The organism is Nocardia asiatica NBRC 100129, from assembly GCF_000308415.1.
Lineage (GTDB): Bacteria > Actinomycetota > Actinomycetes > Mycobacteriales > Mycobacteriaceae > Nocardia > Nocardia asiatica.
Map to the genome: position 1 here is coordinate 1 of NZ_BAFS01000041.1, position 57,228 is coordinate 57,228.

At 69.1% G+C, this 57,228-nt stretch carries 52 protein-coding genes and 1 pseudogene (1 of these 53 only partly in view); 42 read left to right on the top strand and 11 right to left on the bottom strand.

Annotated elements, in window-relative coordinates:
- From ON27_RS45345 to ON27_RS04900, 17 genes are all read left to right on the top strand, one after another.
- Positions 1–363, top strand: a 363-nt coding sequence (locus ON27_RS45345; RefSeq protein WP_043719926.1) for a hypothetical protein, incomplete at its 5' end; no start/stop codon positions are given.
- Positions 314–808: a hypothetical protein gene (locus ON27_RS04825; protein ID WP_157227088.1), complete on the top strand. Its 495-nt coding sequence runs from the start codon at positions 314–316 to the stop codon at positions 806–808. The genes ON27_RS45345 and ON27_RS04825, both read left to right, overlap by 50 nt.
- Positions 809–855: 47 nt before the next feature.
- Positions 856–1,140: a hypothetical protein gene (locus ON27_RS04830; RefSeq protein ID WP_043720067.1), complete on the top strand. Its 285-nt coding sequence runs from the start codon at positions 856–858 to the stop codon at positions 1,138–1,140.
- 40 nt (positions 1,141–1,180) lie between these two features.
- Positions 1,181–1,672 (top strand): DUF6301 family protein, encoded by a 492-nt coding sequence (locus ON27_RS04835; protein WP_043719931.1) that lies wholly within the window; start codon positions 1,181–1,183, stop codon positions 1,670–1,672.
- Entirely contained in the window at positions 1,669–2,109 is a 441-nt protein-coding gene (locus ON27_RS04840) for a TY-Chap domain-containing protein (protein ID WP_043719934.1), read from the top strand. The genes ON27_RS04835 and ON27_RS04840 overlap by 4 nt, the downstream gene beginning before the upstream one ends.
- A 109-nt stretch (positions 2,110–2,218) precedes the next feature.
- Entirely contained in the window at positions 2,219–3,850 is a 1,632-nt protein-coding gene (locus ON27_RS04845) for a hypothetical protein (RefSeq protein ID WP_306306940.1), read from the top strand.
- A 574-nt stretch (positions 3,851–4,424) separates the two neighbouring features.
- A complete protein-coding gene (locus tag ON27_RS04850; RefSeq protein WP_043719936.1) occupies positions 4,425–6,245 on the top strand; it encodes a hypothetical protein in 1,821 nt (606 codons plus the stop codon).
- Entirely contained in the window at positions 6,242–7,021 is a 780-nt protein-coding gene (locus ON27_RS04855; protein ID WP_043719939.1) for an ESX secretion-associated protein EspG, read from the top strand. Before ON27_RS04850 ends, ON27_RS04855 begins: the two co-directional genes overlap by 4 nt.
- A gap of 56 nt (positions 7,022–7,077) precedes the next feature.
- Positions 7,078–7,434 carry a hypothetical protein gene (locus ON27_RS04860; RefSeq protein WP_043719941.1) on the top strand — a complete coding sequence of 119 codons (357 nt, stop codon included), beginning with the start codon at positions 7,078–7,080 and terminating at the stop codon, positions 7,432–7,434.
- Between the two features lie 38 nt (positions 7,435–7,472).
- A complete protein-coding gene (locus ON27_RS04865; RefSeq protein WP_245559781.1) occupies positions 7,473–7,760 on the top strand; it encodes a YbaB/EbfC family nucleoid-associated protein in 288 nt (95 codons plus the stop codon).
- 99 nt (positions 7,761–7,859) lie between these two features.
- Positions 7,860–8,177 (top strand): type VII secretion target, encoded by a 318-nt coding sequence (locus ON27_RS04870; protein WP_043720074.1) that lies wholly within the window; start codon positions 7,860–7,862, stop codon positions 8,175–8,177.
- Positions 8,174–9,559 carry a hypothetical protein gene (locus ON27_RS04875; RefSeq protein WP_051046235.1) on the top strand — a complete coding sequence of 462 codons (1,386 nt, stop codon included), beginning with the start codon at positions 8,174–8,176 and terminating at the stop codon, positions 9,557–9,559. The genes ON27_RS04870 and ON27_RS04875 overlap by 4 nt, the downstream gene beginning before the upstream one ends.
- Positions 9,560–9,591: 32 nt before the next feature.
- Positions 9,592–9,933, top strand: coding sequence for a PE family protein (locus ON27_RS04880; protein ID WP_043719946.1), 342 nt, complete (start codon positions 9,592–9,594; stop codon positions 9,931–9,933).
- A 43-nt stretch (positions 9,934–9,976) separates the two neighbouring features.
- Positions 9,977–10,966 (top strand): PPE domain-containing protein, encoded by a 990-nt coding sequence (locus tag ON27_RS04885; protein WP_043719950.1) that lies wholly within the window; start codon positions 9,977–9,979, stop codon positions 10,964–10,966.
- Entirely contained in the window at positions 10,963–11,754 is a 792-nt protein-coding gene (locus ON27_RS04890) for an ESX secretion-associated protein EspG (RefSeq protein ID WP_043719954.1), read from the top strand. The genes ON27_RS04885 and ON27_RS04890 overlap by 4 nt, the downstream gene beginning before the upstream one ends.
- 90 nt (positions 11,755–11,844) lie before the next feature.
- Complete coding sequence (locus ON27_RS04895) at positions 11,845–12,150, top strand: WXG100 family type VII secretion target (RefSeq protein WP_043719957.1); 306 nt, start codon at positions 11,845–11,847, stop codon at positions 12,148–12,150.
- 60 nt (positions 12,151–12,210) lie between these two features.
- On the top strand, positions 12,211–12,504 hold the full coding sequence (locus tag ON27_RS04900) for a WXG100 family type VII secretion target (protein WP_043719962.1): 294 nt from the start codon (positions 12,211–12,213) through the stop codon (positions 12,502–12,504).
- A 71-nt stretch (positions 12,505–12,575) separates the two neighbouring features.
- Here the strand turns inward: ON27_RS04900 and eccE (ON27_RS04905) are convergent, their stop codons facing one another.
- Positions 12,576–14,351, bottom strand: a complete 1,776-nt coding sequence (eccE, locus tag ON27_RS04905) for a type VII secretion protein EccE (protein WP_083887384.1) — start codon at positions 14,349–14,351, stop codon at positions 12,576–12,578.
- Between the two features lie 143 nt (positions 14,352–14,494).
- Here eccE (ON27_RS04905) and eccB point away from each other — a divergent pair, with 143 nt between their 5' ends.
- The gene (eccB, locus tag ON27_RS04910; protein WP_043719966.1) at positions 14,495–16,003 is read left to right on the top strand and encodes a type VII secretion protein EccB; all 1,509 of its coding nucleotides are present in this window, start codon (positions 14,495–14,497) and stop codon (positions 16,001–16,003) included.
- A gap of 50 nt (positions 16,004–16,053) precedes the next feature.
- Here the strand turns inward: eccB and eccA are convergent, their stop codons facing one another.
- Complete coding sequence (eccA, locus tag ON27_RS04915) at positions 16,054–17,886, bottom strand: type VII secretion AAA-ATPase EccA (protein WP_043719970.1); 1,833 nt, start codon at positions 17,884–17,886, stop codon at positions 16,054–16,056.
- Positions 17,887–18,175: 289 nt separating this feature from the next.
- Here eccA and eccD (ON27_RS04920) point away from each other — a divergent pair, with 289 nt between their 5' ends.
- Genes eccD (ON27_RS04920) through ON27_RS04930 form a run of 3 tightly spaced genes read left to right on the top strand, consistent with a single transcriptional unit; the run spans position 18,176 to position 25,142 of the window.
- Positions 18,176–19,606: a type VII secretion integral membrane protein EccD gene (gene eccD / locus ON27_RS04920; protein WP_063711277.1), complete on the top strand. Its 1,431-nt coding sequence runs from the start codon at positions 18,176–18,178 to the stop codon at positions 19,604–19,606.
- A gap of 32 nt (positions 19,607–19,638) precedes the next feature.
- A complete protein-coding gene (mycP, locus tag ON27_RS04925; RefSeq protein ID WP_051046240.1) occupies positions 19,639–21,018 on the top strand; it encodes a type VII secretion-associated serine protease mycosin in 1,380 nt (459 codons plus the stop codon).
- 44 nt (positions 21,019–21,062) lie between these two features.
- Positions 21,063–25,142: a type VII secretion protein EccC gene (locus tag ON27_RS04930; RefSeq protein WP_043719979.1), complete on the top strand. Its 4,080-nt coding sequence runs from the start codon at positions 21,063–21,065 to the stop codon at positions 25,140–25,142.
- A 52-nt stretch (positions 25,143–25,194) separates the two neighbouring features.
- Here the strand turns inward: ON27_RS04930 and ON27_RS04935 are convergent, their stop codons facing one another.
- Both ON27_RS04935 and ON27_RS04940 read right to left on the bottom strand, forming a co-directional pair.
- A complete protein-coding gene (locus ON27_RS04935; protein ID WP_083887383.1) occupies positions 25,195–25,800 on the bottom strand; it encodes a GNAT family N-acetyltransferase in 606 nt (201 codons plus the stop codon).
- 4 nt (positions 25,801–25,804) lie between these two features.
- A complete protein-coding gene (locus ON27_RS04940; protein WP_043719982.1) occupies positions 25,805–26,608 on the bottom strand; it encodes a GntR family transcriptional regulator in 804 nt (267 codons plus the stop codon).
- 359 nt (positions 26,609–26,967) lie between these two features.
- Here ON27_RS04940 and ON27_RS44615 point away from each other — a divergent pair, with 359 nt between their 5' ends.
- Positions 26,968–27,279 carry a DUF4254 domain-containing protein gene (locus ON27_RS44615; RefSeq protein WP_227954466.1) on the top strand — a complete coding sequence of 104 codons (312 nt, stop codon included), beginning with the start codon at positions 26,968–26,970 and terminating at the stop codon, positions 27,277–27,279.
- Between the two features lie 48 nt (positions 27,280–27,327).
- Here ON27_RS44615 and ON27_RS45755 read toward each other — a convergent pair whose 3' ends face one another.
- Positions 27,328–31,095 carry a nucleotide-binding protein gene (locus ON27_RS45755; RefSeq protein ID WP_373282732.1) on the bottom strand — a complete coding sequence of 1,256 codons (3,768 nt, stop codon included), beginning with the start codon at positions 31,093–31,095 and terminating at the stop codon, positions 27,328–27,330.
- Between the two features lie 481 nt (positions 31,096–31,576).
- On the opposite strand from ON27_RS45755, the gene infA reads away from it, so the two are divergent.
- The 8 genes from infA (at position 31,577) to truA (ending at position 36,555) form a co-directional block, all read left to right on the top strand.
- Positions 31,577–31,798: a translation initiation factor IF-1 gene (gene infA / locus ON27_RS04955; protein WP_003418601.1), complete on the top strand. Its 222-nt coding sequence runs from the start codon at positions 31,577–31,579 to the stop codon at positions 31,796–31,798.
- Positions 31,799–31,947: 149 nt separating this feature from the next.
- Entirely contained in the window at positions 31,948–32,061 is a 114-nt protein-coding gene (gene rpmJ / locus ON27_RS04960; protein ID WP_011207363.1) for a 50S ribosomal protein L36, read from the top strand.
- A gap of 247 nt (positions 32,062–32,308) precedes the next feature.
- On the top strand, positions 32,309–32,680 hold the full coding sequence (rpsM, locus tag ON27_RS04965; RefSeq protein WP_039795645.1) for a 30S ribosomal protein S13: 372 nt from the start codon (positions 32,309–32,311) through the stop codon (positions 32,678–32,680).
- A gap of 9 nt (positions 32,681–32,689) precedes the next feature.
- On the top strand, positions 32,690–33,103 hold the full coding sequence (gene rpsK / locus ON27_RS04970) for a 30S ribosomal protein S11 (protein ID WP_039795647.1): 414 nt from the start codon (positions 32,690–32,692) through the stop codon (positions 33,101–33,103).
- A gap of 20 nt (positions 33,104–33,123) precedes the next feature.
- Positions 33,124–33,729, top strand: coding sequence for a 30S ribosomal protein S4 (rpsD, locus tag ON27_RS04975; protein ID WP_043719990.1), 606 nt, complete (start codon positions 33,124–33,126; stop codon positions 33,727–33,729).
- Between the two features lie 149 nt (positions 33,730–33,878).
- Entirely contained in the window at positions 33,879–34,937 is a 1,059-nt protein-coding gene (locus ON27_RS04980) for a DNA-directed RNA polymerase subunit alpha (protein ID WP_039796155.1), read from the top strand.
- A gap of 129 nt (positions 34,938–35,066) precedes the next feature.
- A complete protein-coding gene (gene rplQ, locus ON27_RS04985; protein WP_043719994.1) occupies positions 35,067–35,588 on the top strand; it encodes a 50S ribosomal protein L17 in 522 nt (173 codons plus the stop codon).
- A gap of 145 nt (positions 35,589–35,733) precedes the next feature.
- A complete protein-coding gene (gene truA / locus ON27_RS04990; RefSeq protein WP_051046241.1) occupies positions 35,734–36,555 on the top strand; it encodes a tRNA pseudouridine(38-40) synthase TruA in 822 nt (273 codons plus the stop codon).
- A 146-nt stretch (positions 36,556–36,701) separates the two neighbouring features.
- Here truA and ON27_RS04995 read toward each other — a convergent pair.
- Positions 36,702–37,133 (bottom strand): annotated as a pseudogene (locus ON27_RS04995) (Hsp20/alpha crystallin family protein); the annotation flags it as partial.
- A 175-nt stretch (positions 37,134–37,308) separates the two neighbouring features.
- Here ON27_RS04995 and ON27_RS05000 point away from each other — a divergent pair.
- The 5 genes from ON27_RS05000 to ON27_RS05020 all read left to right on the top strand — a co-directional run bounded on the left by ON27_RS05000 (position 37,309) and on the right by ON27_RS05020 (position 42,797).
- Positions 37,309–38,142 (top strand): LLM class F420-dependent oxidoreductase, encoded by an 834-nt coding sequence (locus tag ON27_RS05000; protein WP_043720090.1) that lies wholly within the window; start codon positions 37,309–37,311, stop codon positions 38,140–38,142.
- Positions 38,143–38,305: 163 nt separating this feature from the next.
- Positions 38,306–39,709 (top strand): MFS transporter, encoded by a 1,404-nt coding sequence (locus tag ON27_RS05005; RefSeq protein ID WP_043719998.1) that lies wholly within the window; start codon positions 38,306–38,308, stop codon positions 39,707–39,709.
- 46 nt (positions 39,710–39,755) lie between these two features.
- Complete coding sequence (locus ON27_RS05010; RefSeq protein ID WP_043720001.1) at positions 39,756–40,415, top strand: response regulator transcription factor; 660 nt, start codon at positions 39,756–39,758, stop codon at positions 40,413–40,415.
- A gap of 28 nt (positions 40,416–40,443) precedes the next feature.
- Complete coding sequence (locus ON27_RS05015; RefSeq protein WP_043720004.1) at positions 40,444–41,865, top strand: sensor histidine kinase; 1,422 nt, start codon at positions 40,444–40,446, stop codon at positions 41,863–41,865.
- Positions 41,862–42,797, top strand: a complete 936-nt coding sequence (locus ON27_RS05020; protein WP_051046236.1) for a TAXI family TRAP transporter solute-binding subunit — start codon at positions 41,862–41,864, stop codon at positions 42,795–42,797. The genes ON27_RS05015 and ON27_RS05020 overlap by 4 nt, the downstream gene beginning before the upstream one ends.
- A gap of 5 nt (positions 42,798–42,802) precedes the next feature.
- Here ON27_RS05020 and ON27_RS05025 read toward each other — a convergent pair whose 3' ends face one another.
- Positions 42,803–43,126 carry a metal-sensitive transcriptional regulator gene (locus ON27_RS05025; protein WP_043720007.1) on the bottom strand — a complete coding sequence of 108 codons (324 nt, stop codon included), beginning with the start codon at positions 43,124–43,126 and terminating at the stop codon, positions 42,803–42,805.
- A 199-nt stretch (positions 43,127–43,325) separates the two neighbouring features.
- On the opposite strand from ON27_RS05025, the gene ON27_RS05030 reads away from it, so the two are divergent.
- From ON27_RS05030 to ON27_RS05035, 3 genes are all read left to right on the top strand, one after another.
- Positions 43,326–44,135, top strand: a complete 810-nt coding sequence (locus ON27_RS05030; RefSeq protein WP_043720011.1) for an S-methyl-5'-thioadenosine phosphorylase — start codon at positions 43,326–43,328, stop codon at positions 44,133–44,135.
- Between the two features lie 5 nt (positions 44,136–44,140).
- Positions 44,141–44,296 (top strand): NAD-dependent epimerase/dehydratase family protein, encoded by a 156-nt coding sequence (locus ON27_RS42710; protein WP_157227089.1) that lies wholly within the window; start codon positions 44,141–44,143, stop codon positions 44,294–44,296.
- Positions 44,297–44,363: 67 nt separating this feature from the next.
- Positions 44,364–44,924 (top strand): NADPH-dependent FMN reductase, encoded by a 561-nt coding sequence (locus tag ON27_RS05035; RefSeq protein WP_043720014.1) that lies wholly within the window; start codon positions 44,364–44,366, stop codon positions 44,922–44,924.
- Between the two features lie 3 nt (positions 44,925–44,927).
- Here the strand turns inward: ON27_RS05035 and eccE (ON27_RS05040) are convergent, their stop codons facing one another.
- Positions 44,928–46,571: a type VII secretion protein EccE gene (eccE, locus tag ON27_RS05040; protein ID WP_051046237.1), complete on the bottom strand. Its 1,644-nt coding sequence runs from the start codon at positions 46,569–46,571 to the stop codon at positions 44,928–44,930.
- Positions 46,572–47,391: 820 nt separating this feature from the next.
- Here eccE (ON27_RS05040) and ON27_RS05045 point away from each other — a divergent pair.
- Positions 47,392–47,673, top strand: coding sequence for a hypothetical protein (locus tag ON27_RS05045; RefSeq protein WP_043720016.1), 282 nt, complete (start codon positions 47,392–47,394; stop codon positions 47,671–47,673).
- Between the two features lie 25 nt (positions 47,674–47,698).
- On the top strand, positions 47,699–47,905 hold the full coding sequence (locus ON27_RS05050) for a hypothetical protein (protein WP_043720099.1): 207 nt from the start codon (positions 47,699–47,701) through the stop codon (positions 47,903–47,905).
- A 691-nt stretch (positions 47,906–48,596) separates the two neighbouring features.
- Here the strand turns inward: ON27_RS05050 and mycP (ON27_RS05055) are convergent.
- Positions 48,597–49,766, bottom strand: a complete 1,170-nt coding sequence (gene mycP / locus ON27_RS05055; RefSeq protein ID WP_245559782.1) for a type VII secretion-associated serine protease mycosin — start codon at positions 49,764–49,766, stop codon at positions 48,597–48,599.
- A 233-nt stretch (positions 49,767–49,999) separates the two neighbouring features.
- On the bottom strand, positions 50,000–51,466 hold the full coding sequence (gene eccD / locus ON27_RS05060) for a type VII secretion integral membrane protein EccD (protein WP_043720019.1): 1,467 nt from the start codon (positions 51,464–51,466) through the stop codon (positions 50,000–50,002).
- A gap of 170 nt (positions 51,467–51,636) precedes the next feature.
- On the opposite strand from eccD (ON27_RS05060), the gene ON27_RS05065 reads away from it, so the two are divergent.
- Positions 51,637–55,671, top strand: coding sequence for a type VII secretion protein EccC (locus ON27_RS05065; RefSeq protein WP_043720022.1), 4,035 nt, complete (start codon positions 51,637–51,639; stop codon positions 55,669–55,671).
- The gene (locus ON27_RS05070) at positions 55,653–57,110 is read left to right on the top strand and encodes a type VII secretion-associated protein (RefSeq protein WP_043720025.1); all 1,458 of its coding nucleotides are present in this window, start codon (positions 55,653–55,655) and stop codon (positions 57,108–57,110) included. Before ON27_RS05065 ends, ON27_RS05070 begins: the two co-directional genes overlap by 19 nt.
- Positions 57,111–57,216: 106 nt before the next feature.
- On the opposite strand, the gene ON27_RS05075 is transcribed toward ON27_RS05070, so the two are convergent.
- Positions 57,217–57,228, bottom strand: the end of a protein-coding gene (locus ON27_RS05075) for a WXG100 family type VII secretion target (protein ID WP_043720030.1). The gene runs 291 nt beyond the window's last position; only the last 12 of its 303 coding nucleotides appear in the window; its start codon lies off the right edge, out of view; its stop codon occupies positions 57,217–57,219.

The window sequence follows — 57,228 nt, forward strand, 5'->3', positions numbered from 1 at the left end:
GGAGTTCTCGGTTCCGCCGGTGCCTCCGACGCCCCCGGCCGCACCGACGGCACCGGCTCCTTCGGAGCCGCCGGTCCCGCCGCAGCACTCGCAGCAGACCGTCCCGCCGGTTCCGTCCGGACCCGCGGCATTTGGCCAGCCGCCGACGCCGTACTCGCCGACGCCGCCGGGACCACTGCCGCCGTACTCGTCGACCTCGCCTTCCTACCCCCCGACGCCGGAGCCGTCCGCGCCGCCGTACCAACCGACGCCACCGGGATGGCCGGGCAGTCCGGACGGCCGGGGCTATCCCGAGGGGACGATGCCGCCGGGCATGCCCGTGCCTCCGCCCGGCCTGCCGATGCCCCCACCGGCGGCGGGTAACGGCCGACGGGCCGACCATCGCGGCCCGCACGGGAACGGGCAGCGAAGCCGCGACGACGGACGAACGCTTTTCGTCCGCCCGTTCGCCGGGTTCGGTGTGCCCGCCGAGTTCGACCCGATGACCGGTTCGCTGCGCGCCAACCCGTCGGAGGCGGGTCCGCCCAGCGGCGTCTACGGTGAACTCGGTGGAGTGCCTGTGGTGTTCTATCGACACGGCGGCGGGCTCACGCTGCGTGTCGGTGATCGCACGGTCGACCTCGACGGCCCCGTCAGCGTCGAATGGGGCACTGTCGGACGGCGGACCACCCGGTTCGCGGTGCTCGTCGGCGGCGCCGTCTTCTGCGAGCTGACCTATCGCTCGGTTCCGGCGGAGATGGACATCGGTGCGCTGGTCGGGGCCGTGGTCGCCGATCCCGTGCGGCGCACCGAGATCTTCGCCGGATGATCGCAGCCGACGATGCGAACAGGTGACCATCAACGCGAGGAGGAATGATGCGTATCGACCATCCGACCGACGACGAACTGCAGGAGAATTTCGACGAGATGCTCCGCTCCGTGCTGACCGGCGGCGGCATCCGCACCGAGACCGGCCTTGACATGAAGACCGAGGACGCGCTGTGGGCGATCGCCCGCGCGTATCCCGACGTGCCGGACGCGCTGGTGGACGCGGCGCGTGCGGCCATCGCCGGGCAGCTCGACGGCTCCAATGCCCGCGAGCGCAAGGAGGCGCTGGCCCGCAAGATCGCGGAACTCGACCGCCGCCGGTCGGCGCGGTGAGCGCCCGGCGGTCCTCGATGTCACGGCCTAGGGTGGGCGCATGACGGAATGGCGCGCGTTGACCGACAGTGAAATCGTCGCTTTGGCGACCGGCCTGCGCTCGCTCGACGGGTCCCTGCCGATGGACGCGCTTCCCCGGCTGGCCGAGGAATTCGGCTGGAAGGTGCTGACGGCTCATTCGGACCGGGCGCTGCTGGATGTCGGTTTCGGGATGGGCAGCGGCAAGATCCACGGGCGCGAGGACTTGATCGTGGAGCTCGAGGTGCGGGTAACGGATTTCGCCCCGGACGACGCGGAGGGCCGGGCCCGCTCGCGGGACGCCTTCGCCGCGATGGTCGCCGCGTTGACCGGCGCTCTCGGTGCGCCGACCGCGCGGATTCCCGGCGCCACCGCAGAAGTGCGCTGGGCGGGGGCGGAAGCGACTCTGGTGCTGGAGGATCTGGGCCGCTCGGTGCAGCTGTCGCTGGTGGCCAACCAATGGCTCGCACTGCATGATCAGGCCATCGAGCTGGGGGAGCAGGAGCAGAGTTGACCGGGTGGGAAGACATCGCCGCCGGACTGGCGGCGGAACTGGCCGCGCTGAGTGCCGGTTCCATCGTCAAGCTGGTCGAGTCCGAGACGGGACCGCGGCGGCGATACGCGCAATTCCTGCAGCTCGACGACGTTCTCTCGGCCGAATTGGTGGATGACGGATGGCTCGACCCCGCATTGCGGGCCGGTACCGCGGGCCGCGCGGTGATCGCGGCCGCGGGCTGGCGGGAACGCGACGCGACGCACGGCAACTGGTGGGCCGAGCTGCCCTGGCCGAGTTCCTCGGCCGGGTACCGGCGGCTGGCCGACATGGTCGTCACCGGGTTGCGCGACGGGTTCGGCATCGCCGCACCCACCGCCCTGGCCTACACCGCGTGGAACGAGCGCTCGGCTGATCAGCTGGAGCTGCCGCTGCTCGGCCTGCGGCAGGAGCCGTGACGCCGGCCGCGCGCGAACCTGCGCTGTGCCAGGATGAACGGCGAACAGAGCACAGGCATCGTGGTGTGCGCACCGGTTCCGATGCGGTAGACGAGGGGATTTCCGCGACGTGACCAGACCAGGCGGCGAGGCGTTCGGTGACCTGCCCCGGGACGCCGCGGGCGACGGCGATGCCGAGACCGCCGTGACGGCCTCCGCCGACGAGGCGCGCGTGGAAGCGACCGCCTCCGATCCGGTCGGCGAGCCCGCGCAGGACGCCGGGTCCGGCGAGGAGGAGCCCGATGTCGGCTTCACCTTGTCCGAAGCGGCGCCGGTGCAGGACGTCGCCGAACGAGCGAAGGCGCTCATGCACCAGGTCGCCCGCGAACTCGGCGCCGCCGCCCCGCCTGGATGGCAGCGCGTCGACGCGGTGTTCGCGTTGACGGTGGCGGCGGAGGTGGCGCTGGCCGCGTACTCCGACGATCAGGAGCGCGTCGTACGGGTGAATCCCGATCCCGGGATCGTGGCGTTGGTCCGAGAGCATCGGCAGTTGGCGGCCGGTTTCGGCGACGGACCGTGGTGGCGTCTGCTTCTGACGCTGACCAGCGCGGGCCGGATCGAGGTCGACTACGACTACGGTGACGAGCCGTTCCCGGACGATCAGCTGTTCCCGCCCGAGGTCTACCTCGCGGATCTGGCTGCGTTTCCCCGTGATTCGCTGCCTGTGTGGTTGGGCGCCTACGTCGGTCACGGTGATCGGCAGGCGCGGCCGCCGGCGGTGGCGGCGAGGCAAGCGCGGGCAGATCGAGAGGCGGGCGTGAGTGCGGTGCGCGCCACCGACGATCTGCCCTCGTTCCCGCTGCTGGCCGCGCGGTGGGCGGTGTTGGCCGCGGCGTTCGTCGCTGCCGGATCACCATGGGGTCCCCGTTTGCTGCCCTCGCTGAGCTGGTTCGAGGGTGCCAGGCGCAGCGGTTGCTCGCTGTACGCGCTGCCCGGCGGGCGGGCGGTGCTCTCCGGCGGGGTGTGGAATGCCCCTGAACTCGCGGCGGCCTACAACGGCGGAGCCCGGTTGCCCGATCTGTACGCGGGTGCGCCGGAGTGGGTGGCCGGTCAGGTGTTGAACCACCGCGCCGCAAGCGGTTTGCTGTCGTTCTGCTACTGGTGGGAGAACGGTCGCTGGTACCGCGGTGAGTCACCCGGCCCGGACCGGTTCGTCGAAGCGGTGCCCGGCGTGTGGACCTCCGACAGCGTCGTGGACATCGTCAGCGGCCTGCTCGGCGACGACTCGACCGCGCAGCGGCGTGCCGCCGTGGGCGCCCTGGTGTCCGCGGCCGAGGCGGGGGTCGTCACGCGCGAGACCCTCGCGAGCGTCTTCGGCGCGGACGACCGATTCGACGTCGACGGTGCCTTCTTCCAGCTCACCATGGCCGGGGTGACCATGACCGCCCCGGAGCCGATGGCGCAGGAGGAAGCGATCGCGCGAGTCGCGCACTTCATCCGGGACAGCGGCGTGGACACGGCGAACTACGCACCGGAGGAATTGCGCGCCGACCGGATCAACGTCGGCTGGATGGTGTACGTCCCGGTCGAACCGGGCGAGATAGCGATCGGTCGGGCGATCTTCTACATCGCCGACGACGGTGTGCTGGAGCGTTCTTCGTCCTCGGTGGCGCCGTCGGCCTACATCGCCGCGTTCGAACGGCGGTTCCAGGACCGCCACGGTCCGGTGGGTGCGCTCGGATCGTACGACGAAAAGCGCTGAGCCGCAGGCATCGTTCTCCAGGTCGCTCGAGCGCCGACTCGGCCGGGCGGAGGCGAGTGTCCTCACTCACGAACTTGCTCGGCCGGGACCGTCCGATCGAAATCCGTCCGCTGCCAACGCCGAAGGGTGAACCGGCTGGTCGGCACGGGTGGGCGGCGTCGCAGGGGCCATCAGGATTCGGGTCTGTACATGCGGAGGCAACCCGAGTTCCCATAGAATCGTTGGTGCCTCGTAAGACAATATTTGGCATGCCTTAAGAACCGGCTGCCATATTGACGTGTGGCGCATCGCCGGTCGCGGTGCGCCAGCGATGAGGAGGGTCGTCAGCGTATGAGTTGCCGGGCGCAGAAGCGTGAACCCGTGCGCGGGGGCGAACAGGTCACTATGCCGTGGCGCGCGCATGGCCGTCGCCCACGTCGGGGGTGGATTCAGTTGTGCGGGTCGGAGGCTGTCCCTCCGGGATCGGACTTCGGCATCGTATCGCCCCGAGCCGTCGGTGCTCATGTCCAGCGCTTCCCAGCGGTGACAACAAGGAGAAGGCGCTTGCTGACCGGGGAACCGGAAGGAGCGTGGCATGTCTGACGAACCGAATCTATGGACCGGCCTGTCCCGTGAGGCCGGGAACGGCACCTTGGAGTTGCGGCCCGGAGCGCTCGAAGGCTTGATCAACGCGGCGAACGGGGTTCGCGTTCGCGTCGCGTCGGTCAAGAGGGAGTTGTCGAAGATCGATTCGCTGCCCCCGTTCGCCGACTTGCTGCTTTCGGCGCAGGCGCTCGCCAGTCGATTTTCGGACAAGGGAAGAGAACTCGGTCGCATTCTCGACGACCACACCACCATCCTCGACGACCTCACCGATACTTTGTTCGCGGCGGCCAGGCACTACCAAGGCACCGAGGACGCCAGCAGAGTCGATTTCACCACGCTGGAGCGCCGGGTCGACGAGCACAGAGGAATTACCGAAAACCTCTCGGCTCGGCCGGATCCCGCTGGCTTGACCACCGCGGGGGACGGCAGCGGAAACACCTACGCGCATCCGGATTGGAACGAGGTCGGGAACCGGCGCCCGGAGGAGAATCACGGATTGCCGCCGAGCCTGGCCGAGCCGGGTGACGTGGAATTCGAGCCTCGCGGTGCGCGGGCGGACGACCCGGACAATTTCGATTATGCGCAGTACCAGACGATTATCGCGTCGATCACCGGCGGCAGTCCGTCCATGCCGATCAAGGTCGCGCAGGCCGCGTCGGACTGGCGATGGCTGGCGGGGGAACTCAAGGAAACGTTCGACATCCTCAGTAACCAGATGACGAGCAGTCGATCGAGTTGGACCAGCCCGAACAACAACGGCGGCGCCGAGCGTGCGCGTCAGGCGATGACCGCCTACAGCACGGGCACCGACCAGCTGAATGCGAACATGAAGCTGATCGGCGACAGCCTCGAATATGTGTCGGAATGGCTGTACACCACCGGAGTGCGGCTTCAGCAGGGCGACGACTATCCACCGCAACGAAACTCGGGGGAGACCGACGCCGCCTATCAGCAGCGGAAAGAAGACGCGGCGGTCCGGAATTACGTCCGTGCGATGGAAGAGGTCTATGTCCCGGGTGTCGAGACAACCGACCAGTTCATCGCGAAACTGCCGGACCCTATTCCGCCGACGACCGGCCAGGTGCCCGGCCCAGGTGGCCCGGGACCTGGTACCGCCAGCGCACCCGGTCCTGGCCCCGGTATGAACTCGGCCCAGCTGCAGGCGATGCAGCAGGCACAGCAGCAGTCCGAGCAGCAGCGCAAGGCCCTGGAAGCCGCGCAGCGCCAAGCGCAAGCGGACGCCGAGCGCCGAGCTGCCCAGCAGCAACATCAGCAGCAACAGCAGGCGGCGCAGCAGGCTGCTCAGCAACAGGCCCAACAGGCGCAGCAGGTGGCGCAGCAACTCGCGCAACAGGCGCAGCAGATCGGCCAGCAAGTGGCCAGTGCCGCGCAACAGGCCGCTCAGCAGGCTGCGCTGGCAGGACTGCCCGGCATGCCGAATCTTTCGGACGCGACGAAGAAGCTCGAGTCGGCGCTGGCGAAGGGCACCGGCGGCCCCGGTGGTTCGGCCGGAGGTCCGGGCGCACCGAAGTCGGCTGCGAGCCAGAACCTGGACAAGGCGTCGAAGTTGTTCCCCCGCGCGACGACGAATGCTGTGGCCGCCGCCACCGACGTCCGCGCGGGTCTCGCGGCGGGGCAGGGCATGATGGGAGCGCCGATGGGCGGAATGCCGATGGGCGGTCCCGGCGGCGGCGCTCAAGGCGGACAGCAGAAGGAACACAAGCGCGCCGACTACTTGGACTCCACCGAGCACTTGGAAGAGGCGCTCGGTGATGCGCCACTGGTGGCGAAACCGGTTGTCGAGCAATGAGCGACACGTGGGAGTTTTCCGGTCTCGAATTCGCCGCGGCGTGGAACGCGGTGAAGGAGAGCCTGCCGGACCCGTTCGTCTACCGCAGTGGCACGACGTATTACGACGATGCGTGCCGAGAGAAGTACGAGGCATGGCAGCGGATTCGGACGCGCTGGGGCCATGAGCTGGAGGAGCTGATGGCCGTGCTCGCGGTTCCGGATATCCGGCTGGTGATTCGTGGGATCGACGGCCGGGATGCGCGGAATGCGAAGGGCTCGATCAGATTGCTCGCCAGCCGCAAGGGCAACCGTGCCTTCCTGGTGACCCAGAAGCCGGGTACCGAGGAGCGGACCGGGGGATTCACGGTGGTCGAACACGACGTGTTGACGCTCGGGCACAGCGTGGCCGCCGCATTGCCCGCGGTCGATGCCGGTCAACGGTCTGCCTTCGATCTCATCGAGCACGGCGGCAAGGGCGATGGCCTGGACTATTCCTATGGTCGCTCCCTGGTGAACGACGTCGAAGACCGCGCGGCGAGTCGCAGCGAGTCCTTCGATCGGGCGCCGGCCGCCACAGTCGGCACGATCGTGGTGGAACAGGGGCATTCGCGATTCGGCCCCCGCGGAATCACCCGCTCGCATCTGGCCTGGCGCGACCTGATCGACGACGGACGCTACGTGATCGTGCCGGGCAAGCCGCCGACCGTGGTCGCGGCGGATGTCAGGCGTCTGGCCGAATTGATCAATGCGCGGATAGTGGAAGTCGTCCAATCGATCAAAGACGAACGAATCTGAGGGGGCGGCATGCGTGAGATCCTGTTGTCGAACGTAATTTTCGGAAGGAAAGACCGATGACCGCATCGCAACCGGGTGAATCGGATGTATTTCCGACGGAATTCGTGGCTACTTCGCTGACCGGATCGATCTCGGTGCGTACCACCGAAATGGGTTTGCCATTGGGTATCGAGGTCGACGCCGATCAGTTGCGCCGTGATCCGGAAGCGCTGGCGGCGGAGATTCTCCGGTTGTGCAAACAGTCGGCCAACCGGGCCGGCTTGGCGCGGCGAGCGCAGTTGCGGCAGTGGGGATTCAGCTCGGAGATGCTGGCCTTGACCGGATTGCCCACCGAACGGCAGGTGGCGCGACAGGAGATCATCGATGAGCAGGAGTACGACACCGAACCGCAGAGCTGGCTGCGATCCGTCTGAGCAGCAAGAGAAATCGCGAGGTTGGCATGGTCGAAACAATGGACGAGCTCATCGCTCGGGTGCAGAATCAGCTCTACCGTCTGACCGATCTCAATGACGCCATGAATGGCATCCGGGCGACCGAGACTTCGCCCGACGGCGCGGTGACGGCGGAGGTGGACGGAAACGCCGCTCTGGTGGGTCTCAGCTTTTCCGCTGCGGTAGCAAACCTTTCGCCTGAGGAGTTCGAGAAAACGGTCGTCGACACCGCGCGAGCGGCCGCGCATCGGGCTTTCTCGGAGCGCGGTGCGCTTATTACCGCATTCAACGAGGAGGCCACCGGGTAGACACCGGATGTTAACCACGACGTGACCGCGAAATGCGGTCTCCGCTAGGTAGGGTTGAATACGAAACATCGGGGGATGTTTCGGGATTGGACGATGATCATGAGCCACATTGAAGTAGTCCCGGATGCGCTGCGTGTGTACGGAAGCGAATCGGCGGCCATGGCCGCCGGTGTGGGGGCGATCGCCGCGGCCGACCAAGCCGCGACGGTCGCCGCGGTGGTCCCGGTGTTCGGCCTGATCGGCCAGGAATTCCTCGTCTCGTACGCCTTCGCGCAGGCCAACCATCTTTCGTCGGTGGCGCAGCTCGCCGCCGTGCACGCGGGTACCGCGTTGACCGCGCATCAGGCCGCCGCCACGTACGAGGGCACCGACAGCGCGTCGGGCGCGGCCATCGGAGCTATCCGAACGCAGTCATGACGACGCCAGGAGCCACTCCGCCGCCCGGCGCCGATCCGCTGGATCCGACGGTCCTGGAATTGCTGCGGGGCAGCGCTCTCGCGCCCATGCTGGACATGCCGGTGAACGACGTCCTGCACAGCATGGGTTTACCGCACCTGCCGCAGCTGCCCGCCTTCGTGCAGCTGCCCGAATTGCCACCGCTGCCCGCGATCGATCTCGGCGCGCTCATGCGCCCGCTGACCGAGCTGGCCTCCGCGTTCGGCACCGGGCAACTCGGCGCGCCGCCACCCGCGCCAGCACCGGCCGGTGACGTCGCCGCGCCGCCACCCGCGCCCCCGGTCGACCCGACGCAGTTGCTGCAGAACGTCTCCACCGTCATGCAGACCGTGATGCAGGTCGGCTCGTCCCTGGTACAGACCTTGATGACGGTCTGGCAGGGCATGGCGGCGATGGAGGCCGCGAAGAAGGCGGGTGAGGCGCAGACCGACGCGGACAAATTGGCGGCGCAGAGCACGCAGGAGAAGTCGGTGCTCGTCGACGCGGCGGGCAGTGTCTTCACGGGCGCGGGGCTGATGTCGGCGGTGGTGGCGAAGTTCTCCACCACAATGGCGTTCGCGCCGCTGCTGGCGGCTTCGCCCGGCGGGCAGGGTTTTCTGGTCGCCTCCGCGATCGAGGCGATGACGGAGGCGCTGGCGATCACGGCCAAGACGAAGGCCGAAATGGTCGGGCACAGCGCGACGATGACACAGGCCGGGCAGAAGGTGCCGATCACCAACGCGCCGACGGGTGTGAAGTCGGCCGAGCAGCTCACCCAGCTGATGAGCATGATCACGCCGCTGATCAGTACGGCGGGCCAAGTGGCCCAATCGCTGGGTCAGCTCGCGGCGGCGAATCCGTCGCTGCTCGCACCGAAACCGATCGCGGGCCCGGGTGTTCACGGGGGCACGGGTGAACCGGGTGCGGGCGAGGAAGGCAAGGAAAGCTCGGCCATGGGCGGTTCCGGTGGCGTCGGCGGCGTCGGCGGTGGTGTGGGCGCGATCGCGGCGGCGGCCACCCCGCTGAACCCGTGGCCTGGCACCCGTGTCGCCGGTGGGTCGCTCGGCGGCATCGGCGCCCCGGCCGCCGGCACCGGCACGGGAATGTCGTCGGTGGCGTCCACCACCGCGACGGGCACCGGCGTCGCCGGAACCGGTGGCGGACTCGTGCCGATGGGCGCCGGGGCCGTGGGCGCCGGCCTGGCCCGCGAAGGTGAATCGACCACGGAGGCGCTGCGCGGCCAGATGGTCACCGGCCAGCACGGCGACGAGGTGGTCGGCCGGATCGAAGGGGTCTCGCTGCCGGTGGTCGGCGCGGCCGACACGACATCGGAACCACCGCCGGATAAGGAACTCACGCTCTGACGCGGGTGCCGAGCAGTACACAGGAGGGTCTCATGAGTGACGCGAGGGGTGACGTGTACGACAGCGTGCAATTCGACGCGGTCACCGCGAGTAAGGCGTCGTCCGGGCTGGACGCGCTGGCCGACCGGTTGGCGGCGGATCTGCGCTCCGCGGAGGAAGCGTTGACCGTCGTTCCCGCGGGCGGCGACGAGGTCTCCGGCCGGGCCGCGCAGACCGCGAACGACGTGGCGTCGTCGTATCTGGCCGGCGCGCAGGCCAGCGTGCACGAGATGCGCAAGCTGGCGGCCGCGTTGCGGCTGCACTCGGACCAGTTCGACGGCATGGAGTCCGCGAACACCGCGGATTTCGACACCACGGGCGGCCGGTCCGCCTGATCGGCCCGCACGTCGTCGAGCAACCGAAAGGTCGTCCCCAGCAATGATCGAACCACCGCAGCCAGGTTTCACCGGCGTGGTGTGGACCGCGCGACCGCCCGAGCGGCTCGCGCGCGACCTCACCACGGGGCCGGGCGCCGTGCCGATGGCCGAGGCCGTCGCCGCGTGGTCGCGCCTGGCCGCGTCGTTCGGCGCCGCTGTGGTCGAGTACGAGAAGGTGCTCGCGGACATGCGCGGCGCCTGGCAGTCGGGACGCAGCGACGAGGTGATCCACCGCGTCGCCGCACTGCGGGACTGGCTGGTCGACGCCGCCGCTGCGGCGGCGGCCAACGCCGCCCGCTTCCAGGCCCAGGTCACCGCGTACGAGATCGCCCGCCTCGCGATGCCGAACACGGCGGATCTCGAAGCCCTCCAGCAGGTTCAGCGGACGCTGCAGTCGATGAGCGGGATGCTCGGTGCGCCGATCCGGGCGGTCGCGGCACAGACCGATGCCGAGGAGGACATGGCGAAGGCGGTGGCTTCGCGGGTCATGCGGAACTACGAGATGGCCACCGAACCCCTGGCGATGCCGTGGCAGCATCAGGAGCCGCCCGTGGTGGCGCCGGAACAGCCGCTGACCGCCGAGCGGACCGCGGCACCGGCCGAGGTCGCGAAATCGGCCGCGGCGCCGTACGGTGCGGTGCCGATCGGGGTGGTGCCGGTCCCGGCGATGCCGCGGGTGCCCGCCGCGTACCGCGCACCGGTGTACGCCCAGTCCGCCGCGACGTCCGAAGTCGTGCCGCGCACGACGCCGGTGCCGACGGTGAGCGCGGGCGGTCAGCCCGCACCGCTCGCTCCCGGCGCCATGGGTCCGGCCGGGGCGGCGCAGGATGCGGCTCGATTCCCGCGCGCGGGCCTCCCGGGCGAGGTGAGCGATCAGATCGGGGCCGAGGGCGAGATCCAGGCGGCGCCCGCGGTGCTCGGCGGCGCCGAGCCCGCGGCTCGTGCCGTGGCGCAGGCGGAAGCCGCGCCGGAGACGGGAGGCGCGGGGTGACGTCGCTGACCAACGACGCCTTGCTCGTCGTCGCCGAACGGCTGGGGGTGCAGACGCTGCCGTTGGCGCTGTCGGTCGCACCGCGACAGGATTCGATCGAGGAATACCGTGCCGCCCAGCAGCGCGCGGCAGCCGATCTGACCGGCCAGGGGGTGCTCGACGCCGAGGGCGAAGTCGAGCCGGAACTGGCCGGTGCGCTGGTCGTGCTGGCGCAGCCGGATCGTGAGCTGGTCGCCCGCGTCTACACCGAAGACGGTACGCGCCGCTTCTGTCTGGCGCGTCGCGGCGAGCAGCACGCGCTCGCCGTGCGCTCAGGTGACAGTTTCGAGGTCCATCCGATCTGGGCCGACGGCTCGGACGCGTCGCTGGCTCGTCCGCTGCTGGCCGCGCTCGGCCCGTGCGAACCCGCCGAGATCACCGGATTCAACGCTCCGGCAGACGAATTGGCCGATCGGCTGGACGCGGCCGACACATCGAGCGGCTACGCCGACGCGATGTACGCCGTCGGCGTCGGCGAACGCGACGCCGCCGTGCTCGGTCTCGCGTTCGGCACCTGCCGGGCCTACGCCGAGATCGTGGCCTACTCCCACCAGGACGGGCTGACCAGCCGGGCGCCCGGCGCGGTGGTGGTGTACGACACCGGCCGCGGACGCGTCGTCGTCGCTCCCACGGTCGCGCCGGATCAGCAGATCTGGTCGACGGTCACGACGGGCACCGACCACCGGGTGACGCAGGCGGTCGCCACGTTGCTGGAAGGGCTGCCCGGGGGGAGGTGGCTGCCACCGTAGCTCTCGGGTCGCAAGTAACTCGGTTGCCTCATTGCTCGGTGAGATCGTCCGGATCTCACCATCACAAGTTCTGACGGAAGGATCAACGAAATGTCTTACACAACTCTCGGCGACGGTTCGGGGCAGACCTACGGTGTCGAAGAAGGCGGCATCGACAGCGTCGTCAGCCGTATGGAGGACTCGATCTCGACCCTCCGCACCTCGATCAACCAGATCGACGAGTCGGTGCAGGCCGTCGCGCGCGGCTGGCAGGGGGACGCCCACCGCGAATTCAACACCGCGGCCACCGAGTGGCACGACGAGGTCACCGCGCTCAACGGCAAGCTCGACCGGCTCTCGCAGGCCGTGACCTCGGGCAAGAACACCATTGTCGGCTCCGACCAGGGTGGTCTGTGACCCCTGGGCGCTGTTGCCGCCCAGCCGGATCGCCGACCGAACGACCAGAAGGGAACAACCATGACGATCAAGTACAACTCGCCCGCCATCACCGAGATGGTCGGTGACCTCAACCAGTACGGCTCCAACATGAAGGCGCAGATCGACGAACTCAACGGCGCGGCCGCCGCGTTCCGCGAGAACCTGCAGGGTGAGCAGGCGGTCACGAACTTCGACACCGCGCACCGGAACCTGACCACCGAGCTGGAGGACACCCTTCAGAAGCTGGACAACCTCGCCGCCAAGGTGGAGAACGCGCTGGGGCGCGCCATCGAGGCCGACGGCAAGGTCGGCGACGGCTTCGCCGCTTTCTGATCGCCCGCGCGACGGACGAGGGCCGGCTGGAACGGTAAGGGTTCCAGCCGGCCGTCTCGTGTGTCCGCCGGCTATCGCGCCGCCAGCGACTCGCCGATGTAGTGCATCTCGTCCGGTGTGGTGACCATGAGCACTGTCGCGCTTCGCGCGGCCGTGCGCACCGTGATTCGGTTGGGCGCCTGCGGATCCTGGATCAGCGTGACGTCCGCGTCGACCGACCTGCCGGGGTCGTCGGGCCTGCGCACGTGCACGACCGTCGCGCCGCCCGCGTGCGCGATCGGCGGGATGCCGTCGAAGACCAGCACCGTCGTGCTCGGATAGGGCGCGGCGGGCGCGGGCGGGGGAGCCGGTGGGTGGTAGCTTGCGCCCGCGGCGCGCGGTGCGATCGAAAGCACATGTGGAGCATTGAGATTCACCACCATGGTGTGCCAAGCCTCGGGCCGGGCGGTGTGCACGATGGCATGGGCGCCGAGCGCGGTGGCGCGCAGGATCACCTGCTGGGCCAGGTCCAGGTTGCCGATCACCTCGAGGTGCCGGGTGCCCTCGCCGATCAGCGGCACCGCGATGCCCTGGCCGCGTTCGTCGGCGCCGATGAGCTGACCGCAGCCCGCGGTCGGCACCGCGAACCCGGCGAGCGCGGCCAAGGTGCCGCGGTAGGCGATGTCACTGCCCCAGCGGCCCGCGTAACCGATGGGCAAGGTGTCCAGCAGGATTCGCAGCTGGTTGCCGACCAGCTCGCGCAGGCCGGGCAGCGGCGGCTGCTCCGGCGGCGTGACGGTGTCGAAGCGGACGACGGCGTTGAGCACCACGGTGTCGGCGAGATCGGCGTGTCGATCGTGGCGGCTCGCGCCCGGCCGCAAGCGCAGCGTCACCGTGGTGGACAGGCTGGGCACCGCCCAGATGCCGGCCAGGCCGCGCGGGCCGATCATGTCGGCCGCGATCTGGTACTGGGTGAGGTAACGCCCCTGGAACTCCAGCGATTTCGGTGATTCGGCGAGCTGGTCGACATCGAAGCCATGGGTGAGCCGGCGCACCGCGGTGTTCATCTCGGTGGCGGTCAGCACCGAGGCGGCGATGTCGTGGGCGGCGAGCCGGTTGGCGACCCGGCGGGTGGCGATGATCGCGGTACGCAGCGCGCCGCTGCTGCCGCCGCCGCGGTTGTCCACCGCCTCGGCGTTGGCCAGCGGATCCATCCGCAGCACGAGCCAGCAGGTGCGGTACGCGATGGCGGGCAGTGGACCGAGGATGCGGTCGTACAGTTGGGCCGCGACGCCGGTGCCCGCGGTGCGCGCGCCGGTGCTCACCACGTCGACACCGGCCAGCGTCAGATCGAATTGATCCAGGCAGCGGGCGATTTCGGTGAGCGGGAGCAGTTGGTCGGTGCTGAGCGAGCCGCGATCGAGCAGCGTCAGCGTGTCCGGCGGCGGGTCGATCCGGAGCATCGTGAGCAGCAGATCGCCGTCCCAGCGCACGCCGTAACCGCCGCCCTCGGCGAGCGGCACGTCGAGGGCAGGCGCCTGCGCGAGGCGTTCGGCCGCACCCAGGCCGGGGCGGCGGCGGGCGATCGCGCTGCCGACCCGTTCGGCGGGCGTGCGGCCACCGATCGGGGTCAGACCGGCGAGCCCGGCGACCGCGCCCGCGGCGCAGGCGCCCCAGATCGAGTCGGCGAGCGCGAGGACGATCCACGCGAGGGCGGCGGCGAGTAATACCACGGGCACGATCACGCGCAGCGGAAAAATGCGGAACAACCAGAATTCCGGATCCCGCAATGTGTCATAGGCCGACCGGCGGGGAATTCCCGGCTCCGGCGCATCCGAATTTTCGCTGCCGGTTGGTTCGCCGTTCATCGTCTCGTCCACAGTTGTTTATCCCTGCCTCGCCTGCATGCGGCCAACATTGATCGGCTTCGGATTCCATCGGTTCAGGGCCGTCGTCCGAATTACGGTACCGTGTCGAAAGAGATGGTGATCGATAGCTCGATGGAGACCATGTGCCTGCACAGCTGACCACCCGCGCCCAGGTGAACGGATATCGATTCCTGTTGCGCAGGCTCGATCACGCGCTGGTTCGTCGGGACGTACGCATGCTGCACGATCCGATGCGTTCCCAGATTCGCTCGCTGCTGGTGGGCGCGGTGCTCGGCGTGCTGGTGGTGGCGGGCGCCGCGATCCTGGCCTTCCTGCGTCCGCAGGGCGCGATCGGCGATGCCCTGATCGTGTCGGGCAAACAGAGCGGCGCGCTGTACGTGGTGGTGCAGCGCGAGGACGGCGGCAAGACCCTGCACCCCGTGCTGAACCTGGCGTCGGCGCGGTTGATCACCGGTACGAACGCCGAGCCGCACGCGGTGAAGGACAGCAAGCTCAACGACCTGCCGCGCGGAGCGCTGCTCGGCATCCCCGGCGCGCCGAGCGCGTTGCCCGGGTCCGCGCAGGGCGACGATTCGGAGTGGGCACTGTGCGAGACGATCCCGCTGTCCGAGGGCGGTAGCGCCGCCGCTTCGCCGGGAGCTGTGACGACGGTCGTCGCGGGCGGGCCCGCCCTCTCCGACCGGATCAGCACCGCGGGTGCGGACGAGGCGCTGCTGGTCCGCCGCGACAACAAGACCTACCTGGTCTACGACGGCAAACGCGCCGAGGTCGACCCGGCGAATTCGGTGATGAGCAGGGCGTTGGACCTCACCGCGCACCGGCCACGGCCGGTCGGCACCGGATTGCTCGGCGCGACGAGGCAGGTGCCCGCGCTGACTCCGCCGCAGATACCGCAGGCCGGTGCGCGGGGTCCGGGCCCGCTGGCGGACATCCCCGTCGGCGGCGTCATCTCGGTGTCCGGCGTGGGGCGGGAAGGCAATTCCGCGCTGTATGTCGTACTCGCCGACGGCGTGCAGCCGGTGTCGCCGTTCACCGCACAGGTGATCAGGTACGCCGATTCGCACGGCATGCGGGAGATCGCGACCGTGCCGCCCGACGTGCTGGACCGGGTTCCCGTCGTCCAGCGCTTGCCGATCGACGACTTCCCGGTGCGCAACCCCGAGATCCTGCCCGCCGAAGACGCGCCCGTCACCTGTGTGGCCTGGGCGAAGTCGCCGGGCACCGCTCCGGCGCAGCGCGAGGACGACGCGGGCGACGGCCCCGGCGAACGCGCGACGGTCGGCCTGCTGGTCGGCACCCGCCTGCCGGTTCCGGAATCCGCGAAGCCCGTCGAGCTGTCCACCTCCGATGGCGTCGGCGACCGGGTGGACGCGGTCTACCTGTCACCGGGCTCGGGCGAATATGTCCAAGTGACCGGCATGGAGCCGGGCAGCCCGCGCCGGGGCAGCCTGTTCTACGTCGCCGACACCGGGGTGCGCTACGGCATTCCGGACGCCGCCGCCGCGAACGTGCTCGGCCTCGGCAACTCCCCACGCCTCGCGCCGTGGGCGATCATCGGCCAGATGGTGCCCGGCCCTACCCTGTCCGCGCGCGAAGCGCTGGTCGGTCACGATTCGCTGCCCACGCGATAGACGTTCGACCGGCCCTGGTCCGCCGACCCGACCGCGATCGTCGGCCGGACTCAGTCCGTCCAACCGACGTTCAGCGAGGTGAGCAGGCCGGACAGGGCCAGCTTCATATCCGACGCCTCGATGCGGCGCAGCACCGCCTCATCGATGTCGGTGAGGTCCAGCGATTCGTCGTTGGCCAACCGGAATTCGCGCTCCTCCTCGGCCGCCTCGATCACGTTGCGGACGAACCGCCCGTTGCCCGCGAGGTCGACGCCGCGGCGCGGCTGCCCGCTCTGGTCGGTGCTCTGCATCGCGTACAGGCGCTCGCAGGCCTGCACCAGCTGCTCGAGCGCGCCGTCGGACAGGTCCGAGTCCCGCTTGCGCGCGATGACCTGGCCGATCTGCCCCAGTTCCTCGGGGGTGTAGGAGGGGAACTGCAGCCGCTTCGAGAAACGTGAGGCCAGGCCGTCGTTGGCGGTGAGCAACCGGTCGATCTCGCCGTCGTAGCCCGCGATGATCACGACGAGGCGATCACGGTCGTTCTCCATGCGCGCCAGCAGGGTGTCCACCGCCTCGCGGCCGAACGCGTCACCGCCTTGCAGACCGGTCTGGATCAGGGTGTACGCCTCGTCGATGAACAGCACGCCGTCCATGGCGGTGTCGATCAGCTTCTCGGTCTTGATCGCGGTGCCGCCGAGGTTCTGGCTGACGAAGTCGACGCGCTTGGCCTCGACCACCTTGTCGGTCTTCAACAGGCCGACACCGCAGTAGATCTTGGCGACCACCCGGGCGATGGTGGTCTTGCCGGTGCCCGGCGGCCCGGTGAAGGCCAGGTGCTGGCCGCGCGGCTGGCTCGCCAACCCCTTCTCGGCCCGGATCTTCGCCAGCTGCGCGGAGGATTGGAGCTTGGCCACCTGGGTTTTCACCGAGGCGAGACCGATCTGCGAGTCCAATTCGGCGCGGGCCTCGACGAGGATCTTCTTCGCCCGGTCCTGGCTCTCGGCCTGCTCCATCTGCTCCATCGACGGCGAGGACGCCGGGTCCCACTTGTCGGTCCGCGCATCGATCACCTCGCGGCTGGTGACGGTGATCCGATAGGTGCGGTCGCGCATCGCGGCCGCGTTCGCCTCGAAATCCGGCGCCTGCGAGTACACCTTCTCGAACAGCGCCTGGGCTTCGCTCTCGTTGCCCGATTCCCGCAGGCACAGGCCACGGCAGAACATCGCGGTGGAGCGGGCCGCCGGGATCGGGCCCGCCTCGGCCTGCTGCATCCGCCGGATCGCCTCGCCGAACAAGCCGAGCTGGGCGCAGGCGGTGCCGACCATGACGTGCGCGCCCGCCGCCAGGTACGGGTCCTCCCAGTCCGCCGAACCGGCGAGCACCGCCATCACATCGGGCCAGCGCTGGGTGTTGTAGTGCAGGACGCCGCGCACATACGCGCAGATGCGGTCGTCGATCTCGCCTTCGGTGTTGCTCAGCTGGCCTTTGCGGAACGTGTCGAGGTCGTCGAGCACCCGCTCGGCCTCGTCGTACTCTTTGTCGGCGATCAGGTGTGCCGCCCAGGCCAGGGTGATCTCGGTGTGGTTGGCCAGCGGGTAATCGATGTACAGGCCGGGCAGGAAGCGGCCCGCGAGCTCCCGCGGACGCAGACCGAGCCTGCGTTGCTCACGATAGAGCGTGCTCGCACTGGTCTTGTGCAGATTGAACAGAACGTCCTTGGTCAGCTCTCCGGCGGCGGCGCGGCCGAGCCAGGCGTCGCACATCGTGGGATCCCACTCCGTGGCGCGTTGAAAAGCCAGTTTCGCATAGTCGAGATCACGTGCGGATTCTTGCCCCTCGATGGACAATCCGAGTGACAGGATTCCGGCGTCGAATGCGCGTTGTGCTTGGCGGTTGCCGGTCATTGCTGTCGAACCCCGAAATCTTCGTTTCTCGTAGTAGAGACGTTCATCTGGATACCAGACTACCGATCGCGCGTGGCCCGGTGCGTCCGTTACATTAGGTTCAGCTGCCGGGAGGTCGCAACGCAAGAGTCGTCTATGTGTGAGAGTGCTTGACGCGTGTTGAAGTGTTCACTCGAGGCGTGTTCGGTCAATTGCGGTTGGCGGTGCGCGAATCGGTGTTCCGGATGAGGGCGGGGGATGGTTTCCGTTGATCGAGTCGGCGAGCGGTACTCGTGCCACCGAGCCCGTATTGAGTCGGGTCTCGGTCATCGGCGGCAACACGCAGGTCGATGTCGGGTTGCCCGCCACCGTGCCGATCGCCACCTTCATCGGCGATCTGGTGGCGCTGATCGAATCGCGCAACCCGGAGCGGCCGGAGGCCGAGGAGGAAGCGACGCCGCTGGAGGCGCAGCACTGGACCTTGGCCCGGCTGGGCAGGGAGGCGATAGCGCCGAGTCGCACGCTCACCGAGGCCGAGGTGTACGACGGTGAACTACTGGTGCTGCGGTCGGTCGCCGCGAAGGAGGCGCCCGCCCTCTTCGACGACGTCATCGACGCCGTATCCCGCCTCACCGCAGAGGAATTCCGGAGCTGGTCCGGTACGGCCGCCCGCTGGATGGGTTTGGTCGTCTCGGCGCTGACCGTGCTGATCGCGCTGGCCGTGCTGGTGGTCTCGCGCGGGAACGGCGATCCGCTCGCGCCCGCCTTCGCCTTGCTCGGCAGTGGCGTCGCGGCATTCGTCGCCGCGGGCATCGCGGCGCGCAAGTACACCGACCAGGTCACCGCCACCTGGTTGTCGCTGAACGGGCTACTGCTGCTGTTCGGGGGCGCCGCCTTGCTCGTGCCGGGCACGCTCGGCAGTCCCCATCTGCTGCTGGGCAGTTCGGTGCTGCTGGTCGCGGCGCTGCTGGGCTATCGGATAACCGGCACCGGCGCCACGCTGTTCTCTTGCGCCGCGGCGCTAGCGGTGTTCGCGGGTGTGGCGGCGGTGATCTACCTGATCTGGCATCCCGGCCTGCCGAAGCTGTCGGCCGGCCTGGTGGTGGCCGGGATCGCGATCGTCTCGGCGGTGCCGCGGCTGGCAGCCGTGCTCGCGCGGCTGCCGATTCCGCCGGTGCCGACCGCGGGCGGCGCGATCGATCCGGCCGACCACGAGCCGCGACCGACCATCGAGGGCGTCGGCGCCATCGGCGCCAGCGCCCTGCCGTCGGCGGCGGGCCTCGGGGAACGGGCGCGCACGGCCAACCGGTTCCAGTCCGGCCTGCTCGCGGCGTGCACCGCGAGCGTCGTCGTCGGCGCGTTCGGCGTGGCCGATCCGCTGGGTTCGCCACGCTGGCAGGGCATCACACTGGCGGTCGTGGCCGCGATCATCCTCGCGCTGCGCGGCCGCTCGTTCGCCGATCTCGTCCAGGCGGCGACGATGATCGGCGGTGGTTGTGTCACCGCCGTCGCCCTGATCGTCGGGATGGCCGCGGGCGACGTCGAATACACCCCGCTCGCGGCAGGCGTGCTGCTCGCGTTCGCGACCGGTGTGATCGGATTCGGTGTGATCGGTCCGCACATCGAGGTCACCCCGGTGACCAGGCGGATGATCGAAGTCTTCGAGTACCTGCTGATCGTGGCGGTGATCCCGCTGGTGCTGTGGGTCATGAACGTCTACTCGATGGCCCGGAACATATGACCGGCAGCGCCTTCCGCCGGAGCGTCCTGCGGATGGCCTGTGCCGCAACGGTGGTCGGCGCCGCCATCGGCGTGCCGTGGCCGAGCGCGCAGGCGATCGCGCCGCCCGGGATCGATCCCGGCGCACTGGGCGCCGCACAGGGTCTGAGCGGGCGGCCCGCGCCGCTGGAACCGACCGAGCAGCGCGCCGTCTGCGCCGAACCCGTGCTCACCGGCAGTCCGCCCAGTGAACCGCCGATGGCGCAGCGGGTGCTGGATCTACCGTCGGCGTGGCGGTTCAGCCGCGGCGCCGGGCAGAAGGTGGCCGTCATCGATACCGGGGTGAATCCGCATCCGCGGCTGCGTTCCCTGCAACCGGGCGGTGACTTCGTCTCCGACAGCGACGGGACGGTCGACTGCGACGGCCACGGCACCCTCGTCGCCGGGATCATCGCGGCACAGCCGAGTCCCGGCGACGCCTTCGCCGGCGTCGCGCCCGACGCGGACCTGCTCACCATCCGGCAACTGAGCCTGGCCTACGAACCGAAGGACCGCAGCGGCCGCGACGACCCGCCGGGCAAGATCAGCAGCGACGGTTACGGCAGCGTGCTCACGCTGGCCGCGGCCGTCGTCCGTGCCGTCGACCTCGGCGCGACCGTCATCAATATCTCCGAAGTGGCCTGCACCGCGGCCGGTTCCGACACGGCCGACGGCTCGCTGGGCGCGGCGGTGAAGTACGCCTACGAGCGCAATGTCGTGGTGGTCGCGGCCGCGGGCAATCTACAGCCCGACGGCGCGTGCTCGAAACAGAACGACGGCTCCGGCTGGGGCTCGGTGGTGACGGTCGCGAGCCCGGCGTGGTTCACGCCTTACGTGCTCTCGGTGGGGTCGGTGGACTCGACGGGCCAGGTCTCCGAGCTCTCGCTGCACGGGCCGTGGGTGGCCGTCGCCGCGATCGGCCGCAATATCGTGTCGCTGGACAGCAAGCCGGGCGGCGCGGGGCTGGTCGACGGCGTACAGACCACCGAGGGGATCAGGGGTGTGGAGGGCACCAGCTTCGCGGCGCCCTATGTGGCCGGACTGGCCGCGCTGGTGCGCTCGCGTTTTCCGGAACTCACCGCGCAGCAGGTGATGGACCGCATCATCCGCACCGCGCACGGGCCGGGCACCGGACGCGACGACCGGATCGGGCACGGCCTGATCGATCCGCTCGCCGCGCTGACCGCGCAGCTGCCCGACCAGCCCGTCGGCGCAGGGGCCGACGTCCCACGGGCCGTCGCCGCGCCGGTGATCCCGCCCGGCCCCGACCCGCGACCGCGCCGGATCGCCGTCATCGGCTCCATCGTCTGCCTGGCCTGCCTGGCCGTGGGCGCCGCGGTGGCGATCCCGTTCCGCCGGTCCGGGCCGGACCCGAACGCGGAGTTCGATCCCTAGCGGCCGCCGCATCGACCGCTCGTCGCCGACCGAACGAAGGAACCATGGTTACCGAAGGCTTTGTGCGCCGCCCCCGCATCGCGCCGCCCCGGGCGCCCGGTGGCGAGGTGGCGCTGTCGGCGCCTCCGGAGATCGCACGCGCGCTGCCCGCGCCGCTGATGATGAAGCTGATGCCCGTCGTCATGGTGATCGCGGTGGTCGGCATGATCGCCATGATGGCGATGATGGGCCGCAACATGCTGGCCAATCCGTTCATGATGATGTTCCCGTTGATGATGCTCATGTCGATGGTCGGCATGATGGCGGGCTTCCGTGGCGGCGGTCCCAAACGCGCGGTCGAACTCAACGAGGAGCGCAAGGACTACTTCCGCTACTTGGACCAGGTCCGAAAGGACGTGCGCCGCACGGGCGGCAAGCAGTTGGAGACGCTCCGGTGGAGTCATCCCGAGCCCGCCGACCTGCCGTCCCTGATCGGGACGAGGCGGATGTGGGAGCGCAGGCCAAACGACCCGGACTTCGGGCACGTGCGCGTCGGGGTCGGCAGCCACCGGCTGGCCACCAAACTGGCGCGCCCGGAGACGGGACCGCTGGAGGACTTGGAACCGGTCTCCACCGTGGCGTTGCGCCGTTTCGTGCGCACCCACTCGGTGGTGCACCGGCTGCCGACCGCGGTGTCGTTGCGCGCGTTTCCCGCCATCAACATCAGCGGTCCGGCCGAGGACGCGCACATGCTGGTGCGGGCGATGCTGATGGAGCTGGTCACCTTCCACGGCCCCGACCATCTCGCCGTCGCGATCGTCTGCGCCGACCCGGACGGTCCGGCCTGGTCCTGGGCGAAATGGCTGCCGCAGTTGCAACATCCGACCCAGCGCGACGGCATGGGCTCGGCGCGGATGATGTACCACTCGCTCGGCGAGCTGGAGACGGCGCTGGCGGCCGAACTGCTCGAGCGCGGCCGGTTCATGCGCAACCCGCAGCCGACCCAGGGGCGGCTGCACCTCGTGGTCGTCATCGACGACGGCTACGTCAGCGGCAGCGAACGGCTGGTCAGCGAATCGGGTCTGGACTCGGTCACCGTGCTCGACCTCACCGCACCGGAAGGCGGGCTCGCGGCGCGGCGCGGACTGCAACTGGTCGCCGCGGACGGCGAAGTGTCGGCGCGCAGTGCGGCCGGTGTGGAGAAGTTCGCCACCGCGGACCAGGTGAGCACGGCCGAGGCCGAGGCCTTCGCCCGCTCCCTGGCCAGATACCGCCTCGCGACGGCGGCGCAGATCGTCAGTCTCGGTGAGGGAACCACGACGGACCCGGGACTGATGGCGCTGCTGAAGATCCCGGACGCGGCCCAGATCGATCCGGCGCGGGTGTGGCGTCCGCGCACGGCCCGGGAACGGCTCCGGGTGCCGATCGGCATCACCCCCGACGGCACGCCGGTGGAGATCGACATCAAGGAATCGGCCGAGAACGGCATGGGCCCCCACGGCTTGTGCATCGGCGCCACCGGGTCCGGCAAGTCGGAATTCCTGCGCACGCTGGTGCTCTCGCTGGTCACCACGCATTCGCCGGACGCGCTGAACCTGGTGCTCGTCGACTTCAAGGGCGGCGCGACCTTCCTCGGCCTCGACTCGCTGCCGCACGTCGCCGCGGTGATCACCAACCTGGAAGAGGAACTGTCGCTGGTCGACCGCATGAAGGACGCGCTCGCCGGTGAGATGAACCGCCGCCAGGAGCTGCTGCGTTCGGCGGGCAACTACGCCAACGTCACCGACTACGAGAAGGCGCGCGCCGCCGGCGTGCCGCTCGACCCACTGCCCGCCCTGTTCATCGTCGTCGACGAGTTCTCCGAGTTGCTCTCGCAGAAGCCCGATTTCGCGGAGCTGTTCGTGATGATCGGCCGCCTGGGCCGGTCGCTGCACGTGCACCTGCTGCTGGCTTCGCAGCGACTGGAGGAGAACAAGCTGCGCGGCCTGGAATCGCATCTGTCCTACCGCATCGGCCTGCGCACGTTCTCGGCGAACGAATCGCGCGCGGTACTCGGCATCACCGACGCCTACCACTTGCCGAGCGTGCCCGGCTCGGGGTACCTGAAAAGCGATGCGTCGGATCCGCTGCGATTCAACGCGAGTTACGTGTCCGGACCGTACGTCGCGCCGCAGGGCACGGTCACCGGCGAGGACGGCAGCCCGGTCGCCGGGCACCGTCCCGCGCTGTTCACCGCCTCGCCCGTGGAACTGCCCGAGCCGATCGAGACGGAGACGGAGGCGCAGCCCGCGGCGCCGTCGAACCCCCTGCTGGAGCTGCCCCCGCCGCCGTCGGCCGCAGGGGCAGTCCCCGGCGCCGACGAGGGCATCCCCGACACGCTGCTCGACGTGGTCGTCAAGCGGCTCACCGGGCACGGCCGCCCGGCACACGAGGTGTGGCTGCCGCCCCTGGACGAATCCCCGACCGTCGACATGCTGCTGCCCGACCCGGACTGGCGTTCGCCGGTCAACCGGCACGGCCAGTTGTGGATGCCGATCGGCGTCATCGACAAGCCGTACGAGCAGCGGCGCGATGTGCTCACCGTCAACCTGTCCGGCGCACAGGGGCATGTCGCGGTGGTCGGCGGCCCCCAGTCGGGCAAGTCGACGACCTTGCGCACCATCGTCATGGCGACCGCGGCCACACACAGCCCCGAACAGGCGCAGTTCTACTGCCTCGACTTCGGCGGCGGCAGCATGACGGGCCTGTCCGGGGTGCCGCACGTGGGCTCGGTGGCCGGTCGCCTCGACAGCGACCGGGTGCGCCGCACCGTCGCCGAACTCACCACGCTGATGCGCCAGCGCGAGGAGCGGTTCGCCGCACTGGGCATCGAGTCGATGGCCGAGTTCCGGCGCCGGAAGTTCGCCGACGACCCGCGCGTCGCGGACGGCACCGCCGGACCGGCGAACCCGCTGGCCGACGACAAGTTCGGCGACGTATTCCTGGTGATCGACGGCTGGGCCGCGATCCGCGAAGAGTTCGACGTGCTGGAACCGCAGATCAACGCCATCGCAGCGCAGGGTTTGTCGTTCGGCATCCACCTGATGATCGCCGCCTCCCGCTGGGCCGAGATCCGTCCGGTGGTCAAGGACCAGATCGGCACCCGACTCGAACTGCGGCTCGGTGATCCGTCGGATTCGGAGATGGGCAGGCGCACCGCGCATCAGGTCCCGGTCGGTCGCCCGGGTCGCGGTATGACCCCGGACCAGCTGCACATGCTGATCGCCCTGCCGCGTCTGGATTCCGACTCCGATCCGGGCAGCCTGGCCGAGGGCGTCGCGCACGCGCGCACCGAGCTCGAGCAGCTGTACCCGAACCGCCGCGCGCCGGAGGTACGCATGCTGCCGTTGCGGTTCGGCCGGGACGAACTGCTGGCCTCCGCGCGAGCCCAGGGGATCGAACTCGGCCCCACCCGGGTCGTGGTCGGTCTCGGCGAGTCCGAATTGCAGCCGCTGGTCCTGGATTTCGGCGTCGAGCCGCACTTCATGGCGTTCGCCGACGTGGAGAGCGGCAAGACCACCCTGCTGCGCAACATCGTGATGGGCGTGGTCGAGCAGTCGACCACCGAGCAGGCCAGGATCATCATGATCGACTACCGCCGCACCATGCTCGGTGTGGTCGAGGGCGACCACCTGGCCGGATACTCCACCTCGTCGCAGACCTGCGGTCCGATGCTGCAGGAGGTGGCCGGATACCTGGCCAAGCGGATTCCCGGCTCGGACATCACACCGCAGCAGTTGCGGGAACGCAGCTGGTGGAGCGGCCCGGAGATCTACATCGTGGTCGACGACTACGACATGGTGGTGACCGGCAGCGGCATGAACCCGTTCGCGCCGCTGCTGGAATACCTGCCGCAGGCCCGCGACATCGGCATGCACCTCGTGGTCACGCGCCGCAGCGGCGGTGTGTCCCGTGCGCTGTACGACCCGGTGCTGGGCACCATGAAGAACCTGTCGGTGGAGACGTTGATCATGAGCGGGTCGCGCGACGAGGGCAAGCTGATGGGCGACGTGCGGCCGAGCAAGCTGCCGCCCGGTCGCGGAACACTGGTGTCGCGCAGTCGAGGTATCGAGATGGTGCATATCGCGCACTTGCCGCCGGTCTGACCGTGCCGCGGTCGCGCTTCTGTCACCAGCGCTCACGGTTTCGGAGCGGGCTTCAGTTGTTCGCTTGCGGTGGACGCAGAACCGCCGAGGCAGTCGGCCGTCCGAGTATCGGTACCGGTACCGGTAGTTCGGGCTCCCAGCTGTCCACGCGTCGCTCGAACAGCGCGCGCGACGGCCCCAGCATGAGCGGCCCCGCGATGCGGACCAGCCGGAATCCCGCCGAGCGGTAGTAGTCGTGCAGGTCGGTATTGGTGGTCCAGGCGTCCAGGCGCACCCACTGGCGTTGCTGGTGGCGCGCGAGCGTTCCCGCGTGGGCGAGCATGCGATGGCCCACGCGCCGGCCCGCGAATCGCAGGTCCACGATCATGAAATGGACGATCACCGAGTCCTCGAGTTCCCAGCGGGACCATAGACCGGCATCGGCGCGGTCGTTGACGGTGATGGTCCCCGCCGGTTCGCCCGCCACCTCGGCGATCCAGGTCTCGCCCGCGTCCAGCGCGTGTCCGACGGCCCGGGCGAAGATCTCGATGGGCAGTCCGCGCCCGGCGACCGTCCACTGGTCGGACCCGCGCGCGGTGAGCCACGCCGTACGCTGCACGCGCAGACGGCAGATCATGCCGAGATCGCCCACTGTTGCCTGACGGAGCGCGATCGTCATGAGGCTAGGCCGGACCGGACCCGGGCGAGTCGGCGAGCGTGGTCCGGATGACCGCCGTGCCTTCGGCGTCGCCGAGTTCGTAGGCCAAGCGGTTGCCGGTGGCGAGCGAACGATGCCGGGTGGCCCGGGTGACGCGGGTGTGGTTCGCGCCGATGCGCAAGTGGTCGAGCAGGATGGTGCCGGTGGCGACGCCGAGCACCGAGGCTTCCTCCGCGTTCGCGGGCCGGGCGACGAGCGTGTCGCGATGCGCGGTCTCGGCGTGGCCACGGTCGGCGAGGCGCCGGGTGGTGCCTTCCGGAATGTCGTGCGGGGAGTCGATTCCGGTGGCCTCGGCCAGATCCCGGGGATAGAAACTGACCTCCCATGACCACGGCTCGTTGTCCAGATACTGGACCACGGTCCTGGCCAGCACCCAGGAATCCCGCGGCACACCCAGCCAGGACGCGACCTCGGGACCGGCCGGCTCCATTTTCGCGCTGAACTCCTTCGACGGCTCCCGGTTCGCGGCCCGCGCGATCTCCTCGAAGATGTCGTGCGGGGTCTGCGGCCGGTCGGGGCGGATAGAGTCGGTCACAACGGATTCGAGCACTTCTTGGTTTCGAACGATCGTGCCGCGGGAAGTAGCTGTGTAGACCAGGTTCTCGGTCACCAGCACTTGGACAGCGTTGCGGGCGGTCGTGATCGAGACCTGCATTCGATCGGCAAGCTCGGAATGACTGGGCAGACGATCGCCCGGCTTCCACTTGGCTGCGCGGATCTCCTCGCGGAGGAGGTCTGCGATCCGGTGATACGTCGGACCGTCCGCCATCTTGCTCCTCGGTTGGTCATGCAGGTAACGAAGTGTACTCCCCGTGACTCTCTGCGGCCCGTTAACGCTTGACAGGTGCCTTCAGAGGTTTATTGTAATGAACGTCCTGATCCGGTGTTGTGCGGCGATGACGGCGAGGCAACGTGGCAGGTTCGGATACAACGGTCGTAATGGCCCTCCCCGGCACATCGAGGTGTGTCGATCCTTCGGTGCGCTCTTCGGCACCGGGATTGGTTCCCACGTCCGATCTATTGGTTCGGGCGTGTCGCGGGCACCGCGTGGTCGGTGGTCCGCTCCTGTGGTTCGCTCGTGATCTGGCAGTGCTACATGAGCGCCGTCTGGTCGGCCGCGGCGGTTCGGTGGACACCTCCGTGGCGGTGATCCGCGAAATCGAGCGTCGCAGAGTCGAGTTGGTGATGGCCATCGACGACTGGGTGATGCGCAGCGTGCCGCAACATCGGCTCGGCGCCACGTTGCACACCGAAACGGTGGGTGCGGTGATCGACCGCCTCGCCGAGTCTTCGGTGCGCGCGCATCACGCCTTGATGACTCTCGACGCGCACGACGAGTTGTTGCACAACGCATGGCATCACCTCGCCGAACTCGCGGACGCCTACGACGATCTGGTGCGCGACGTCATGGCGGGCAGACGGCGTCTACCCGAGTGGTGAGCGGCTGATCCGCTCGCCCTCACCCGCCGGGCCGCGGCCCGGCGGGTGTCATGGACGGTAACGGCGGTGATCGGTGGCGAAGTCGTCGGCGACGGTCGCGGCCAGCTCGACGTAGGCCCGCTTGGTCTGCTTGTGCAGCCGGTGCAGATCGATCTCGGCGCCCTCGGACATGTGCGGGTCGAACGGGATGATGTGCACGGCGCGGCACCGGGACAGGAAGTACTCCCGTAGCTGCTGGATACCGACATTCGGCGATCCGGCGCGCGGCGAGTTGATCACCACCACCGCGTTGCGCACCAAGTGGTCGTGGCCGTGCAGCGACAACCAGTCCAGCGTCGCCGCGGCGCTACGGGCTCCGTCGATGGCGGGCGAGGAGATCAGCACCAGCGAGTGCGCCAGATCCAGCACACCGGACATGGCCGAATGCATCAGTCCCGTACCGCAATCGGTGAGGATGATGTTGTAGAACCGCTGCAGGATCCGGGCGACCGCGCGGTACTCCTCTTCGCTGAACGCCTCCGACGCGGCCGGATCGCGTTCGCTGGCCAGCACTTCCAGACGGCTCGTGGCCTGCGAAGTGTGCCTGCGCACATCCGAATAGCGCTGGATGGACGAGTCGAGCAGCAGATCGCGCACCGTGGACCTGGTCTGCAGCGGCACCCGCTGCGACAGCGTGCCGAAGTCGGGATTGGCGTCCACGGCGATCACCCGGTCGCCCCGGATGGAAGCGAAGATCGAGCCGATACCCATTGTGGTGGTGGTCTTTCCGACACCGCCCTTGAGCGAGAGCACCGCGATCCGGTAGTCGCCGCGCACCGGCTGCCTGATCCGCGCGACGAGTTCCTGCAGCCTGCGTTCCTCGGCGGACATGCCCGGGTTGATCGCGCCGCCGGACACGTGATGCACGGCCTTGCGCCACCCGGAGCCCGGGGCCCGCTTGGCCCGGCGCATCGGCACATTGTCCAGTGAAGGCTGCTGGAACTGACCGCCCGGCTGCTGGGCGGGCGGTTGCGGGTAGCCCGGCGGCGTGCCCCACTGCTGCGGCGCCTGCGCGGTCGGTTGCCCGTAGTTCTGCGGTTCGGCGTGCTGCGGTGGGATCGGCGGCGCGGAATACTGTGCCGTCCGGTCGGATTCGGGCGCGGCGTTCCGCTCGGCGACGTTGCGCCACTGGTCCGCGGGCTGCTCGGCGGGAGCGGACCCGGCGGTGAGACGATCCGGACGGCCTTCGGGGCCGGTCGCCACGGCGCCCGGATGTCCGGCGGTGGTCCACTGGTCGGCCGGAGGCTGCGTCGCGGCGCCGGGCATCGGCCCACTCGCGAATTGCGGTACGGGCCAGGCGTACTCGCCGCTCGCGCCGTACGGTCCAGGCTGTGCGGCGCCCGCCTCGCCGTGAATCGGCGCGGGTCGTTGCTGAGGTATCGGTACCTGGTCGAAATCCGGCGCTTGCGCGGCGGGAGCCGCGGCAGTGATCGGCGCGTTGGGCTCGGCGGGCAACCGGTGTCGTCCACCGCCGATCGGTCGCACGGACGCGCCGCCGGCTTCGGCGGCGGCGGTCCAGCCGGACGCCGTGGCACCGTATTGCCATTGCGAAGCAGGAGGATTCGCCTGCACGTTCGCCGTGGGTTGTCCGGTGGCTTCGGCCGACTGCGCGGGAGCCGGGCCGCCTTCCGCGAAGGCGTCGCCGGGAACGGCAGGAACCGGACCTGCTCCGCTCTGTCCGGCATGCGGACCGGGCATGGCGGCGGCCGGTGTCTCGGTAGCGCTGCTATTCGCAGGCCGGTCCGCTTGGGCGAGTGCCTGTTCACCCTGTGCGGCACCCGCGTTCGGCGCGGGCGGGAGTCCGGGTGCGCTCGGCTGACCTGCCTGCTCCGGCGGGGTGTGCCCGAGCCATGGCGGCGGACCGTCCGCACCGCGTGGTGGCAGATGTCGCTCGTCCTGCGCCGGTGCGGGGGGCTGCGTGCCGGTTACACCATGATCCGGCCGCTCATGAGGCGCGGACGGATCGGGTAGCGGTGGGAGACGGCGTGGCGCACCCGTCGCGGAGGTCTCGGCCCCCTCGGGCCGCGGACCGGCGAGCCAGGGCGGCGGCCCCTCGGAGCCGGTGGCGGGCTCGGTCGGCGGCGCGGGCTGATCGCGCCTGCGAGGTGCGTCGTCTCCGGTGGGTGGTTCGGCAGATTCGGTATCCGGCACCGCCGGCAATTCGTCGAAGGCTGCCGTCCACGGTTGCGCGACGGCGGGTCGACCGGCCGTCTGCGGTACGTGGCCCGCGTCCGCTGATGGTGCGGCCTCGGCCTCGACCGGCGGCGTGGCTTCGGTGGCGGCCGGGGTGGGCCGGGGACCGGATTCCGCATCCGCCGACTCGGTCGGAGCTGCCTGGCGGCTCTGTGGGACCGCATCCACGCCTTCGGAGGCCGGGCTGTCGACGCCGGGCACGGCCGGACCGCTGTATTCCAGTGTCCGCTCGTCGGCCTGCGTTCCCGAGTGGGCGCTGGGCGGCGTCGAGTGGGCGTCGGGCTGGTCGCTCGCCTGCCGCGAGTGGGTTGCGCCGGTGGCGGCTGATGGTGCGGCGGTGGTCGGAGCCGCCGATGCGCTGGTCGGCGGCGCCGGGGCGCTGGTCGGCGGCGCGGGGGGCAGTGCAGAAGAGTCCGCGCTCTGTGCCTGATCGGCGCCCGGCGCGAGCGCGGTGGGTTGCCCGGCATGGGGCGCCTGCGCGGAGCTGTCACCGGCAGTCGGCGCTGCGGGAGCGGCGCCCGTCGGCCACCCCTGGTTCAGGCCGGTCGGCGGTGCGACGGGCTGGCCACTGTTCGGGAGTTGGGTCTGCTGCCCGGGCGGAGTACCGGGCCACTGGCTCGGCCGCACCGCGGACAGCGCGGCGTCGAGGCGCGGATTGCCGGTGGACGGCCACCCGCCGGGCTGCGGCGCGAACAGCGGTCGGCCGGTCGCGGTCCCGGTGGCTTGGCCGGTGCCGCTAGGACTGTGCGATGACGGGGCGTGCTCCTCGTGCGTTGGCGGAGCGGGGCGCTCCTCGACCGCCTGTCGGGGTGGGTCGGGCAGCGGCGGTGGGGGCGGCAGATCCGGCCTACGGTGCTGGGCTCGCACCTGCTGGGCGTCGGGTTGCTCCGCGGGCCTGCTGCCCAGCGGTTGGAACCCGGGGGAGGGCTGCGAGGGATTGCGGGTCGGCAGGCCGGACTGCGGAACGGCGCCCCGCTGGGGCGACGCTTCCCACGAGCTGCCCTGCGCGGACGATGTGCCGTCGGACCCAGGTTGTTGTCCCCGGGAGTCCGGCCGCTGACCAGACGCGGACTCGTTCGACGGCTGTGCCCAGGAGTTGGCCTGGTGCTGGGCGGGTGTGGGGTCGTTCGGCCCGGATGGCTGTGCCCAGGAGTTGGCCTGGTGTTGAGCGGGTGTGGGGTCGTTCGGCCCGGATGGCTGTGCCCAGGAGTTGGGCTGGTGTTGAGCGGGCGTGGGGTCGCTCGACGGCTGTGCCCAGGAGTCGTGTGGCCGCTGACCAGGCGCGGGCTCGTTCGGCCCGGGCTGGGCCGGGTGGCTCGATGCGCTCTGCCGCTGGACGTCGTCGGTATGGCCCTCGTTCTTGTCGCGACGCCAGCCCTTGCGGCGCTTCTCCGGACGCGCGGCGTCCGGGCGGTCCGCTTCGGGGGAGCGGTTCTTGAATCGGCCGCGCCTGCGGCTGGGGGATTCCTCGATGAGATCGTCGTGCGGGAGGTTCTGTACCGGCGCCTCGTAGCCGCTCTGAGTGACTTCGCTCTCCGACAGCCAGGGCGGCAGCATCGGGAGACCGTCGTTACTACGACTCACGACGTCCCCTCGCTGCCGCTGGGCTCCGTCGTGTTCGCGCCGCCGGTCGGCTCGGTCCTGGTCCGGGGTGCTCTGCCGGTGACTCGCTCGCTACGCTCACTCACGGCCTCGCCTCCCTGCCGTTCGCTTCGGCCGTGACCAAGGACGCCGCGCCGGTGCCTCGCTCGCTCCGCCGGCTCACGCATCCCCCTCGATCTGTTCGACCCAAATACCTGGACAGCGGCCAGTTTACGCGACAACCGGCCGCCGTCGTGGCGCAGGACCCGACCCCCGCCACGGATGGGAAGGCGGCTGCGAAACCGCTGGCGACGCGGGTATACAGGGAGGCATTTTTGCCCGATCCGGAACGGATCGGTAAGCTGGAGCGGCGGTGCACCTACGCGCCGCCTGTTCGTGTGCGAGCGGCCCGCTCCGGCGGCCGGTCATTCGAGCAGACCAGGCAAACCCAACCAGGTTGAGCGTAACCGGGATCGCGGAGGACATGGCGAAGAAGGACGGGGCCATCGAGGTCGAGGGTCGAGTTGTCGAGCCGCTGCCCAATGCGATGTTCCGGATCGAGCTCGAGAACGGGCACAAGGTTCTCGCGCACATCAGTGGGAAGATGCGGCAGCACTACATTCGTATCCTCCCCGAGGACCGTGTGGTCGTCGAGCTCTCGCCCTACGACCTGTCGCGCGGCCGGATCGTTTACCGCTACAAGTGATCGTGCCCCGCGCGATCAGGTCGGCACGAACCCGGCAGTCCCGGCGTGAGCCGGGACCGAGTCGAAAGACTCACTACAGAGCTTCCCCAGTCGCCGACTGGGGAAAAACTGTGTTCACACCCCTGTGAACCACAACAGATTGGACGGACGTGAAGGTTCAGCCGAGCGTCAAGAAGATCTGCGAGAAGTGCAAGGTGATCCGCCGTCACGGCCGGGTCATGGTGATCTGCGACAACCTGCGCCACAAGCAGCGCCAGGGCTGAGCGGAGGCGAGGGAGACCTCGCTTCACCCGCCCGAGGCTTGCCGAAGGCGCCGCTCGACGCGACACCAGCCAAGCACCGAACCGCAGTTCGGATTGGCAAGAAGAACTCCCAGCACCAGCCGCACGCTGCGGATATCAGGGTTCGCCCTGGGCGTGCGCGCCTACCACCGGTTCGGAGGCCGGTGCCCCGCCAAGACGAGGGGACGGACAGGGAGCAGACCTCCGCAACGATTAAGGAAACTGCCAGATGGCACGTCTCATGGGCGTCGACCTCCCGCGCGAGAAGCGCATGGAGATCGCACTGACCTACATTTTCGGCATTGGCCGTACCCGCTCCAAGGAGATCCTCGAGGCCACCGGCGTCAGCCCGGACCTGCGTTCGAAGGATCTCAGCGACGACGATCTGACGAAGCTGCGTGACTACATCGAGGCTTCGGAGTTCAAGGTCGAGGGTGACCTGCGCCGCGAGGTGCAGGCCGATATTCGCCGCAAGATCGAGATCGGCTGCTACCAGGGTCTGCGCCACCGTCGTGGCCTGCCCGTCCGTGGCCAGCGCACCAAGACCAACGCGCGCACCCGCAAGGGCCCGAAGCGCACCGTCGCCGGCAAGAAGAAGTAGGGATAACCGATGCCTCCGAAGAGTCGGGCCGCGGGCCCGAAGAAGACCCAGAAGTCGCGTCGCAGGGACAAGAAGAACGTCCCGCACGGCAACGCGCACATCAAGAGCACGTTCAACAACACGATCGTGTCGATCACCGACCCGAACGGCAACGTCATCTCCTGGGCGTCGTCGGGTCACGTCGGCTTCAAGGGCTCGCGCAAGTCGACCCCGTTCGCCGCGCAGCTCGCCGCCGAGAACGCCGCCCGCAAGGCGCAGGAACACGGCGTCAAGAAGGTCGACGTGTTCGTGAAGGGCCCCGGTTCGGGCCGCGAGACCGCGATCCGCTCGCTGCAGGCCGCCGGCCTCGAGGTGGGCACGATCTCCGATGTCACCCCGCAGCCGCACAACGGCTGCCGTCCGCCCAAGCGGCGTCGCGTCTAGCGGGAAAGGAACAGCGAACAATGGCTCGTTACACAGGCCCTATCACCCGCAAGTCGCGTCGTCTGCGCGTCGACCTGGTCGGAGGCGACCAGGCGTTCGAGCGGCGCCCCTACCCGCCCGGCCAGCACGGCCGCGCGCGGATCAAGGAGAGCGAGTACCTGCTCCAGCTGCAGGAGAAGCAGAAGGCCCGCTTCTCCTACGGTGTCATGGAGAAGCAGTTCCGCCGGTACTACGAAGAGGCCAACCGCCTCAAGGGCAAGACCGGTGACAACCTGCTGCGTCTGCTCGAGACCCGCCTGGACAACGTGGTGTACCGCGCCGGTCTGGCGCGTACCCGCAGGCAGGCCCGCCAGCTGGTCAGCCACGGTCACTTCCTGGTGAACAACAAGAAGGTGGACGTCCCCAGCTTCCAGGTCACCCAGTACGACATCATCGATGTCAAGGAGAAGTCGCTGGGCACCCTGCCGTTCCAGGTCGCGCGCGAGACCGTCGGCGACCGCCCGGTTCCGGGCTGGCTGCAGGTGATCCCGGGCCGGCTGCGGATCCTGGTCCACCAGTTGCCGGAGCGCGCCCAGATCGATGTGCCGCTGCAGGAACAGCTGATCGTCGAGTACTACTCGAAGTAAAGCTCGGCGAGCCGTCCTCGGCACACACCTCGGACGGCATGCGCGCACGGCAGTGCTGCTGGTGCGTGGCCGTCCCGACGCGGGCGGCCACGCACAACCCCTGAGACGAGGCGTCAAATAGCGGGCGCCCTAAAAGGAGGATGATCCTAATGCTGATTTCACAGCGTCCGACGCTGACCGAAGAGGTCGTCGCGGAGAACCGCTCGAAGTTCACCATCGAACCGCTCGAGCCGGGCTTCGGTTACACCCTCGGCAACTCGCTGCGGCGTACCCTGCTGTCCTCGATTCCGGGGGCGGCGGTCACGAGCATCCGCATCGACGGCGTCCTGCACGAGTTCACCACCGTCCCGGGCGTGAAGGAGGATGTCACCGACATCATCTTGAACCTCAAGGGCCTGGTCGTGTCCTCGGAGGAGGACGAGCCGGTGACGATGTACGTGCGCAAGCAGGGCCCGGGCACCGTCACCGCCGGTGACATCGTCCCGCCCAGCGGCGTCGTGGTGCACAACCCGGACATGCACATCGCGACCTTGAACGACAAGGGCAAGCTGGAGATCGAGCTCGTCGTCGAGCGCGGTCGCGGCTACGTCCCCGCCGTGCAGAACAAGGCCTCCGGTGCGGAAATCGGCCGGATCCCGGTGGATTCGATCTACTCGCCGGTGCTCAAGGTGACCTACAAGGTCGAGGCGACCCGCGTCGAGCAGCGCACCGACTTCGACCGGCTCATCCTGGACGTGGAGACCAAGAACTCCATCAGCGCGCGGGACGCGCTCGCTTCGGCGGGCAAGACCCTGGTCGAACTCTTCGGCCTGGCCCGTGAGCTGAACGTCGAAGCCGAGGGCATCGAGATCGGCCCCTCGCCGGCCGAGGCGGATCACATCGCCTCGTTCGGTCTGCCGATCGAGGACCTGGACCTCACCGTCCGGTCCTACAACTGCCTCAAGCGCGAGGGTGTGCACACCGTGGGCGAGCTGGTCGCCCGCACTGAGTCGGATCTGCTGGACATTCGCAACTTCGGCCAGAAGTCCATCGACGAGGTCAAGGTCAAGCTGCACGCGCTCGGCCTCTCGCTGAAGGACAGCCCGGCGTCGTTCGATCCGTCCAGCGTGGTCGGCTACGACGCGAGCACCGGCACGTGGAGCGACAGCGGCACGTTCAGTGACACCGATGGCGGCGAGCAGGACTACGCCGAGACCGAACAGCTCTAGGCCGCCGGGGTAGGCGCCCCGGCCCCGGCCTCGTACCCGCGGCGTGAGCGACGCGCCCGGAGGCGATAGCAGAGCGTAACCACGCAGGGCGCCGGGGAGCGCCGGCGAAAGACACAGGAGAACAAACCAATGCCCAAGCCCAAGAAGGGTGCCCGCTTCGGCGGGTCGGCGTCGCACCAGAAGGCGATCTTCGCCAATCTGGCCACGGCGCTCTTCGAGCACGGCCGGATCACCACCACCGAGGCCAAGGCCAAGGCCGTGCGTCCCTACGCGGAGAAGCTGATCACCAAGGCGAAGGCCGGCACTCTGGCCGACCGTCGCGAGGTGCTGAAGGTGATCCGCAACAAGGACATCGTGCACGAACTGTTCGCGCAGATCGGGCCGTCGTTCGAGGGGCGCGAGGGTGGCTACACCCGCATCACCAAGACGCTGCCGCGCAAGGGTGACAACGCGCCGATGGCGATCATCGAGCTGGTCCGGGAGAAGACCGTGACCAACGAGGCCGATCGCGCTCGTCGGGTCGCCGCGTCGAAGAAGGCGGAGGAGGCTCCGGCCGCCGAGGCCGTCGAGGACAAGGCCGAGACCGCCGAGGCCGAGACCGCCGAGGCTCCGGCTGCCGACGAGGCCGCCGAGGACAAGAAGGACGCCTGACGCGCAGCGTCGGAGTTCGCGTACGAGCCCGCCACCCGCACTGGGTCGGCGGGCTCGTTCGTTTCGACCGGAGGATCATGTGACCGTGGAGGAATCGGTGGGATCGGATGTGGACCGGCCGCGCGAGGACGCGCCGGACACCGGCATGTCGCGGGTCCGGCTGGACATCGCCTACGACGGCACGGATTTCCTCGGCTGGGCGCGTCAGCCGGGTTTGCGCAGCGTGCAGGGAGTGCTGGAGGACGCGCTGAGCAAAGTGTTGCGCGAGCCGATCCAGTTGACCGTGGCGGGCCGGACGGACGCGGGCGTCCACGCCGAGGCGCAGGTCGCGCATTTCGACACCGCCGCCGAACTGGATGCGGGAAAACTGGTGCACCGGATGGCGCGTTTCCTGCCGAAGGACGTGCGCATCAAGGACGCGCGCCTGGCCGCGCCCGAGTTCGACGCCCGGTTCTCCGCTGTTCGCCGTCACTATGCCTATCGGTTGACCACCGCGCCGTACGGGGCGGAGCCGCTGCAGGCCCGCAGCGTGGTCGCCTGCCGATCCGGCGTCGATGTCTCGGCCATGCGCGTGGCTTCGCGGAAACTGCTCGGCTTGCACGATTTCGCCGCTTTCTGCCGTCGCAGGGAGGGTGCGACGACGGTGCGCGAGTTGCAGCGCTTCGACTGGGTGCGCGACGGCGATCTGCTGATCGCCTACGTCAGCGCCGACGCGTTCTGCTGGTCGATGGTCCGCAGCCTGGTCGGCGCGGTTATCGCGGTCGGAGAGGGGCGGCGCACCCCGGAATGGGTCGCCGAGTTGTTGCGGGAGACGGAGCGTTCCAGTTCGGTCACCGTCGCGCCCGCCCACGGGCTGAGCCTGATCGGCGTCGACTATCCGGCCGACGGGGAACTGGCCGCGCGCAACGCGCAGACGCGGGAGATGCGGTCGGTACCGGTCTCCGGCGCGGGTTGCTGCGGCGATTGAGCGGGGTTCGGGCTACCCGCACCGGTCGCGGAGTGCGGGTAGCGACGCGGTCACTTCGACGACTGCGGGTATTGCTGCTGTGACTGGCCGGGCTGCTGGGTCTGTTCCTGCTGCGTCGGCGACAACTGTTCGGATGATTTCGTCTGCGCTTCGATCGTCCTCGGCTCCTGGGCGGCCCCCGAGATCTGGATGCGGCGCGGCATCGCGCGCTCCGCGATCGGGATCGTCACCGACAGCACGCCGTTGTTGTAGGTGGCGCTGATGTGGTCGACGTCGACGTTCTCGCCGAGCGACAGCTGGCGCATGAAGGTGCCCGCGAAGCGTTCCGAGGCGATCCACTGGACCCCTTCCTCGCTCGGCACGGTGCGTTGCGCGCGCAGGGTGAGCGTGCCGTTGTCGACACTCACGTCGATCGAGCCGGGGTCGACGCCGGGCAGATCCGCGTTCAAGACGTAGTGATCACCCGCTTTGAACAGATCCATCGGCATGAATCGGGGTGCGCGAGCGGTTCCGGCGCTTTCACCGAGCAATTGACGGGCGACGGTGTCGATGTCATGGAATGGATCGAATCTGAGCACAGCGATCACCTCCCTCTCGCTAGTGGCGACGTCCGCCACGGCGGCGGACGCCGATAGCTGTGCAATCGCCACGGTAGCGAACCTTGATCGGGTCGGCATCGACCTGACGGGACGAAAGAAGTCGGAGATCCGCCGGCACGGAATAGCCGCCGATGGGCCCGTGTTGGCTCGGGACATGGCATTCGACAGTCTCGGACGGTTCGGAGTGTGGCGGGCGTACAACGGGTTCAGCCCGGAGGACGCGCGGGAATTGGAGCAGCTGGGATACGGCGCGCTGTGGTTGGGGGCCTCGCCCCCGGCGGACCTCGCAGTGGTCGAACCACTGCTCGAGGCGACCGAAACGATCACCGTTGCCACCAGCATCGTGAACATCTGGGCCGCGCGGGCGAAGGAGACGGCCGACTCGTTCCACCGGATCGAGGCGCGCTTCCCCGGCCGGTTCCTGCTGGGCATCGGCGCCGGACATCCCGAGCACACGGGCGAGTACCGCAAGCCCTACGACGCGCTGGTCGAGTATCTCGACGACCTCGACGCCGCGGGCGTGCCCGCCGAGCGCCGCGCGGTGGCCGCGCTCGGTCCGCGCGTGCTGAAGCTGGCCGCCGAGCGGTCCCTCGGCGCGCTGCCCTACTTCGTGCCCGCCGCGCACACCGCGAAGGCGCGCGAGATCGTCGGCCCGGACGCGCTGCTGGCGACCGAGCACAAGGTGGTGCTGACCGACGACGCCCGGACGGCGCACGCCGTCGCCGACGAGACCGTCGGGTTCTATCTCGGTCTGACCAATTACACGTCCAACCTGCGCCGGTTCGGTTTCACCGACGCCGACCTCACCGTCCCGCCCACCGACCGGCTGTTCGACGCCGTCGTCGCGTACGGCACGCCGGAGCGGATCGCCGCCCGGCTCGACGAACACTTGGACGCGGGCGCGGGCCATGTCGCGGTGCAAGTGCTCGGCGACAACTACCTCCCTGCGCTGCGCACCCTCGCTCCCCTGCTGACCACGCGATCCTGACTTTCGCGTGCCCTCCGGCCCCCGGCTGCCGCGGGGGGCCGGAGCTGTTCGCGGTGATCGTCCTAAGGGACTGTTAGGAAGCGGCGAGAGCCGTTCCGCGGGCTTGTGACTGCCGACACACTGATCTGCGACGACGTGATGAGGCGTCGGAGAAGGAGATCTTGTGACTACGACACAGCCCGTGGGCGAACGCCGGGTGGTCGCGAACGTTCTGCGCGGATCCATCGGCAACCTGGTCGAGTGGTACGACTGGTACGTCTACGCCGCGTTCAGCGTGTACTTCGCGAAGACGTTCTTTCCCGAGAACGATCCGACAGCGCAGCTGTTGTCCACCGCCGCCGTGTTCGCGGTCGGCTTCCTGATGCGCCCGATCGGCGGTTGGGCGCTGGGCCGCTACGCCGACCGGTTCGGCAGGCGTTCGGCACTGACTCTGTCGGTGACCGTGATGGCGGCCGGTTCGCTGATGATCGCGCTGACGCCCGGTTACCAGACCATCGGTCTGGCCGCCCCCGCCCTGCTCCTGGTGGCCCGGCTGCTGCAAGGGCTGTCGGTCGGCGGTGAATACGCCACCAGCGCGACGTATCTGTCCGAGGTGGCCTCGGCGGGCAAGCGCGGGTTCTATTCGAGCTTCCAGTACGTGACCCTGGTGGCTGGGCAGCTCGTCGCGCTGGGCGTGCAGATCGTGCTGCAGCAGTTCCTCGACGCCGACCAGATGAACGCCTGGGGGTGGCGGATTCCGTTCGTGATCGGTGCCGCCGGTGCGCTGGTCGTGATGTGGCTGCGGCGCGGCATGGACGAATCCGCGCAGTTCCGCGCCGAATCCGGGCGGCAGCAGGAGCGCGATGCAGAAGGCGGGGCGGCGACTGCCGGTGCGCCGCAGTCGCGCGGGTCGCTGCGGATCCTGCTGCAATACCCCCGGGAATGCCTGCTGGTCGTCGGGTTGACGCTGGGCGGAACCGTCGCGTTCTACACCTACACGACCTACATGCAGAAGTTCATGATCAACACCTCGGGCATCTCCAAGTCCACTGTCGCCTGGATCAATTTCATCGCGCTGCTGGTCTTCGTGGTGCTGCAGCCGCTGGCGGGCGCGCTGTCGGACCGGGTGGGGCGTCGCAAGCTGCTGATCTTCTTCGGCGTGGCGGGCACCTTGCTGACCGTGCCCCTCATGACGGTGCTCGCGCGCACCACCGATCCGGTCGCCGCGTGGGGCCTGATGATGACGGCACTGGTGATCATCACGGGCTACACCTCGATCAACGCGATCGTGAAGGCCGAACTGTTCCCGACGAAGATCCGCGCGCTCGGCGTCGGGCTGCCCTACGCCCTGACCGTCGCCATCTTCGGCGGCACCGCGGAGACCATCGCGCTGGCGTTGAAGAAGGCGGGCCACGAGTCGCTGTACTTCTGGTACGTCGCGGGATGCATCGCCGTCTCGCTGGTCACCTACTACTTCATGCGGGAGACCTCGGCCTCGTCGACGATCGACGCGGACGAGCTCGCCGCGGTCGCCGAGAGCGGGGCAGCCGAGCAGGCCCGGCCGATGGTCACCGTGCGTGAGCACTGACCGCCCGGCACCCACGCCGGTCCGACCCCTGTGGGAGGATCGGCGCGTGCGGCTTGCGGTGGTCGAGGACGACGACGGCGTGGGAGACGCGCTGGTCGAGGCGCTCATCGCCCGTGGTTACCGCGCCGAACGCATGCGCCGCGGCGCCGATCTGCTGATCGCGCACCGCGACTACGACGCGGTGATCCTCGACCTCGGACTGCCCGACGGCGACGGTCTGCAGGTGCTGCGCAGACTGCGCGAGGTGAGCTCGGTCGCGGTGCTGATCCTCACCGCGCGCAGCGACGAACGCTCGATCGTGCGCGGTCTGCGCGGCGGCGCCGACGACTATCTGGTGAAGCCGCCGCGGATCGCGGAGCTGGTCGCGCGGCTGGAGACGGTGACGAGGCGGGCCGCGGCCGCGGCGCAGCACGCGCCGTCGGTGGTCGTCACCGGGGACGTGCGGGTCGACCTCGGCGCTCGCGTGGTCGAGGTCGCGGGTGCGCCCGTGACGCTGACGCAGAAGGAGTTCGAGCTGGTCGAGGCGCTGGTGGAACGGCCGGGGGCCGCGGTGAGCCGCCAGCAGCTGATGGATCGCATCTGGGGTGACGCCTTCGTCGCGGTCTCGCGGTCGCTGGACGTGCACATGGCCGGTTTGCGGGCGAAGCTGAATCGGCCCGGCCTGATCACCACCATCCGCGGGTACGGATATCGGTGGGGACAGTGAGCGCGGCCCGGCGAGCCGGAGGTATGCCATGCGGCGTCGCTTGCTCGTCGCGCTGACGCTGTTCGCGGCCATCGCGGTGCTGGCGTTCGCGGTGCCGCTGTCGCTGACCATCGCGACCAATCGCACCCAGCAGCTGGTGCTCGCGCGTTCCGGGGACGCCGACCGGTTCGCCACTCTCGCCGACGACGCGGTCACGGCGGGGGACAGCCGCGCGCTGGCCGACGAGGTGCTGCGCTATCACGAGTTGTACGGGGAGAACGTGCTGGTGGTCGACGCGCGGGGCGCGACGACGGTGAACGCCGGCGCGGACGTGCGCGATCCCGGCATCGCCGCCGCGGTGGTGGCCGCGCGGCGCAATCAGCGCCCGCACGCGGTGGACAAGCTGACGCCGTGGGGAGCGCCGACCGTGCTGGTGGCGCGGCCGGTCGGCACCGGTGTGCAGGTCAACGGAGCCGTGGTGATCGAGGCGTCGACCGCCCGCGCCCGGGGTGACATCGCGCGGGCCTGGGCGGTGATCGTGCTGGGTGGGGTGGCCGCGATGGCGCTGTTCATGCTGCTGGCGGTGACGCTGAGCCGCTGGGTGCTGCGGCCCCTCGCGGCGCTGTCGCACGGTGTGGCGGAGTTGACCGCGACGCTGCCGAAACCCCGAGCCGACACGGTCGCCCCGGTGTCGATCGCGGGCCGGTACGGCGGGCCGCCGGAGATGCGGGCGCTGGCGGAATCGTTCGACGCGATGGCCGTGGCCGTCGCGGACTCGGCGGACGCCCAGCGGCAACTGGTCGCCGACACCGCGCACGCCATGCGCAACCCGCTGGCCGCTTTGACCATCCGGCTCGATTCCCTGGAGCCCGCGATCCCGGCGAGTGCGGCGGGCACCTTTCGCGGTGCGGGGGCCGAGGTCGAGCGTCTGACCGCGCTGCTCGACGGCTTGCTGACCCTGGCCGTGGCCGAGACGCCCGCGGCGTTCGACCTCGCGCGCACCACCGAGGACGACAACCGGTGCGACGCCGTGCAGGTGGTGGCCGATCGATTCGACGCGTGGTGCACAGCGTTCGAAGCCGCGGGGCAGCGATTGCGGGTAGCGCCCACGGCGGATCGCGCCGACGTGGCGGTCCCGGCCGACGTGCTGGCTCAGATGCTCGACGTACCGCTGAGCAACGCCTCGCGCTACGCCGGGTCGGGCGCGTGCACCGAGCTGGTCGTGGAGACCGAGCCGGGCTGGGTCACGGTGACCGTCCGTGACGACGGCACGGGTGTCCGTCCCGACGAGATCGACAAGCTCACCACGCGTTTCTTCCGTGGCTCCGCAGCCGGTTCCGGTGGCTCCGGGCTCGGCCTGCCGATCGCCGCGGCGCTGGCGCAGGCGCGCGGCGGCGCTCTCACGGTGGCGGCGGTGCGTCCGCGCGGTCTCGCGGTGACCGTGCGACTACCTGCGGCGGAGGCTCGATGACCGGTCGAGAATCGATCATCCGGCGCGGCATCGGCCGGCGCGGCTTCCTCGCATTGGCCGTCGCCGCGAGTCTCGCGGGTTGCGCTCCCAGCGGCCGAGGCGCGACGGTGCGACTGGCTTCCGGGGAAGTCGGCGGCTTCTACCACGCCTTCGCCGCATTGCTCGGCCTCGCCGCCGCGACCAGCGGCGACGTGCGGATCGAGCGGGTCACCACCTCAGGATCACAAGACAACCTGCGGCTGCTCGCCCACGGCGAGGTCGACGCCGCGCTGGCCCTCGCGGATTCGCTGCCGGAGAGCTCCGGCCCGGTATCGGCGCTGGGCCGGGTCTACGAGAACTATTTGCAGCTGGTCGTGCGCGCGGACAGTCCGATCGGCTCGGTCGCGGATCTGCGCGGAACGCGGGTGAGCCTGGGTGCGCAGGGGTCGGGCGCGGCGCTCACCGGCGCCCGGATCCTGCGGGTCGCGGGCTTGGATCCGGCCGTCGACGTGGCGATCACGCATCGGCCACTGGCGGAGGCGGTGGCCGCCCTCACCGCGGGCGAGGCGGACGCGCTGCTGTGGGCGGGCGGTGTGCCGACCGCGCGGCTCGCGGTGCCGAGCCGGATGCGGCTGGTGGACTTGGGTGAGCTGGCCGCGCCGATGCGGGAGAGGTTCGGCCCGGTGTACGACCGAGTCGCGATCCCTGCGGACGCCTATCCGGGTGCTGTCTCGGTGCACACCATCGGGGTGGCGAACCTATTGCTCGCGGCGCAGACCATGCCCGACGACGTGGCCGCCTCCATCGTCGAACTGCTGGTGTGGCACGCCGACGCGCTGGTGCCAACCGAGGCCGCGGGCACCCAGTTCCTCGACGGCCGGTCGCTGATCAGCACCGGTTCGATCCCGCTGCACCCGGGAGCGGCCGCGGTCTACCGCCGCTGGCACGGCTAGCGCCGTCAGGACCGGACCAAGCGGGCGATGGCGTCCGTGGCTTCCTTGATCTTGGCTTCGGCCTCCGGGCCGCCCGCGACGGCCGCGTCCACCACACAGTGGCTGATGTGGTCCTCCAGCAGGCCCATCGCCACCGCTTGCAAGGCCTTGGTCATGGCGGACACCTGGGTGAGGATGTCGATGCAGTACTTCTCCTCCTCGACCATCCGCTGCAGCCCGCGCGCTTGACCCTCGATGCGGCGCAGCCGCTTGAGGTAGTCGTCCTTGGCGGTGATGTAGCCGTGCGTCGCGTGGTCGGCCGCCGTGTGGTCGTGGGGGGAATCCGCCACCGATGTCTCCTCGCTGCCTGCCGGTCCCGGGAACCGGATCAATACCCCCCTAGGGTACAGGTTGCGGCCCGGCTTGTCAGGTCCGGCCGCCCGCGCCTGCCGGGCGGATCGACCGGTGACCAGCCCGGGCCGTCGGGTGCAAGCAGAGTAACGCCGATCCCCCCGCGCGAGCGTAGCCGCGGGACGAGACAATCGACGTATGAGTTCGCACCCCCGGCCCGCGCTCGCCGTCATCGGCGGCAGCGGCTTCTACGATTTCTTCGACAACGAGGCGACCACCGTCGAGGTGCAGACGCCCTACGGTGCCCCGAGTGCGGGCATCGCGGTCGGAGAGGTGGAGGGCAGGACGGTGGCGTTCCTGCCGCGGCACGGCAAGAACCACGAATTCGCACCCCACACCCTGCCCTACCGGGCCAACCTGTGGGCATTGCGCGCGCTGGGCGTGCGCCGGATCTTCGCGCCCTGCGCGGTCGGCAGCCTGCGCGCGGACTGGGGCCCCGGCACGGTCGCGGTGCCGGATCAGCTGGTCGACCGGACCTCCGGCCGTCCGCAGACCTACTTCGACGGCGGTGGCATCCACGTGTCCTTCGCCGATCCGTACTGCGAAGAACTGCGCGCCGCCGCGATCAAGGCCGAGTCCGACGAGCTGCGCATGATGCACGCGGCCACCATGGCCGTGGTCGAGGGCCCGCGCTTCTCCACCCGCGCCGAGAGCCGGTGGTTCGCCGCGCAGGGCTGGGAACTGGTGAACATGACCGGTCATCCGGAGGCGGTGCTCGCCCGCGAACTCGAGATGTGCTACGCGGCGGTGGCTCTCGTCACCGATCTGGACGCGGGGCTGGAAGAAGGCGAGGGCGTGCACGCCGTCGACGTCTTCGCCGAGTTCAAACGCAACCTCGCCCCGTTCAAAGAACTCGTTCGCCGTGCGGTGGCCGCGGTGGACGGCACCGAGACCTGTGACCGGTGCCGCGTCCACGCGGGCGTGTCGTTGCCGTTCGAGCTGCCCTGAGACCGATGCGGGTGCTGGTCACCGGCGCGGCCGGGCTCCTCGGCGGACACCTGTCACGGGCGCTGGCCGCCGCGGGGCACGAAGTGGCGGGACGGGCCCTGGATTTCACGGCCACCGTGGCGCCCGCCCAGGACCTGGCCGAGTTCGCCGCGGCGGACTGAGAAGTACCGCATGTCTGCGCGTGCGGCGGTGCCCGATTGTGGACAGGTCCCGAGTTAGGCTCTCGCGGTGGATACTCCGTTGCGGCTCGAGGTGATCGTGGCCAGTGTGCGGCCGGAACGGTTCGCGCCGGTGGTCGCGGACTGGTTCCTGCGTGCTGTGCGCGCTCGGCCCGAATTCGCTACGGGAGTCGTCGATCTCGCGCACACCCCGTTGCCGGTCGAGCTCACCGAGAACGAGCACACCACGGCCTATCGTGCGCGACTGCGGGACGCGGACGCGTTCGTCGTCGTCACCTCCGAGTACAACCACGGCTATCCCGCGTCACTGAAGACCGCGTTCGACACGGCGAAACACGAGTGGCGCGCGAAACCCATCGGTTTCGTCTCCTACGGGGGCTTGTCCGGGGGCTTGAGGGCGGTGGAGCAGTTGCGCCAAGTCGTCGCCGAAATCCACATGGTGTCGGTTCGTGAGACGGTCAGCTTTCACCAGGCCAAAAAGCGTTTCGACGAGGCGGGTGACACCAGCGACGCCGCCGCCATCGATGCGACGGAACGAATGCTGCGCCAATTGGCCTGGTGGGGACGCGCTTTGCGAGCCGCTCGGACCGCGGATCCGTACCCCGGCTAGTCGCTAGTGGGTCGCCACGGGGCGGCGGCCGCGCGGCTGGCCGATGTAGGTGGCCTCGCTGGGGATCGACACCAGCGTCAGATCGACCTGCGCCGTGCCGGTGCGCAGCACCACGTGGTTGCCTATCGCGCCCGGTTGATGAATGGCCAGGTCGGGACGGCTGGCGGGCCAGCCCGTCGGATCGCCGGTGACGTAGATGGTGGTGACGCCCGCGTGCGGGGCCGGTGCGAGCACCCCGTCCACCACCGTGGCGGTGAATCCCGCGTCGGACTGGTGCGTTTCGACCGCGATGGTCAGCCGCTCCGGATTGCCGATCGTGGTGACCAGGTTCTCCCATGCCCGCGCCCGGTCGGTGCGGATGAGGATCCGCTCGCCGACCGCGAGCGCGCGGAACACCATCTGCTGCGCCAGGTACAGCTCGCCCGCGACGTACACCGTCGAGATGCCCGCACCGACGATGCGGACCGCGACACCGTTGCCTTCGTCGTCCGATCCGATGAGCTGTCCGCAGCCGGAGGAGGGCAGATGCAGGTCGTCGACCACGTCGATCAGGTGCTCGATCATCGGGACGGTGTCGTCCACACCGGGCACCGCGATGGGCAGATGAGCCAGCAGCCCGTCGCGGTGGCGGCCGTTCATCGAGATCATGCCCGGCAGCTCGGAGCGTTCCGGCAGTTCCCGCGCGGTCAGCCGCCAAGCGGCGCCGATGCTCACCGAATCGGCCGAACTGCCGGGGCGCAGGCGCACGGCCACGGTGGTGCCCCGGGACGGAGCCACCCACAGTTGGGCGAGCAGATCCGAGTCGAGCCGCTTGGGATCGACGGCGCTGCCGACGTTCACACTGTTGCCGATTTCGGCATAGCGCCACCGGTGTTCGAGCGCGCGAGGGTCGTAACCGCCGGTGATCTGCAGGACCGCCTTGCGAATCTCGGGTGCCGTCAGGATGCGAGCGTTGCAGTCGGCGTCCTCGAGCGTGCGCATGATCCGCTGGGTGGCGATGGTGACCGCCCGGGAGGCGCCTTCCGCTCCGCCGCCGCGGCGCGCGGTCGCCTCCGGGCAGGCCACCGCGTCGAAGCTGATCGCCAGCCACACCGTGCGGTGCGCGGTGGCGGGCAGCGGGCCGAGCAGCGATTCGTAGATCTTGCCCGCGGGGGTGCCGGAACGGCTGCGGTGCCCGTGGCTGATGATGTCGATGCCGCTGAGCAGGATGTCGTGCTGGTTGAGGCAGTTCGCCAGCTCCGCCAACGGAAGCAGGTGCGAGGCGTGCACCGTGGTGCGAGCGATCCTGGTCAGTCCGCCGGGCGGGGGCAGCACCTCGACCACCGTCACCACGCGGCTGCCGTCCCAGTACAGGCCGAGCGAGCGCCCGTCTGCGCCGCGGAAGTCGACGGTGTCACCGAGCTCGTAGTCCCGGTGCGTGAGATAGCGCCACCAGGTGGCGAGCCAGTCCAAGAGGGTGCGCTTGGCGACGGGAATCAGCGGGATCGACGCGACTACCACCGCCACGCCGAACGCGGGAAGCCCCGGCAACCCTGCCGACAGCGCGACCACTCCGGCCAACAGCCCGATCATCTGCGCGACCAACAAGTTCTGCATCGAGATGCGCCCGAGCAGCGGTCGTGGTCCCGCGCCGGCCGGTTCCGCCATCGTCGTCCCCCAAGTACCCGATATCGGCCGATTCCCTGTGGCCGAACTGAACAAGAGTCCCCGGGAACTGTACTGCGTTCCGCGCCCATGAGCACCGTTCGGGGGAGGAGTGGTATCGCCGAAACCTCTCGCACGCAGGCAGGTGAGTGGCTTTTGCTCTCGACTCCGGGCGGACGGGAGCATGCTCGGATACATCGGAACCCACGTGCATGCTGCACTACCGTATGTGCACGCTCCTCTTGCGAGTACGCGGCCGACTCCGGCGCGGCATCCCGTTGCACCGCTGTCAGATCGTGGAGTCCGCGGAATCAGCGGGGTGCGCTGAGTACCCAGCTCACAGCGTGTGGCCCGTCGAATCCGACGGTACCGATGACCTCAGCGCTTCCATGCGACCGGCGATCTGGAACCCGCCAAGCGCGTTGCCGTTAGTCGTCCGACCCTTCGGGCAGTAAGCGCTAGCGGTCCTTGCGTGGCGTGGATCCACAAGAATTCTCAAACTCGATGGAACCGATCGTCTACACGGCGCGTCTATGAACAGTGACAAGCATAGATCTGGAACGAAAGGGTCGCCAGTGACATCGGACATCAGAGAGTGCAGGCCGCAGGTATCGGCACTTGCTTCTTCGAGTTGCATCGGATCGCCGACACAGTCGGCAGGCACGTATACCTGAAGTCACGCGTGTCAGACGGCGGCAAGTTCCGCGTCGAAGAGAGTTGAAGGTTGTGGAGTGTCAGCTTCGCAATCTCAGGAGACCGCATGAAGCTGTGTGATTTGCACTGCAGTGAACACATGTGGTTACGATTCAGGAGGGGAATTCATATGGAGTACGCTCGCCACTCGATCGCCGCAGCCGCGATTCTACTCGGTGCTTTCGGCGCTGGTGTGGTCGGAGCGTCCCCGATAGCAGAAGCATCTGCGGTTGTCGGTGTCGTGAAGGAAGCGCCATCGCCGGCTCAACTGTCTCGAGAAGAGCAGGAGGCGCTCGATAACAAGAACGCCGGTCGTCCCTACGATCAGGCCGCGTACAACCGCGCGATGCAGAAGATCAAGCAGGCAGAGAAGTACAACGGTGACAGGAACAAGCAGAAGCGTAATCGTTAACAGAGCGCGATCTAAAGGAGTGGCCATGGCAGGCGTCCAATATCAAATCAACCATTTCTCGCAGTCGAATCCAGCTGGTCCAGGACAGGGCGATGTAGCGACGTTGCTTCGGACGATCGCGGCTTCGATCGAGCAGCTCGGCGACGTTTCCATCCAGGACCTCGTCCTGCACAACGAAATCACAGCTGAGGGTACGTGGCCTTCGATCACTGTCTACTACAGCCGCCACTAGTCTCGGGTGCAAACCATATGTTCCGGGTCGCGAGTAGAAAGGCTTGTGCTGGCGACTCGTACTCAATAGTCCATACCCTCGGCTCGATCACGAACAGACCACAGATCAAGGAGTCGGTACTCGTTGATCTGAGTGAATGCAACTATCTCCGGCTCACGGACTGTCCGCGGGCTCAGAAAAGTGGGGAATTGATGACAACCAGAAAATCAGTCGTTTCCGGAATTATTGCGATCGCAGTTGTAAGCGCTGGCTGGGGCGGGATGGCAGGTGCTGCCAATGCGAAGCCCGTGACAGCTGACGGTATGACCAAATCGCACTGCGAGGAGGTCAAGGAAGAGCTGAGCCGTAAGGATCCCGAGAATGAGGCTGAACGTCGGCGTAGGAGTGAGGAGCCTACATCGACATCGCCGTCATGGGCGCCCTTCTACAGCTGCAAGAAGGGGCAAAACGGGTATTTCGTCGACAAAAGCTATGTCGGCTGAGTCCGAACCCCGCAAGCTCTGCAGCCCACGTCCTCTTGTATTTGTCCTGCGCAAAGGCTGGCCGAAGTGACGTGGTTGCTGTTCCGTACAGCTGGCACTCTTAAGTCGAACCCGCGGCCTTTGATCATCGGGGCGAGCGATTCGTAGGCACTGTGGCCCGTCGAACGACGGGCCACAGTGCTTTCGCTGGTGCGGCTCAGCGATCCTCGCTAGTCCTCGTGGACGCCGAACCTGCGGCGGATCGGGAACGAGGCGAGCATTCCCAGGATCAGGAGCGCCGCGACGCTGCCACTGCCGATCAGCGCCACGTCGCGGGCGCGGTTGTCCGGTGGCGGGGGCGGCAACGGGATCGGCAGTTGCACACTTTGGGCCGCCGCGGGTCGTTTCGGCGGGAGTGTTTTCGGTACTTCGGCGGTCAGCGCGGCGATCGGATCAACTGCGCCGTAGCCGACGTAGGGGTTCCAGCCTTCGGCCGGTGCGTGTGCCGTCGCCTCGATACGTTTTATGACATCGAGGGCGCTGAGTTCCGGAAAGCGAGCGCGCACCAAGGCGGCTACTCCGGACACGTAGGGCGCCGCGAAACTCGTCCCCTTGAGCGGAACGAAACTCTGGTTCTCGTATTTGCCTGTGATAGTGCCGGTTCCGCGCGGATCCAACGAGACGATGTCCTCGCCCGGCGCGGCCACGCCGAGCCAAGGTCCCGGCACGGTGAAACTCGACGGCGCGCCGTTCTGGTCGATGGAACCGACCGAAAGGACGTAGTCGTCATAACGTGCTGGAGTGACGTTGGTGGTCACGTTGTTCCAGAGATCGGCGTCCGGTTTCAGTGGGTCGATCCCGGGGTTGCTCGGCTTGCAGTTCCCGTCGGTGTTGCCCGCCGCGACCACGATGACGACATCCTTCTCGAGTGCCGCGTAACGCACGGCGGCGCCGACCGCGCCGTCGGCTAGAGGTTGGCCACTAGGTACGCACGAGACCAACGAGATATTGATGACCGAAGCGCCACGGTCAGCAGCTCGCCGGATCGCCGATGCCAGCGCGTCGATATTGCCGTACCCCTTGGGCGGGTCCTCTGGTCGCCTGTCTTGTCGGCCTGGAATTTCATACAATGCGCTGGTCTGGCGAATGGACAGGATCCGCGCTTCGGGTGCGACACCGGAAAAACTCTGTTCTCCAGTGGGTTTCGCGGCGATTATGCCGGCCACGACGGTACCGTGCGCGTCACAGTCCTCGCTGATTCCATCGCCGCCGTCCGCCACATAGTCGCCGCCCGCTTCCAGACCGGGCAGGCGGGGGTGCGGGACAACGCCGGTGTCGATCACGGCGACGAGTTGGTCTTCGCCGCGAGAGAACTGCCAAGCGTGCGGCAGGTTGAGCAATCGCTGCGGAGTAGGCGTAGCGGGGCCGTCTCCGCCTTGCTGGGTGCTGTAACAGGGTGTGCTGGTCGGATGTTCGGTCTTGTCGGGCGGTCGAGCCGGATCACCCGCGGGCAGTCGTCCTGGATCCACCGGCGGCGGGCGATCGGCGTAGGCGACGCCTTGGCTCGCGCCCACTCCGAATGACACACTCAATGACAGCACCGCAGCGGCCGCACTGGTGCGCAGTGACCTCATCACAGCCCACGGACGAGCGAATAGAGATCCGCCACCCAGAAGACCAGCGGCAGTACGGCGGCGACGAAGGTGTACTCGAGCAGTTCGACGCCGCGGCGCATCGGCGGGGTGGCCGACTGGTTCGGGATGATGATGCCGAGGATCAGCGCCGCGACCAAGGCGACCATCGCCGCGCCGAACACGGCCAGCGGCTGGTGCATCGCGAAACTGGCGCCCACCAGCATGATCAGCACGATCGCCGCGCCACCCGCGATGAGTACCACGGCCTGCTCCGCACCGGCGTAGGTGCGGCTGCGGAACATCAGCACCGCGGCGCAGACCAGCGCCAGCGCGATGCCCGGCCAGTACGGGTCGTCGGCCGCCGGGTCGGTGGCCGCGAGCGCGCCGATGGCGGTGACCAGCGTGGTCGCCGCGACTAGGCCGGCGAGGTACATGCGCGCCCGTTCGGACTTCACCCGCAGCACCTCCATGGTGGGCAGCGCGCGGTGATCGTCCGGATCGTCCTCGGTCGGGTCGATCGGGGTGCCCGGCGAAGGAACCGGCGGCAGCGGGAGTTTCGCCAGCAGCATGGATATCCGCGGGGCGAGGGAGAGCCCGGCGAGCCCGAGCGCCGCCGCGCCCGCGCCGATCGCGCGCTCCGGCTGGCCGGTGAGCAGGCCGACCAGCGCCGCGGGCACCGCGTAGGCGGCGAGCGTGGCCACGCCGATGAACAGCGCGAGACCGACGCCGGTGACCCGCCAAGCCAGGACCGCCGTCGCGCCCGCGAGGACCGATCCGAGCAGGACGTGCGCCCAGCCGTAATGGTCGGGCACGAAGAGCATGCCCGCGCTGAACGCGGCGGGCAGCGCGCAGCCGCCGAGCACCAGCGCGGTGCCGGTGTCGCCGTACATCCTGCTCAGCACCATCGCGGTGACGACGAGCAGGATCGCGACCACCAGCGCGATCGACCCGCCCACACCGATCGGCAGCGAGTCGGGGGACAGCAGCAGGCCGAGACAGCCCACGATCATGGTGATCGCCGCGAGCACCGAGCCGGTGATCCGCGCGACCCGCGGGGTCCAGCTGCGGTAGTGGTCGGTGTCGGCGATCGCGACGTTGTACATGATGTCGTCGAACAGCGGCGTCGGCGCGGTGTGCGAAGCGCTTTCCAGCATCAGCAGTTCACCGTCGCGGACACCGTGCTCGCCGAGGCTGAGCGAGTTCGAGAACGGCGGATGGCCGATCCGGGCGAGTACCCACTCCGCGGGCTCGTAGCGCTCGCCCTCGTTGTCGAAGTCGTTGGTGCGGCTGTGCTGGGCGACCATGTCGACCACGCTGGGAATGACCAGCGCGACCGGCACGTCGACCGGTATGGCCATGTCGACCTGGGTGTGCTTGGCCAGAATCGTCACCCGGGCGAGGTCGGGAGCGCGGACGATCCCGCGCGAGGATTCTTCGTCGATGTGGTCAAGTCGCGCGTGCGTCAAGCTTCCCCCAACTCGGTCTTCTACCTCGTGATTCCGCAGCCTCGCCGGCCGAGTGCGAGCTTGCGAACCCAGGGTCCGGGCAGCAGAATGCAGGTCGAACTGTACGACATGTCGGCTGTGACCTCTACACTGAGGCCGGATCACAGCTGGCCGAAGGGGGATTCTCGTCGATGAGCACTGTCCGCTTCCAGCGCCGTGCGCGCCGCGAGATGCCCCGAACGCCCGGTGGCGAGGTGACGCTACAGCCCCCGCCCGAAATCCCCCGGGTCACACCGGGAAACCTGGTCATGAAGCTCATGCCGGTCGTGATGGTGATCGGCATGGTCGGCATGATGGCCCTGCTGTTCACCCAGGGCGGCGGTATCGCCTCCAATCCGATGAGCATGATGTTCCCGCTCATGATGCTGTTCTCCATGGTCGGCATGTTCGCGGGCCAGGGCGGCGGCAAGGGCCAGAAGGCCGCCGAGGCCAACGAGGACCGCAAAGACTACCTGCGTTACCTCGACCAGGTCCGCAAGGACGTCAACGAGACCGCGGCCCAGCAGCGCGCTTCCGTCGAGTGGAGCCACCCGGAGCCCGGCCTGGTCTGGATGCTGGCGGGCACCAGCCGCATGTGGGAACGCCGCGCGGGGGACAAGGACTTCTGCCACGCCCGCATCGGTCTCGGCGGTCAGCGCCTGGCCACCCGGCTGGTCGCCCCCGAGACCGGCCCGGTCGAGGAGCTGGAGCCGATCGCCGCCGTCTCGCTGCGCCGCTTCGTGCGCGCCCACTCGACCGTGCCCGACCTGCCGACCGCCATCGCGGTCAAAGGTTTCGCCACCATCGCGCTGGACGGCGATCGCGCGCAAGCGCGGGACATGACCCGCGCGATGCTGGTGCAGCTGTGCATGTTCCAGGCGCCGGACCAGGTGCTCGTCGCGGTCGTCTGCGGCCCGGACACCGCGCCGGAATGGGAGTGGACCAAGTGGCTCCCGCACACCCAGCACCCGGACGCGCAGGACGGCATCGGCACCCAGCGCATGTTCTACGGCTCGATCCGCGAGGCCATGACCGGGCTGCACCCGTTGCTGGGCAACCGGGTCCGGTACTCGCGCAATCAACCTGCCAACGCGAACATGGTGCACATCGTATTCGTGGTGGACGGCGGCCTGCTCGAGGCCGAGGACGATCAACTGCGCGAATCCGGGTACGAGGGCGTCACCATCATCGATCTGTGCGGCTACGCGCCGCGCCTGGCGGTGTCCCGCGGTATCAAGATGATCGTCGAGAACGGCGAGTGCGTCGGCCGCGGCGCGACCGGCAATCAGGAGCGCTTCGCACTCATCGACCGGATCAGCCCCGAGCAGGCGCAGCAGGTGGCGCGCAGGCTCGCGCCGTACCGTGCGGCCACGCAGCGCAGCAGCGACGTGGAAACCGACGACTCCGAGGTGATCTCGAGCTGGGCCCAGCTGATGGGGCTGGGCGATATCGGCGCCTTCAACCCGGAGCACGCCTGGCGGCCGCGCTACGGACGGGAACGCCTGCGCGTGCCGTTCGGTGTGGGCGCCGACGGACTTCCGGTGGAACTGGACATCAAGGAGGCCGCCGAGAACGGCATGGGCCCACACGGTCTGTGCATCGGCGCCACCGGTTCCGGTAAGTCGGAGTTCCTGCGCACCTTGGTGCTCAGCCTGCTGGCCACCCACTCGCCCGACCAGCTGAACCTGGTGCTGGTCGACTTCAAGGGCGGCGCGACCTTCCTCGGCCTGGACGGGGTGCCGCACGTCGCCGCCGTCATCACGAACCTGGAGGAGGAGGCCGACCTCGTCGACCGCATGAAGGACGCGCTGGCCGGTGAGATGAACCGCCGCCAGGAAGTGCTGCGTGCCGCGGGCAACTTCGCCAACGTCTCGGAATACGAGAAGGCCAGGGCCGCGGGCGCCGACCTGGACCCGCTGCCCGCGCTGTTCGTGGTGCTCGACGAGTTCTCCGAACTGCTCACCCAGCACCCGGACTTCGCGGAGCTGTTCGTCATGATCGGCCGCCTCGGCCGCTCGCTGCACGTGCATCTGCTGCTCGCCTCGCAGCGGCTGGAGGAAGGCAAGCTCAAGGGCCTGGAGAGCCACCTGTCCTATCGGATCGGTCTGAAGACATTCTCCGCCAACGAGTCTCGTCAGGTGCTCGGCGTGCCGGACGCCTACAACCTGCCGAACAATCCCGGTGGCGGTTACCTGAAAGCGGATTCCGGCGAGATCCAGCGCTTCCAGGCTTCCTACGTCTCGGGCCCCTACGTCGGCGGTGGCTCGCAGCGCGACATGACCGTGGCCACGCAGTCCGGCGAAATCGACGTCAAGGCGCGCCCTTTCACCGCGACCCACGTGGACTTCCGGTCCGCGGACCGCGTTCCGCTGCCACCCGAACCGAATCCGGAGCAGGAACACCACGACGAGGACGGCGAGCAGCTGTCCAACGTGACCATGCTGGTCTCCCGGATCCGCGGCCACGGCCGCCCGGCGCACGAGATCTGGTTGCCGCCGCTGGACGAGGCGCCCACACTCGACCAGCTCCTGCCGCGCTCCCTGCTCACCGGCGAGTACTCGGCGGTGTCCACATTGCGTGCCCCGATCGGCATCGTCGACCGGCCCTACGACCAGCGTCGCGACCCGATGGTCGTCGACCTGTCCGGCGCCCGGGGTAATGTCGCCATCGTCGGCGGCCCGCAGTCCGGTAAGTCCACCGCGCTGCGCACCCTCATCATGGCGATGTCGTTGACGCACACCGCCGAACAGGTGCAGTTCTACTGCCTCGACTTCGGCGGCGGCACGCTGGCCAGCCTCCAGGGCTTGCCGCACGTCGGGTCGGTCGCCAGCCGGTTGGACGAGGACCAGGTCCGCCGCACCATCGCCGAGATGACCACCATTGTCCGGCAGCGCGAGGCCCGTTTCCGCCAGCTCGGCATCGAATCGATGACGGACTTCCGCAGGTTGCGCGCGACGGACCCGGCCACGAGCCCGGGCGCGGCCGGGGCGCACGAAGATCCGTTCGGTGACGTGTTCCTGGTGATCGACGGCTTCAGCTCGATCCGCCAGGACTTCGAGATGCTCGAGCAAACCATCATGAACCTCGCGGTGCAGGGCCTGTCCTATGGCGTGCACGTGGTCATCGCGCTGAACCGGTGGGCGGAGGCGCGGCCCGCGCTCAAGGATCAGATCGGCACCAGAATCGAATTGCGCCTGGGTGACCCGATGGACTCCGATCTCGGCCGCAAGTTCGCCTCGCTGGTTCCGCAGGGGCGGCCGGGCCGCGGTATGACGCCCGAGTGCCTGCACATGCTGACCGGCCTGCCCCGCATCGACGGCAGCTCCGACCCCACCGACCTCAGCCAGGCCGTCGCGGACGCGGTCGCCACCATCGCCAGGCTGACGCCGGGCCGTCACGCGCCGCAAGTCCGCATGCTGCCGGAGCAACTTCCCCGGGAGCAACTGCTGTACCTGGCCGGTGACTGGCCCTCGCAGGTCGACCCGAACACGAAGTGCCTGCGAATCCCATTCGGCATCAACGAGTCCGAACTGGCGCCGGTGCACATCGACTTCGCGGAGAGCCCGCACTTCATCATCATCGGCGACACCGAATCGGGGAAGACGACGCTGCTGCGATCACTGATCGAGGGCATCGCGGCGTCCAACACCCCCGACCAAGCCCGCTTCATCCTCGGCGACTACCGGCGCAGCATGCTCGGCCTCGTCCCGGAGGGCTACCTGGCCGGCTACGGCTCGACGGCGCCCCAGTTCACCCAGAACATGAACGACTTGGCCGCCTACGTCAACAAGCGCACCCCGGGGCCCGACGTCACTCCGCAGCAGTTGCGGGAACGCTCCTGGTGGAGCGGACCGGAGCTGTACGTCATCATCGACGATTACGACCTGGTCGCCACCTCCGCGGGTAACCCGGTCCAAGCGCTGCTCGAACACCTGCCCCACGCCCGCGACCTCGGTTTCCACGTGATCATCGCCCGGCGTTCGGGTGGCGCGAGCAGGGCGATGTTCGAGGCGACGTTGGCCAGGATGCGGGATCTGGGTTCCGCGGGCCTGATCCTGAGCTGCAGCAAGGACGAGGGTGTCCTGATGGGCACCAAGCGCCCGAGTCCGATGCCGCCGGGCCGGGGCACCTATGTCACCCGTAACACCGAGGGCCTGGTGCAGACGGCGTGGATGCCAACGCCCTGATGTCCGAGGTCGAACTCGTCGTCACCGAAGCGCGTATCTGGGCGCGGGGCGCCGATACGCACTGGGATGTGCCGCCCTCGGTAGTGCTGGGCAGCAACGGCTTCGATCTCGTGGTGGGCCAGCCGTTGAATCCGCGGACGCAGGTCGGCTCGGTGGTCCAGTTCGCGCCCGCCGATGCCATCGCCTTGCCGCCTCGTACGCCCTCGATGGTGGACGCCATGGCCGCGGTGTTCACGAAGGTGCTGGAGAATCTTCGCGTCATCACCCCGTGCGCCCGGATCACTCTGATCTGCCCCACCGAATGGGGCGGCGACCGTCGCGGGGTGCTGGAACAGGCCGCGCGCCGGTGCACGCCGATGGTCGTGTTCGAGCACATCGCGGTGCGCTCGGTAGCGTCGGACGAAGGCACCAGCCACAGCCAGCGCACGCTGGTCCTGGAGTTCGGCCTGCTGACCACCACCGCGTCCACCGTCATCCGGAGCCATCGCGGTGTGCATGTCGAATCCTGCGAGCACGAGCCCACGCTCGCGCTCGACGACATCGCCGCGGACACACCGGGTCTCGCGAGCCTGTCCGCGCTCGTGGCTCGACTGCTCGCCAGCGGCCCGATCGACCTCGTCCAGGTGGTCGGCGTCACCGACACCGCGAAACTCGACCTGCTCCGTACCGCGGTCGCGCAGGCCACGGGCGCGGCCGTCGAGTTGCGTCCGGTCGCGGGTTCCGATCTTGTCCGGGGCCACAGACTCGAATCGGGCGACTCGCCAGAAGTGCCGGCCGCGCCCAACGAATGGATGCGACCGCTCCGGGAACGCGCCGCGGCGCAGCGTGAGCCGCGCTCGCGCACGGCGCGTTTCGCGGCCGCGGCGATCGCGGCAGTGGTGGTCATCGCTCTGGTAGTCGTCGGCGTGGTGGTCTCGTCGGGGCGCCGAGACGAGGGCGCGACCGCGGCGCCGAGCACCGAGAGGGCGCCGGCCAGCGTCGTGCCGCCGCCGATCGGCACCTCGGCTGACGCGGGGCCGGAAACATTCGGCCGGATACGATTTCGGACCCCGCCGGGCTGGCGCGTTGCTCCGGCGCCGGAGAGCGGACGCGCCCGTGTCGATCTGGTACCCGAAGCCGGTGTCCGGCAGCGGATCACGGTGATGCAGACGCCGTTGGCGGTGGGCTCCGGATATGAACAGGTCGCCACGAAACTGGAGGCGCAGATGGCGCAGCGCCCGCCGGGGGTGCTGACCGACCTGAAACGTGACGTGGTCTTCGGCGGCCGTTCCGGCCTGGCCTACTCCGAACGGCCCGGGGACGGATCAACCGTCCGATGGCATGTTCTGCTGGAGTACGGCGTTCAGGTCAGTATCGGCTGCCAGTACGCGGGAGACGGGTGGGGTCAATTGGAAACCGTGTGCGCGAATTTCGGAGATTCGGTCCGCGTAGTCCCGTGACCTGTCCTGCGGTCCCCGGGCATCCAGGTGAGAACGCGGGCGAGCGTAGACGATTCGAGCCCCCGGCACCGAAGCACCGGGGGCTCGAATCAGCCGAGACGGGATCTCAGAAGAGGCC

What these genes read in the sequence shown, in the direction of transcription:
- ON27_RS04825 (WP_157227088.1), top strand. Translation starts at nt 314, where the DNA reads ATGCCCGTGCCTCCGCCCGGCCTGCCGATGCCCCCACCGGCGGCGGGT.
- ON27_RS04830 (WP_043720067.1), top strand. Translation starts at nt 856, where the DNA reads ATGCGTATCGACCATCCGACCGACGACGAACTGCAGGAGAATTTCGAC.
- ON27_RS04835 (WP_043719931.1), top strand. Translation starts at nt 1,181, where the DNA reads ATGACGGAATGGCGCGCGTTGACCGACAGTGAAATCGTCGCTTTGGCG.
- ON27_RS04850 (WP_043719936.1), top strand. Translation starts at nt 4,425, where the DNA reads ATGTCTGACGAACCGAATCTATGGACCGGCCTGTCCCGTGAGGCCGGG.
- ON27_RS04855 (WP_043719939.1), top strand. Translation starts at nt 6,242, where the DNA reads ATGAGCGACACGTGGGAGTTTTCCGGTCTCGAATTCGCCGCGGCGTGG.
- ON27_RS04860 (WP_043719941.1), top strand. Translation starts at nt 7,078, where the DNA reads ATGACCGCATCGCAACCGGGTGAATCGGATGTATTTCCGACGGAATTC.
- ON27_RS04865 (WP_245559781.1), top strand. Translation starts at nt 7,473, where the DNA reads ATGGACGAGCTCATCGCTCGGGTGCAGAATCAGCTCTACCGTCTGACC.
- ON27_RS04870 (WP_043720074.1), top strand. Translation starts at nt 7,860, where the DNA reads ATGAGCCACATTGAAGTAGTCCCGGATGCGCTGCGTGTGTACGGAAGC.
- ON27_RS04875 (WP_051046235.1), top strand. Translation starts at nt 8,174, where the DNA reads ATGACGACGCCAGGAGCCACTCCGCCGCCCGGCGCCGATCCGCTGGAT.
- ON27_RS04880 (WP_043719946.1), top strand. Translation starts at nt 9,592, where the DNA reads ATGAGTGACGCGAGGGGTGACGTGTACGACAGCGTGCAATTCGACGCG.
- ON27_RS04885 (WP_043719950.1), top strand. Translation starts at nt 9,977, where the DNA reads ATGATCGAACCACCGCAGCCAGGTTTCACCGGCGTGGTGTGGACCGCG.
- ON27_RS04895 (WP_043719957.1), top strand. Translation starts at nt 11,845, where the DNA reads ATGTCTTACACAACTCTCGGCGACGGTTCGGGGCAGACCTACGGTGTC.
- ON27_RS04900 (WP_043719962.1), top strand. Translation starts at nt 12,211, where the DNA reads ATGACGATCAAGTACAACTCGCCCGCCATCACCGAGATGGTCGGTGAC.
- eccE (WP_083887384.1), bottom strand. Translation starts at nt 14,351, where the DNA reads ATGAACGGCGAACCAACCGGCAGCGAAAATTCGGATGCGCCGGAGCCG.
- eccA (WP_043719970.1), bottom strand. Translation starts at nt 17,886, where the DNA reads ATGACCGGCAACCGCCAAGCACAACGCGCATTCGACGCCGGAATCCTG.
- mycP (WP_051046240.1), top strand. Translation starts at nt 19,639, where the DNA reads ATGGCCTGTGCCGCAACGGTGGTCGGCGCCGCCATCGGCGTGCCGTGG.
- ON27_RS04930 (WP_043719979.1), top strand. Translation starts at nt 21,063, where the DNA reads ATGGTTACCGAAGGCTTTGTGCGCCGCCCCCGCATCGCGCCGCCCCGG.
- ON27_RS04935 (WP_083887383.1), bottom strand. Translation starts at nt 25,800, where the DNA reads ATGACGATCGCGCTCCGTCAGGCAACAGTGGGCGATCTCGGCATGATC.
- ON27_RS04940 (WP_043719982.1), bottom strand. Translation starts at nt 26,608, where the DNA reads ATGGCGGACGGTCCGACGTATCACCGGATCGCAGACCTCCTCCGCGAG.
- infA (WP_003418601.1), top strand. Translation starts at nt 31,577, where the DNA reads ATGGCGAAGAAGGACGGGGCCATCGAGGTCGAGGGTCGAGTTGTCGAG.
- rpsM (WP_039795645.1), top strand. Translation starts at nt 32,309, where the DNA reads ATGGCACGTCTCATGGGCGTCGACCTCCCGCGCGAGAAGCGCATGGAG.
- rpsK (WP_039795647.1), top strand. Translation starts at nt 32,690, where the DNA reads ATGCCTCCGAAGAGTCGGGCCGCGGGCCCGAAGAAGACCCAGAAGTCG.
- rpsD (WP_043719990.1), top strand. Translation starts at nt 33,124, where the DNA reads ATGGCTCGTTACACAGGCCCTATCACCCGCAAGTCGCGTCGTCTGCGC.
- ON27_RS04980 (WP_039796155.1), top strand. Translation starts at nt 33,879, where the DNA reads ATGCTGATTTCACAGCGTCCGACGCTGACCGAAGAGGTCGTCGCGGAG.
- rplQ (WP_043719994.1), top strand. Translation starts at nt 35,067, where the DNA reads ATGCCCAAGCCCAAGAAGGGTGCCCGCTTCGGCGGGTCGGCGTCGCAC.
- truA (WP_051046241.1), top strand. Translation starts at nt 35,734, where the DNA reads ATGTCGCGGGTCCGGCTGGACATCGCCTACGACGGCACGGATTTCCTC.
- ON27_RS05000 (WP_043720090.1), top strand. Translation starts at nt 37,309, where the DNA reads ATGGCATTCGACAGTCTCGGACGGTTCGGAGTGTGGCGGGCGTACAAC.
- ON27_RS05015 (WP_043720004.1), top strand. Translation starts at nt 40,444, where the DNA reads ATGCGGCGTCGCTTGCTCGTCGCGCTGACGCTGTTCGCGGCCATCGCG.
- ON27_RS05020 (WP_051046236.1), top strand. Translation starts at nt 41,862, where the DNA reads ATGACCGGTCGAGAATCGATCATCCGGCGCGGCATCGGCCGGCGCGGC.
- ON27_RS05030 (WP_043720011.1), top strand. Translation starts at nt 43,326, where the DNA reads ATGAGTTCGCACCCCCGGCCCGCGCTCGCCGTCATCGGCGGCAGCGGC.
- ON27_RS42710 (WP_157227089.1), top strand. Translation starts at nt 44,141, where the DNA reads ATGCGGGTGCTGGTCACCGGCGCGGCCGGGCTCCTCGGCGGACACCTG.
- eccE (WP_051046237.1), bottom strand. Translation starts at nt 46,571, where the DNA reads ATGGCGGAACCGGCCGGCGCGGGACCACGACCGCTGCTCGGGCGCATC.
- ON27_RS05045 (WP_043720016.1), top strand. Translation starts at nt 47,392, where the DNA reads ATGGAGTACGCTCGCCACTCGATCGCCGCAGCCGCGATTCTACTCGGT.
- ON27_RS05050 (WP_043720099.1), top strand. Translation starts at nt 47,699, where the DNA reads ATGGCAGGCGTCCAATATCAAATCAACCATTTCTCGCAGTCGAATCCA.
- ON27_RS05065 (WP_043720022.1), top strand. Translation starts at nt 51,637, where the DNA reads ATGAGCACTGTCCGCTTCCAGCGCCGTGCGCGCCGCGAGATGCCCCGA.